The 55360-nt window shown below is 67.9% G+C and carries 61 protein-coding genes, 1 rRNA gene and 1 pseudogene (1 of these 63 cut by a window edge); 28 read left to right on the forward strand and 35 right to left on the reverse strand.

Annotated features, from left to right (window positions below):
• Window positions 1-117, forward strand: a 5S ribosomal RNA gene (rrf, locus tag KO481_RS05915).
• A 64-nt stretch (window positions 118-181) separates the two neighbouring features.
• Here the strand turns inward: rrf and KO481_RS05920 are convergent.
• Complete coding sequence (locus KO481_RS05920; protein ID WP_215915994.1) at window positions 182-892, reverse strand: DUF4253 domain-containing protein; 711 nt, start codon at window positions 890-892, stop codon at window positions 182-184.
• Between the two features lie 231 nt (window positions 893-1123).
• Between KO481_RS05920 and KO481_RS05925 the strand changes: the two genes are divergently transcribed.
• Genes KO481_RS05925 through KO481_RS05935 form a run of 3 tightly spaced genes read left to right on the forward strand, consistent with a single transcriptional unit; the run spans window position 1124 to window position 3250 of the window.
• On the forward strand, window positions 1124-1549 hold the full coding sequence (locus KO481_RS05925; RefSeq protein ID WP_215915995.1) for an SRPBCC family protein: 426 nt from the start codon (window positions 1124-1126) through the stop codon (window positions 1547-1549).
• Window positions 1542-2018, forward strand: a complete 477-nt coding sequence (locus tag KO481_RS05930; protein ID WP_215915996.1) for a MarR family winged helix-turn-helix transcriptional regulator — start codon at window positions 1542-1544, stop codon at window positions 2016-2018. The genes KO481_RS05925 and KO481_RS05930 overlap by 8 nt, the downstream gene beginning before the upstream one ends.
• Before the next feature lie 11 nt (window positions 2019-2029).
• The gene (locus KO481_RS05935) at window positions 2030-3250 is read left to right on the forward strand and encodes an alpha/beta hydrolase family protein (protein WP_215915997.1); all 1221 of its coding nucleotides are present in this window, start codon (window positions 2030-2032) and stop codon (window positions 3248-3250) included.
• Between the two features lie 68 nt (window positions 3251-3318).
• Here KO481_RS05935 and hsaB read toward each other — a convergent pair whose 3' ends face one another.
• Genes hsaB through hsaA form a run of 4 tightly spaced genes read right to left on the reverse strand, consistent with a single transcriptional unit; the run spans window position 3319 to window position 6863 of the window.
• Window positions 3319-3894: a 3-hydroxy-9,10-secoandrosta-1,3,5(10)-triene-9,17-dione monooxygenase reductase subunit gene (gene hsaB / locus KO481_RS05940; protein WP_215915998.1), complete on the reverse strand. Its 576-nt coding sequence runs from the start codon at window positions 3892-3894 to the stop codon at window positions 3319-3321.
• A 17-nt stretch (window positions 3895-3911) separates the two neighbouring features.
• Window positions 3912-4811, reverse strand: a complete 900-nt coding sequence (gene hsaC / locus KO481_RS05945) for an iron-dependent extradiol dioxygenase HsaC (RefSeq protein ID WP_215915999.1) — start codon at window positions 4809-4811, stop codon at window positions 3912-3914.
• Window position 4812: 1 nt separating this feature from the next.
• Complete coding sequence (gene hsaD / locus KO481_RS05950; RefSeq protein WP_215916000.1) at window positions 4813-5694, reverse strand: 4,5:9,10-diseco-3-hydroxy-5,9,17-trioxoandrosta-1(10),2-diene-4-oate hydrolase; 882 nt, start codon at window positions 5692-5694, stop codon at window positions 4813-4815.
• On the reverse strand, window positions 5694-6863 hold the full coding sequence (gene hsaA, locus KO481_RS05955; RefSeq protein WP_215916001.1) for a 3-hydroxy-9,10-secoandrosta-1,3,5(10)-triene-9,17-dione monooxygenase oxygenase subunit: 1170 nt from the start codon (window positions 6861-6863) through the stop codon (window positions 5694-5696). Before hsaA ends, hsaD begins: the two co-directional genes overlap by 1 nt.
• Before the next feature lie 209 nt (window positions 6864-7072).
• Here hsaA and KO481_RS05960 point away from each other — a divergent pair, with 209 nt between their 5' ends.
• Window positions 7073-8290, forward strand: coding sequence for a 3-ketosteroid-9-alpha-monooxygenase, oxygenase component (locus tag KO481_RS05960; RefSeq protein ID WP_215916002.1), 1218 nt, complete (start codon window positions 7073-7075; stop codon window positions 8288-8290).
• Window positions 8290-8610 (forward strand): hypothetical protein, encoded by a 321-nt coding sequence (locus tag KO481_RS05965; protein WP_215916003.1) that lies wholly within the window; start codon window positions 8290-8292, stop codon window positions 8608-8610. Before KO481_RS05960 ends, KO481_RS05965 begins: the two co-directional genes overlap by 1 nt.
• 427 nt (window positions 8611-9037) lie before the next feature.
• Here KO481_RS05965 and KO481_RS05970 read toward each other — a convergent pair whose 3' ends face one another.
• Complete coding sequence (locus KO481_RS05970) at window positions 9038-9277, reverse strand: hypothetical protein (protein WP_215916004.1); 240 nt, start codon at window positions 9275-9277, stop codon at window positions 9038-9040.
• A gap of 73 nt (window positions 9278-9350) precedes the next feature.
• Between KO481_RS05970 and KO481_RS05975 the strand changes: the two are divergent.
• Window positions 9351-9572 (forward strand): annotated as a pseudogene (locus KO481_RS05975) (3-ketosteroid-9-alpha-hydroxylase); the annotation flags it as partial.
• 254 nt (window positions 9573-9826) lie between these two features.
• Here the strand turns inward: KO481_RS05975 and KO481_RS05980 are convergent.
• The 5 genes from KO481_RS05980 to KO481_RS06000 all read right to left on the reverse strand — a co-directional run bounded on the left by KO481_RS05980 (window position 9827) and on the right by KO481_RS06000 (window position 12865).
• Entirely contained in the window at window positions 9827-10075 is a 249-nt protein-coding gene (locus tag KO481_RS05980; protein ID WP_215916005.1) for a hypothetical protein, read from the reverse strand.
• Between the two features lie 228 nt (window positions 10076-10303).
• Window positions 10304-10549, reverse strand: a complete 246-nt coding sequence (locus tag KO481_RS05985; RefSeq protein WP_215916006.1) for a hypothetical protein — start codon at window positions 10547-10549, stop codon at window positions 10304-10306.
• Between the two features lie 187 nt (window positions 10550-10736).
• The gene (locus tag KO481_RS05990) at window positions 10737-11144 is read right to left on the reverse strand and encodes a cupin domain-containing protein (protein ID WP_215916007.1); all 408 of its coding nucleotides are present in this window, start codon (window positions 11142-11144) and stop codon (window positions 10737-10739) included.
• Between the two features lie 102 nt (window positions 11145-11246).
• Window positions 11247-11885: a TetR/AcrR family transcriptional regulator gene (locus KO481_RS05995; protein WP_215916008.1), complete on the reverse strand. Its 639-nt coding sequence runs from the start codon at window positions 11883-11885 to the stop codon at window positions 11247-11249.
• 227 nt (window positions 11886-12112) lie between these two features.
• Window positions 12113-12865: a DUF427 domain-containing protein gene (locus KO481_RS06000; RefSeq protein ID WP_215916009.1), complete on the reverse strand. Its 753-nt coding sequence runs from the start codon at window positions 12863-12865 to the stop codon at window positions 12113-12115.
• A gap of 162 nt (window positions 12866-13027) precedes the next feature.
• On the opposite strand from KO481_RS06000, the gene KO481_RS06005 reads away from it, so the two are divergent.
• Entirely contained in the window at window positions 13028-14443 is a 1416-nt protein-coding gene (locus KO481_RS06005; RefSeq protein WP_215916010.1) for an amino acid permease, read from the forward strand.
• Window positions 14444-14554: 111 nt separating this feature from the next.
• Here the strand turns inward: KO481_RS06005 and KO481_RS06010 are convergent, their stop codons facing one another.
• From KO481_RS06010 to KO481_RS06045, 8 genes are all read right to left on the reverse strand, one after another.
• Window positions 14555-15088, reverse strand: coding sequence for a DUF8020 domain-containing protein (locus KO481_RS06010; RefSeq protein WP_215916011.1), 534 nt, complete (start codon window positions 15086-15088; stop codon window positions 14555-14557).
• Window positions 15089-15214: 126 nt separating this feature from the next.
• On the reverse strand, window positions 15215-16468 hold the full coding sequence (locus KO481_RS06015; protein ID WP_215916012.1) for an MFS transporter: 1254 nt from the start codon (window positions 16466-16468) through the stop codon (window positions 15215-15217).
• A 21-nt stretch (window positions 16469-16489) separates the two neighbouring features.
• Window positions 16490-16942 carry a MarR family winged helix-turn-helix transcriptional regulator gene (locus KO481_RS06020; RefSeq protein ID WP_308166360.1) on the reverse strand — a complete coding sequence of 151 codons (453 nt, stop codon included), beginning with the start codon at window positions 16940-16942 and terminating at the stop codon, window positions 16490-16492.
• Between the two features lie 512 nt (window positions 16943-17454).
• The gene (locus tag KO481_RS06025; protein WP_215916013.1) at window positions 17455-18504 is read right to left on the reverse strand and encodes an acyl-CoA dehydrogenase family protein; all 1050 of its coding nucleotides are present in this window, start codon (window positions 18502-18504) and stop codon (window positions 17455-17457) included.
• An 82-nt stretch (window positions 18505-18586) separates the two neighbouring features.
• Window positions 18587-19630 (reverse strand): acyl-CoA dehydrogenase family protein, encoded by a 1044-nt coding sequence (locus KO481_RS06030; protein ID WP_215916014.1) that lies wholly within the window; start codon window positions 19628-19630, stop codon window positions 18587-18589.
• Between the two features lie 18 nt (window positions 19631-19648).
• Entirely contained in the window at window positions 19649-20776 is a 1128-nt protein-coding gene (locus KO481_RS06035; protein WP_215916015.1) for an acyl-CoA dehydrogenase family protein, read from the reverse strand.
• Complete coding sequence (locus KO481_RS06040; protein ID WP_308166362.1) at window positions 20777-21673, reverse strand: enoyl-CoA hydratase; 897 nt, start codon at window positions 21671-21673, stop codon at window positions 20777-20779.
• A complete protein-coding gene (locus KO481_RS06045; RefSeq protein WP_308166363.1) occupies window positions 21670-23229 on the reverse strand; it encodes a FadD3 family acyl-CoA ligase in 1560 nt (519 codons plus the stop codon). The genes KO481_RS06040 and KO481_RS06045 overlap by 4 nt, the downstream gene beginning before the upstream one ends.
• A gap of 121 nt (window positions 23230-23350) precedes the next feature.
• On the opposite strand from KO481_RS06045, the gene KO481_RS06050 reads away from it, so the two are divergent.
• From KO481_RS06050 to KO481_RS06070, 5 genes are all read left to right on the forward strand, one after another.
• On the forward strand, window positions 23351-24556 hold the full coding sequence (locus KO481_RS06050; RefSeq protein ID WP_215916629.1) for an acyl-CoA dehydrogenase family protein: 1206 nt from the start codon (window positions 23351-23353) through the stop codon (window positions 24554-24556).
• Window positions 24557-24576: 20 nt separating this feature from the next.
• Window positions 24577-25371, forward strand: a complete 795-nt coding sequence (locus KO481_RS06055; RefSeq protein ID WP_308166364.1) for an SDR family oxidoreductase — start codon at window positions 24577-24579, stop codon at window positions 25369-25371.
• A gap of 144 nt (window positions 25372-25515) precedes the next feature.
• Complete coding sequence (locus tag KO481_RS06060; RefSeq protein ID WP_215916018.1) at window positions 25516-26235, forward strand: hypothetical protein; 720 nt, start codon at window positions 25516-25518, stop codon at window positions 26233-26235.
• Window positions 26236-26282: 47 nt separating this feature from the next.
• The gene (locus tag KO481_RS06065) at window positions 26283-26897 is read left to right on the forward strand and encodes a TetR/AcrR family transcriptional regulator (RefSeq protein ID WP_215916019.1); all 615 of its coding nucleotides are present in this window, start codon (window positions 26283-26285) and stop codon (window positions 26895-26897) included.
• Between the two features lie 42 nt (window positions 26898-26939).
• A complete protein-coding gene (locus KO481_RS06070) occupies window positions 26940-28091 on the forward strand; it encodes an acetyl-CoA C-acetyltransferase (RefSeq protein ID WP_215916630.1) in 1152 nt (383 codons plus the stop codon).
• A gap of 78 nt (window positions 28092-28169) precedes the next feature.
• Here the strand turns inward: KO481_RS06070 and KO481_RS06075 are convergent, their stop codons facing one another.
• From KO481_RS06075 to KO481_RS06085, 3 genes are all read right to left on the reverse strand, one after another.
• Window positions 28170-28592, reverse strand: a complete 423-nt coding sequence (locus KO481_RS06075) for a TA system VapC family ribonuclease toxin (protein WP_215916020.1) — start codon at window positions 28590-28592, stop codon at window positions 28170-28172.
• Window positions 28589-28846, reverse strand: coding sequence for a hypothetical protein (locus KO481_RS06080; RefSeq protein WP_215916021.1), 258 nt, complete (start codon window positions 28844-28846; stop codon window positions 28589-28591). Before KO481_RS06080 ends, KO481_RS06075 begins: the two co-directional genes overlap by 4 nt.
• A gap of 109 nt (window positions 28847-28955) precedes the next feature.
• Window positions 28956-29885: a MerR family transcriptional regulator gene (locus KO481_RS06085; RefSeq protein ID WP_215916022.1), complete on the reverse strand. Its 930-nt coding sequence runs from the start codon at window positions 29883-29885 to the stop codon at window positions 28956-28958.
• 102 nt (window positions 29886-29987) lie between these two features.
• On the opposite strand from KO481_RS06085, the gene acpM reads away from it, so the two are divergent.
• The 5 genes from acpM to KO481_RS42780 all read left to right on the forward strand — a co-directional run bounded on the left by acpM (window position 29988) and on the right by KO481_RS42780 (window position 33885).
• Window positions 29988-30293, forward strand: coding sequence for a meromycolate extension acyl carrier protein AcpM (gene acpM / locus KO481_RS06090; RefSeq protein ID WP_215916023.1), 306 nt, complete (start codon window positions 29988-29990; stop codon window positions 30291-30293).
• A 45-nt stretch (window positions 30294-30338) separates the two neighbouring features.
• On the forward strand, window positions 30339-30782 hold the full coding sequence (locus KO481_RS06095; protein WP_215916024.1) for an SRPBCC family protein: 444 nt from the start codon (window positions 30339-30341) through the stop codon (window positions 30780-30782).
• A gap of 99 nt (window positions 30783-30881) precedes the next feature.
• On the forward strand, window positions 30882-31208 hold the full coding sequence (locus KO481_RS06100; protein ID WP_245400521.1) for a carboxymuconolactone decarboxylase family protein: 327 nt from the start codon (window positions 30882-30884) through the stop codon (window positions 31206-31208).
• Entirely contained in the window at window positions 31208-31789 is a 582-nt protein-coding gene (locus tag KO481_RS06105) for a carboxymuconolactone decarboxylase family protein (RefSeq protein WP_215916025.1), read from the forward strand. Before KO481_RS06100 ends, KO481_RS06105 begins: the two co-directional genes overlap by 1 nt.
• A gap of 140 nt (window positions 31790-31929) precedes the next feature.
• Window positions 31930-33885, forward strand: a complete 1956-nt coding sequence (locus tag KO481_RS42780; protein ID WP_308166461.1) for a molybdopterin-containing oxidoreductase family protein — start codon at window positions 31930-31932, stop codon at window positions 33883-33885.
• Window positions 33886-34006: 121 nt separating this feature from the next.
• Here KO481_RS42780 and KO481_RS06115 read toward each other — a convergent pair whose 3' ends face one another.
• Both KO481_RS06115 and KO481_RS06120 read right to left on the reverse strand, forming a co-directional pair.
• A complete protein-coding gene (locus KO481_RS06115) occupies window positions 34007-34555 on the reverse strand; it encodes a Uma2 family endonuclease (RefSeq protein WP_281066032.1) in 549 nt (182 codons plus the stop codon).
• 255 nt (window positions 34556-34810) lie between these two features.
• Window positions 34811-35650, reverse strand: coding sequence for a helix-turn-helix transcriptional regulator (locus KO481_RS06120; protein ID WP_215916028.1), 840 nt, complete (start codon window positions 35648-35650; stop codon window positions 34811-34813).
• A gap of 85 nt (window positions 35651-35735) precedes the next feature.
• Here KO481_RS06120 and KO481_RS06125 point away from each other — a divergent pair, with 85 nt between their 5' ends.
• From KO481_RS06125 to KO481_RS06135, 3 genes are all read left to right on the forward strand, one after another.
• Window positions 35736-36491 carry an SDR family oxidoreductase gene (locus KO481_RS06125; protein WP_215916029.1) on the forward strand — a complete coding sequence of 252 codons (756 nt, stop codon included), beginning with the start codon at window positions 35736-35738 and terminating at the stop codon, window positions 36489-36491.
• 130 nt (window positions 36492-36621) lie between these two features.
• Complete coding sequence (locus tag KO481_RS06130) at window positions 36622-36882, forward strand: type II toxin-antitoxin system Phd/YefM family antitoxin (protein ID WP_215916030.1); 261 nt, start codon at window positions 36622-36624, stop codon at window positions 36880-36882.
• Window positions 36875-37141, forward strand: coding sequence for a Txe/YoeB family addiction module toxin (locus tag KO481_RS06135; RefSeq protein ID WP_215916031.1), 267 nt, complete (start codon window positions 36875-36877; stop codon window positions 37139-37141). The genes KO481_RS06130 and KO481_RS06135 overlap by 8 nt, the downstream gene beginning before the upstream one ends.
• Window positions 37142-37275: 134 nt before the next feature.
• On the opposite strand, the gene KO481_RS06140 is transcribed toward KO481_RS06135, so the two are convergent.
• Genes KO481_RS06140 through KO481_RS06155 form a run of 4 tightly spaced genes read right to left on the reverse strand, consistent with a single transcriptional unit; the run spans window position 37276 to window position 40765 of the window.
• Window positions 37276-38367, reverse strand: a complete 1092-nt coding sequence (locus KO481_RS06140) for an NAD(P)H-dependent flavin oxidoreductase (protein ID WP_215916032.1) — start codon at window positions 38365-38367, stop codon at window positions 37276-37278.
• Window positions 38364-39122 carry a CoA-transferase subunit beta gene (locus tag KO481_RS06145; protein ID WP_215916033.1) on the reverse strand — a complete coding sequence of 253 codons (759 nt, stop codon included), beginning with the start codon at window positions 39120-39122 and terminating at the stop codon, window positions 38364-38366. The genes KO481_RS06140 and KO481_RS06145 overlap by 4 nt, the downstream gene beginning before the upstream one ends.
• Entirely contained in the window at window positions 39119-39994 is an 876-nt protein-coding gene (locus KO481_RS06150; protein WP_215916034.1) for a CoA transferase subunit A, read from the reverse strand. The genes KO481_RS06145 and KO481_RS06150 overlap by 4 nt, the downstream gene beginning before the upstream one ends.
• 6 nt (window positions 39995-40000) lie before the next feature.
• On the reverse strand, window positions 40001-40765 hold the full coding sequence (locus KO481_RS06155; RefSeq protein WP_215916035.1) for an enoyl-CoA hydratase family protein: 765 nt from the start codon (window positions 40763-40765) through the stop codon (window positions 40001-40003).
• Between the two features lie 50 nt (window positions 40766-40815).
• On the opposite strand from KO481_RS06155, the gene KO481_RS06160 reads away from it, so the two are divergent.
• The 5 genes from KO481_RS06160 to KO481_RS06180 all read left to right on the forward strand — a co-directional run bounded on the left by KO481_RS06160 (window position 40816) and on the right by KO481_RS06180 (window position 45902).
• The gene (locus tag KO481_RS06160) at window positions 40816-41607 is read left to right on the forward strand and encodes an SDR family oxidoreductase (RefSeq protein WP_372451923.1); all 792 of its coding nucleotides are present in this window, start codon (window positions 40816-40818) and stop codon (window positions 41605-41607) included.
• Between the two features lie 51 nt (window positions 41608-41658).
• Window positions 41659-42573 carry an SDR family oxidoreductase gene (locus KO481_RS06165; RefSeq protein WP_215916036.1) on the forward strand — a complete coding sequence of 305 codons (915 nt, stop codon included), beginning with the start codon at window positions 41659-41661 and terminating at the stop codon, window positions 42571-42573.
• Window positions 42574-42969: 396 nt separating this feature from the next.
• Window positions 42970-44271, forward strand: coding sequence for a hypothetical protein (locus tag KO481_RS06170; RefSeq protein WP_215916037.1), 1302 nt, complete (start codon window positions 42970-42972; stop codon window positions 44269-44271).
• A 13-nt stretch (window positions 44272-44284) separates the two neighbouring features.
• Entirely contained in the window at window positions 44285-44800 is a 516-nt protein-coding gene (locus tag KO481_RS06175; RefSeq protein ID WP_215916038.1) for an ImmA/IrrE family metallo-endopeptidase, read from the forward strand.
• A gap of 85 nt (window positions 44801-44885) precedes the next feature.
• The gene (locus KO481_RS06180; protein ID WP_215916039.1) at window positions 44886-45902 is read left to right on the forward strand and encodes a hypothetical protein; all 1017 of its coding nucleotides are present in this window, start codon (window positions 44886-44888) and stop codon (window positions 45900-45902) included.
• Between the two features lie 429 nt (window positions 45903-46331).
• Here the strand turns inward: KO481_RS06180 and KO481_RS06185 are convergent, their stop codons facing one another.
• Both KO481_RS06185 and KO481_RS06190 read right to left on the reverse strand, forming a co-directional pair.
• A complete protein-coding gene (locus KO481_RS06185) occupies window positions 46332-46748 on the reverse strand; it encodes a helix-turn-helix domain-containing protein (RefSeq protein WP_011207048.1) in 417 nt (138 codons plus the stop codon).
• Window positions 46749-47274: 526 nt separating this feature from the next.
• The gene (locus KO481_RS06190; RefSeq protein ID WP_215916040.1) at window positions 47275-48441 is read right to left on the reverse strand and encodes a steroid 3-ketoacyl-CoA thiolase; all 1167 of its coding nucleotides are present in this window, start codon (window positions 48439-48441) and stop codon (window positions 47275-47277) included.
• Window positions 48442-48532: 91 nt separating this feature from the next.
• Here KO481_RS06190 and KO481_RS06195 point away from each other — a divergent pair, with 91 nt between their 5' ends.
• The gene (locus KO481_RS06195) at window positions 48533-49834 is read left to right on the forward strand and encodes a cytochrome P450 (protein WP_215916041.1); all 1302 of its coding nucleotides are present in this window, start codon (window positions 48533-48535) and stop codon (window positions 49832-49834) included.
• 65 nt (window positions 49835-49899) lie between these two features.
• Here KO481_RS06195 and KO481_RS06200 read toward each other — a convergent pair whose 3' ends face one another.
• The 5 genes from KO481_RS06200 to KO481_RS06220 form a co-directional block, all read right to left on the reverse strand.
• On the reverse strand, window positions 49900-50331 hold the full coding sequence (locus KO481_RS06200; protein ID WP_245400522.1) for a nuclear transport factor 2 family protein: 432 nt from the start codon (window positions 50329-50331) through the stop codon (window positions 49900-49902).
• Between the two features lies 1 nt (window position 50332).
• Window positions 50333-51211 carry a TIGR03619 family F420-dependent LLM class oxidoreductase gene (locus KO481_RS06205; protein ID WP_215916634.1) on the reverse strand — a complete coding sequence of 293 codons (879 nt, stop codon included), beginning with the start codon at window positions 51209-51211 and terminating at the stop codon, window positions 50333-50335.
• A gap of 82 nt (window positions 51212-51293) precedes the next feature.
• Window positions 51294-52460 carry a thiolase family protein gene (locus KO481_RS06210; protein ID WP_215916042.1) on the reverse strand — a complete coding sequence of 389 codons (1167 nt, stop codon included), beginning with the start codon at window positions 52458-52460 and terminating at the stop codon, window positions 51294-51296.
• Window positions 52457-53485: a thiolase family protein gene (locus KO481_RS06215; protein ID WP_215916043.1), complete on the reverse strand. Its 1029-nt coding sequence runs from the start codon at window positions 53483-53485 to the stop codon at window positions 52457-52459. Before KO481_RS06215 ends, KO481_RS06210 begins: the two co-directional genes overlap by 4 nt.
• A 14-nt stretch (window positions 53486-53499) precedes the next feature.
• Window positions 53500-54498, reverse strand: coding sequence for a Zn-ribbon domain-containing OB-fold protein (locus KO481_RS06220; protein ID WP_215916044.1), 999 nt, complete (start codon window positions 54496-54498; stop codon window positions 53500-53502).
• Window positions 54499-54673: 175 nt separating this feature from the next.
• Between KO481_RS06220 and KO481_RS06225 the strand changes: the two genes are divergently transcribed.
• A protein-coding gene (locus tag KO481_RS06225; protein WP_215916045.1) for an LLM class F420-dependent oxidoreductase crosses the window boundary here: on the forward strand, window positions 54674-55360 show its 5' portion. It continues 351 nt past the right edge of the window; 687 of the gene's 1038 nt are visible here — the first part of the coding sequence; the start codon lies at window positions 54674-54676; its stop codon lies off the right edge, out of view.

Genomic DNA, 55360 nt, shown 5'->3' on the forward strand with positions numbered 1-55360 from the left:
TACGGCGGCTATAGCGGTGGGGAAACGCCCGGTCCCATTCCGAACCCGGAAGCTAAGGCCACCTGCGCCGATGGTACTGCACTCGCCAGGGTGTGGGAGAGTAGGACACCGCCGGAACATCCTTTGCCGAAGGCCCCCAGCATCAGCTGGGGGCCTTCGTGCGTTCACCGTTGCCCCGCAATCATTCCCAGCGGAATCGCCACGCCGGTTGCCGTAGCAGCCTGCTCGCATAGCTCTCGAGCGTGACGTGGTCCCTCCAGATGCTCGGACAGAAACCCGAATGCTCCAACGTGATTCGGCGGGCTTCGCTGATGGTCCGCGGCGGCGCGGCGACGGACAGCTCCAATGTCGAACATCCGAGCTTCACCACGCGAACGCCGAACCGGTCCTCCCAGGTTCGCAGCACGGCGGATATCTTCTCGACGTTCACCGTGTAGTTGGCGGCGCCCGACCAGCCGATGAGGCCCGGGGCATCGGCGCCGCGCGTACACGGCACCAGCGCCAGGCGGTAATCGGACGTCCCCTCAACGGCCAGGCGCCCGGCCGCATAGCCCGGGGGTGCCCCCAGCCGTCTCGCCGGCACGAAGCCGGGCCACTCGTCTCCGAAGTATTCGAAGTACTCCCGGATGAGCCGTTCGCCCGGAGTCTCGTCGATGTCCTCGATGGTGACGGGTGTACTCAGCATGAGGTCGACATCCAGGCAGTCGTCGAGCAGCAGCGGATACAGCCCGGTCCGCGGATGCTCCTCGTAGTACCGCTCCCAGCATTTCTGGGCCGCCGGCCCGCTGTCGTTCGAGAGCCACATGATCGGCCGCCCGGCCTCCCGGGAGGCTGCGACGCTTCCGGACAGTAACCCGGCGGGCACCGTACCGAACGGATTCGTGCCACACATATCCGATGAACCCCCTTGTATACCTTGGCAACTCGGCTGGACCTACCCCGTGAAGCTAACGGCGCCCGCCGACAGGCGACCTTCCCGCGAGGCAGATCCAAGGTGAGAGGTATGCCCGCCCCTCAGGCCCCGGTGAGCAACCCACTCTGCGGCCAGCGGGAAACAGCCAGGGCATTGATTGTTGTCGCGGCAACAGATAATGTAGTCGCAACAACAACAGCGGAGGTTGTCATGATGTACTCGTTCACCGAAGAAGCCGTTATCGAGGGAGACGCCGACCGGATCTGGGCGGTGGCCACCGATGTAGCGCACTGGGCGGACTGGGATCCGCACGAGGAGCGGTCGCGAATCGAGGGCCCGTTCGAGGCCGGTACCGTCGGATGGGTGAAGCCGAAGGGCGCCCCGGCTGGGCCGTTCACCATCGTGGAGGTGGAGCCGAAACGGTCGTGGACCAGCGAGGCGGGTATTCCGTTCGGGAAGCTGCGGGGCCGGCGCACATACGAGCCGCAGGGCGATGGGACGGTGAAGGTGTCCGAAGAGGTAGAGGTGCACGGACCGATGGGGCCGCTGTTCAAGCTGATCTGGGAAAAGGGGATGCGCGCCGACATGCCGCGGACGTTCGCGGCCTTGGCCGAGGAGGCGGCCAGGCGTGGCTGAAAATCCGGAGCCACCACACGCCACGCCCCGCGGGCCGCTGATGTCCCCGGGGTTCTGGCTGCATCACGCGGCCCTGGAATGGCGAGCCACGCTGGAGCGCAACCTGCGACCGCTCGGACTCACCCCGACCCAGTTCAATCTGCTCGCCTCGACCGGATGGCTGTCGGGGCACGGCGATCTGCCAACTCAGCAGCAGGCCGCGGACATGGCCGGCGCCGACCGCATGATGGCCTCGCGGGTGATCCGCGCTCTCGAGGAACGAGAGCTGTTGCGGCGCACGCCCGATCCCGCCGATGCTCGCGCGGTTCGCCTCGAACTCACCTCCGCCGGAAGGGATCTGGTGAGCAAGGGCGTGCAGATCGCGGTCGATACCGACGTGCAGCTCTTCGGTCCGCACGGAGACCTACTGCGAGATCACCTGCGCCCCATCGCCACCCACCGCGTCCCTGTGAATGGGCCCGCGGACTGATCCGGGCCCAATTGGCTATCGGCTGGGAGTTCGCCGGACCGTATCACCGCACCATGGTGGCGAATGCGGCGTTCCTACGGGCGCGCCGGGCTGGACAGTACAGGTCGGAACGCTCGTCGATCGGGCGTGCGCTGCCTGTGATCGCTGTCCTGCTGGGGCTGGTCGCGTGCGTTACGGACTTCGGCTCTGCCGTTGGCTCGGCGGCCACTCTCCCGCAGATCGGCGTCACCACACTGCAACTCGTCGACGAGAGCCGCGCCGATCCGTGGCAGCCCACCGCGCGCCGGGAGTTGTCCGTCACGATCGATTACCCCGCGGCCGCAGGGGCCTATCCCGCGGCCGATGATCTGCTGCCCGGCCTGTCCGGAACGCTGCGGTCCGTTCGCGTGTATGCCAATCCGCCCGTTGCCGCCGGCACGAAATCGCTACCGGTGCTGCTCTATTCGCCCGGCGCCGGCCTGCCCGCGCGCGCGGGCGCGTCGGTGGCCGAGGCGCTGGCGGCCAGTGGCTATGCCGTGGTATCGATCGGCGATACCCATGGTTCGGTGCCGGGCACGGTGTTTCCCGATGGGCATATCGCGCTCTACGACCCACGGAACGTGACCGAACCCGCCCGGGCACACCGGATCTCGTGGGCGGCACGAACGGGCGACATCCGATTCGTGCTCGACGAGCTGACTCTGTTGACCCACGGGAGCGTTCGCGACTCCGGCGGTCGAGCACTGCCGTCGGGGCTGGGAGCCGCAATGGATCTGACGCGCGTCGGGATGTTCGGGCACTCGCTCGGTGGCACCTCGAGCGTGTATGCCGATCCGCGGGTCCGGGCGGGCGTCGATCTCGACGGCTACTCCGATCCGGCGCAGCTGGGTACCGGCCTTGTCGCGGATTCGCGGCGCCCGATCCTGTTCATGGCCGATGGCCGGGCAGATCAGGTCACGCGCCGTCGTCGCATGGGGCTGATGTGCGCGGGGCGGGTGGGGTGGACCCGTGCGGTCGTCCTGGCCGATTCCGGGCACTTGTCGTTCACGGATCTGGAGTATCTGCCGCCATCGGTCACCCGGGCGCCGGCGGTGTCCAGTCTCTTCGGCACGATCGCACCCGACCGCGCCCACGCCGCGATCACCGCCTACGTCAAGGCGATGTTCGACCACATCCTGGGCGGTCGGCCCGAACCGCTGCTCGACGGGCCCAGCGCCGCATTTCCCGAGATCACCTTCGACCCGCACACGTAGGCACCGTGCAGAACACGAGGGCGGTACCCGGCAGGTGAGCCGGATACCGCCCTCGATGTCTTCGCGATCTACAGCCAGGTGTCGAGCGTGGTGGTGGTGAGGAAGTGCTCGAGATCCGCGCGCCAGGGCGCGGGAGTGGTCTTCTCCGGCTCGATGGCCGTGTACTGGCCGCGGTAGAACAGCAGCGGACGGCCGGATTCGGTCGACTCCGACAGGGACTGCACCCGGCCCATGACGATGTAGTGGTCGCCACCGTCGAGCACCTGTTCCACGGTGCACTGGATGGTGGCCAGCGCGCCGTCCAGTGCGGGGAGTTGCAGATCGGTGGTGTGCCAGTCGATTCCGGCGAACTTGTCGGGTTCGCGGGAGCCGAAACGGGCGCAGACCGGCTGCTGCTCCTCGGCCAGCATGTTCACGCAGAAGCTGCCGTTGGCCTCGATCGCCGCCCAGGAGCGGGACTCCTTGGTGGGGCAGAACAGCACCAGCGGTGGATCGAGGGACAGGGCGGCGAACGACTGGCAGGCGAAGCCGATCGGTGCCTCGTCGGCACCGAATGTGGTGATGACGGTGATGCCGGTACAGAACTGCCCCAGCACATTCCGGAACTGACGCGGATCGATCGCGGGTTGTTCACTCGTGGTCATATCGTCGCCCTGTCTCGCTACTTGAATCCCACCGAGAAGTCGTGACCCCACAGGCTCACCGCGGTGGACTCCCGCGCGATCCAGGAGTGGTCGTCGACTTCCAGCCCCTCGCAACCGTATTCGATATCGAATCCGCCCGGGGTCTTCATATAGAAGGACAGCATCTTGTCGTTGATGTGCCGCCCGAGGGTGGCCGACATCTTGACCTTCTTGCGCATCGCGCGGTCCAGGCACAGGCCGACGTCGTCGGAGTTCTCCACCTCGACCATCAGGTGCACGATGCCCGTCGGGTTCGGCAGCGGCAGGAAGGCCAGCGCGTGATGGCGCGGGTTGCAGCCGTAGAAGCGCAGCCAGGCCGGGTCCCCGTCGGCGGGGCGGCCGACCATCTGCGGGGGCAGCCGCATCGAGTCGCGCAGCCGGAAGCCGAGCACATCCTGGTAGAACCGTTGTGCGGCAGCGTCGTCGGTACAGGTCAGCACGACGTGGCCGAGGCCCTGTTCGGCGGTGACGAACTTGTGCCCGTAGGGGCTGACGAACCGCCGGGCGACGTACTGCGAGCCGTGGAAGGCCTCGAGCACGTTGCCGTCCGGATCCTCGAAGCGGATCATCGCCTCGACGCGCCGGTCGGCGAGTTCCTCCTTGGTGCCCTCCTTGAAGGGCACGCCGGCGCCGTTCAGCTTCTCCCGGAGCTGCTGCAGCGCAGGGGCGTCCACGACCTCCCAGCCCGAGACCTGCAGCCGGTCCTTCTCGCCGGGCACGATCACCAGGCGGGCGGGGAACTCGTCCATGCGCAGGTAGAGGGCGTCCTTGTCGGGCCCGTCGCCCTCCATCATGCCGAGCACCTTGAGCCCGTATTCGCGCCACGCCGCCATATCGGTGGCCTCGATGCGCATATATCCGAGCGCGCGCAGACTCATCTCACGCCTCCTTCAGGCCGAGCAGGAAATCGGTTGTCAGGCGGTTGAATTCGTTGAACTTCTCCGCCTGAGCCCAGTGGCCGCAGCCGCCGAACACATGCAGTTGTACCCTCGGGATCGACTTGACCGCCACCAGTACACCGTCGAGCGGGTTGACCCGGTCCTCGCGGCCCCAGATCAGCAGCACCGGCTGACGCAGCTTGTAGGCGTCGCGCCAGAGCATGCCCTTCTCGTAGTCGGCCGATGCGAACGACTTGCCCATCGCGCGCATGGCCGCGAGCGATTCGGGGGTGTTCGCGAGGGCGAACCGCTCGTCGATCAGCTCGTCGGTCACGATCTTCTGGTCGAAAACCATGATCCGGATGAACTTTTCGATGTTCTCCCGGGTCGGCTCCGCCACGAACGAGCTCAGCGCCCGGACGCCCTCGGTCGGATCGGGCGCGAACAGGTTGGTGCTCACCCCACCCGGGCCCATCAGCACGAGCTTGCCCGCGCGATCCGGGAAGTCGAGTGCGAAGCGTACCGCGGTGCCGCCGCCGAGCGAATTGCCCAGCAGGTGGACCCGGTCGGTGATCTCGAGCGTGTCGAGCAGATCCTTCAGTGCCGTGGAGCTGTGCACGAAGTACTGCGGATGCTCGGTCGGCTTGTCGGACAGTCCGAATCCGGGCTGATCCACGGCCAGTACGTGGAAATCCTTGGCCAGCACCGGAATGTTCCGGGCGAAGTTCGCCCAGGACGAGGCGCCGGGTCCGCCGCCGTGCAGCAGCACGATCGTCGGGCCGTTGCCGACACCGGCCTCGTGGTAGTGCAGCTTCAGATCCGGGCGGACCTGCGCGTAGCGCGAGGTCGACTCGAAGGTGATTTCGCTTGCCACCGAGGTCATTACACCATCCCGTCGGTGACCGGCAGCCCGAACTCGTGGGTGCCGTACATGACGTAGGCGCGCTCGGGATCGTTGGAGGCGTGCACCCGGCCGGCGTGCGCGTCACGCCAGAACCGCTGCAGCGGAGTGCCGTTGGCCAGCGCGGTGGCGCCAGAGCTCTCGAAGAGCTTGTCGATCGAGGAGATCGCCCGGCCGGTGGCGCGGACCTGGTCGCGGCGCGCGCGCACGCGGAGGTCGAACGGAATCTCCTTGCCCGCCAGCAGCAGTGCGTACTCGTCGGCGACATTGCCCGAGAGCTGACGCCAGGCGGCGTCGATATCGCTGGAGGCCTCGGCGATGCGCACCTTGGCGAACGGATCGTCCTTGGCCTTCTCGCCGGCATAGGCCGCGCGGACTCGCTTGCCCTGGTGCTCGACGTGCGATTCGTAGGCGCCGTAGGCCATTCCGACGATCGGCGCGGAGATAGTGGTGGGATGGATGGTGCCCCAGGGCATCTTGTACACCGGATCGGTGTTCTGCTCCAGGCCGGGCGATTTCAGCTCGCTCATCACCCGGAACGACAGGAACCGGTGCCGCGGCACGTAGACGTTCTCCACCACGACGGTGTTGGAGCCGGTGCCCCGCAGGCCGACTACATTCCACACGTCGTCGATGCGGTATTCGCTGCGCGGGATCAGGAAGCTGCCGAAGTCGACCGGCTTGCCGTTCTTGATCACCGGGCCGCCCACGACCACCCAGTCGGCGTGATCGCAGCCCGAGGACCAGGCCCACGAGCCGTTCACGGTATAGCCCGAGCCGTCGTCGGTCACCACGCCCGCGCCCATCGGGGCGTAGGAGGAGGAGATGCGGACCTGGTTGTCCTCGCCCCAGACCTCTTCCTGCGCGCGCTGATCGAACAGCGCCAGGTGCCAGTTGTGCACACCGATGATGCCGGCGACCCAGCCGGTGGAGCCGCAGGCGCTGGCGATCTTGCGCACCGTGTCGTAGAACACGACGGGATCGGCGGCGTGGCCGCCCCACTGGTGCGGCTGCAGCAGCCGGAAGAACCCGGCCTCCTGCAGCGCCTTGATGCTCTCGTCGGGGATGCGGCGCAGATCCTCTGCCTCTTGCGCGCGTTCGCGCAGCATAGGCAGCAGCGCTTCGACCCGCTCTACTACTTCTTGCGTCATCTCGGGGGCTGCTCCTGGCTCGATCGGTGCGGGGACCCGATGTCCCCGGGACTGATACTTACTCTGAGACTAGAACACGTTCTCATTGCTGTCGAGAACGGGTGTTCGCTGGGGGGCGTCGGCGCCCCTTGCCTGGTAGTCGACGGAATAACTGGCGCAAGCCCGCACAATTTTGTAACGTGTTCTAGTAATCGTAGAGGAGGATCGCAATGGCAGTAACCCCACCGCGGGGCGGGAAGGTCCGTGAGATCGATGTCGGTACCGCGCCCACCCGATATGCGCGGGGATGGCATTGCCTCGGCCTGGCCGCTCCGTTCAAGGACGGCAAGCCGCACGCCATCTCGGTGTTCGGCACCAAACTGGTGATATTCGCCGACAGCAAGGGCGAGCTGCAGGTACTGGACGCGTACTGCCGGCACATGGGCGGCGACCTGAGCATGGGCGAGGTCAAGGGCGATTCGGTCGCCTGCCCGTTCCATGACTGGCGCTGGGGCGGCAACGGCCGCTGCACCGGCATTCCGTACGGCCGCCGGGTGCCCCCGCTCGCCAAGACCCGCTCGTGGACCACCCTCGAGCGCAACGGTCAGCTGTTCGTGTGGCACGACCACGAGGGCAATCCGCCACCGGCGGATATCACCATCCCCCACATCGAGGGTCCCTACACCGATGCCGAGGGCAACCCGAGCGAGACGCTGGACGACGGCTGGACCGAGTGGACCTGGAACTCGATGCTGATCGAGGGCGCCAACTGCCGCGAGATCATCGACAACGTGGTCGACATGGCGCACTTCTTCTACATCCACTTCGCCTACCCGACGTACTTCAAGAACGTCTTCGAGGGCCACGTCGCCACGCAGTTCCTGGAGACCAAGTCCCGGCCCGACATCGGCATGGGCACACAGTACGGCGATTCGCTGCTCAAGTCGGTGGCCGCGTACTACGGCCCCTCGTACATGATCAATCCGCTGCACAACTTCTACGGCGGGTTCGAGGTCAAGAGCGTCCTGATCAACTGCCACTACCCGGTGACGCAGGATTCGTTCGTGCTGCAGTACGGCGTGTCGGTGCAGAAGCCGACGGGGCTGGACGACAAGTCCTCGAAGAAGCTGGCCGAGAAGATGACCGAGGGCATCGCGGTCGGCTTCCTGCAGGACGTCGAGATCTGGAAGCACAAGTCCAAGATCGACAATCCGCTGCTGTGCGAGGAGGACGGCCCGGTCTACCAGCTGCGCCGCTGGTACGACCAGTTCTACGTGGACGTCGCCGATGTCGACTCCAAGAGCACCGATCGGTTCGAATTCGAGGTCGACACCACCAAGGCCAATGAGGCCTGGGAGGCGGAGGTCGCGGAGAATCTGCGCCGCAAGCGGGAGGCCGACGAGACGAAGGCCCAGGAGTCTTCGGAATCGGCGGAGGCGGCGGTCTGATGGCCGGCTGGGCGAAGGCACCGGATTTCGCGGACCGTCCGGAGCGACGGGCGCAGGTGCGCGCCCAGACGGTCGTGGACAAGCGGCGCTACCTCGAGGAGGGAATGGCGCCGCTCGCGTGCCAGACGTGCGGGACGAATGTCCTTGTGCGCAAGTCCAGCTCACACCAGACCTCGGTGCAGTGGACGGCGAATCCGGCCGATCACTGCCCCGTGTTCCGGGAGCTGACCGGTGGTCCGGGCCGCCCCGAGGGGTGCCCGAACCTGGAGCGCACCATCGCCCACGCCGTCGACGAGGGCATCATCTCCGTCGACGAATAGTCGCAGCCGCTTTCATGTGAATGCACCCCGGGCTGTACCGCCCGGGGTGCATTCACATGTGAGGTAGGTAGATCGTTGGTGCTGCAGCTGCTTTCAGCGAGACCAGCATTGGTCACCACAGGGGCGGGGGGTGCCTCCGCCGATCGCCGAGGACAAAGTGTCGACGCTCCCCGTCGAGGAGGGGATATAAATCGGTTGGGCCGAAGGTGGGCCGGGGGGCGAGGTGACCGGCGCCGGTGCGGCGGGTCTCGGACATCGCTGAGGGAATTGCGGCGTTCCGGTACGGGCGCGGCGAATATCGATCAGGGTTCCAGGGCCGGAAGCGATTTCACGAGTGCGGCGGATTCAGTCCAGCCGCAACATAGCAAACGCACCCTGTCCAGGCAATCCTGGGCGGGGTGCGTCTTGTGTGTGAAGGCGAGGTTGGTCAGCAAGCGCCCTTGTAGCCGTCAACGCCACACATGAGCTTGGGCAGCAAATTCGCCGAACCGGTGCTGGGCACGCTGGCGACCTGCTGCGCCGTCGCGTTGTCGTGTGCGGCCGGGGCGGCGGGCGCGGTCGGCGCGGGCTGCAGGGTGATTTCCGCGGCCGCGGCCGCGGTTCCGGTGCCGAGCATGCCGATCGCCACCGCGGCCACCGAATAGAGTGCAAAACGCTTGATAGTCAAGACTTTCCTCCCGTATGAACTGGCGGCATCACGATAACGAATCTCGGACGGGACCGGGTAGTCCATTTTCCATAATCCGCTCCTGTGTGAGGAGGACGGCCCGGTCTACCAGCTGCGCCGCTGGTACGACCAGTTCTACGTGGACGTCGCCGATGTCGACTCCAAGAGCACCGATCGGTTCGAATTCGAGGTCGACACCACTAAGGCTAATGAGGCCTGGGAAGCCGAGGTCGCCGAGAACCTGCGCCGCAAGCGGGAATCCGACGAGTCGAAGGCCGCGGAGGCGACGGTCTGATGGCCACCTGGGCGAAGGCGCCTGACTTCGCGGACCGTCCGGAGCGACGGGCGCAGGTGCGCGCCCAGACGGTCGTGGACAAGCGGCATTACCTCGAGGAGGGAATGGCGCCGCTTGCCTGCCAGACATGCGGGACGAATGTCCTTGTGCGCAAGTCCAGCTCGCATCAGACGTCGGTGCAGTGGACGGTGAACCCGGCGCAGGCCTGCCCCGTGTTCAAGGAGCTGTGTGGAGGTCCGGGCCGTCTGTCTTCGCTATCCGCAACCCTTGATGACGCCGGCGTTGGGGTTGCATACGCCGCCGCCGCTCCCCGAGAGCAGGTTGTCGAGGATCGCGTTGAGAAACCCGTTGGCATCACTTCCGGTGGAGAGTTGCGGCGACGATGCGACCGGAGCCGGTGCGGCGGGTTGCAGCGGAATCTGCGCGACGGCTGGGGCCGCCGCGAACCCCAGCAGTGCCGCGGCGGCGATCGTGGAGAACAAAATTGAGCGTTTGACGGACATCCAAGACTTCCTTCTGTCGATGTTCGAATCGGGAGTAGAGAGTGATATCTCGCCGAGATAACGGTCTTTCGTTACCTCGGTCAGAGGTTGGCGCGGTGGAAGTGGACATGCACCGTGCTGCGACTGGAGGGCTCAGACCAGGATTCTCCGGTCCGGGTTGAACGACCGTGAGGCCGAAGTCGGCGGCGTCTCAGATCTGGGAACGACTATATGCCGCAGTCGGGTTCGTTAGTAGCTGCAGCTAACGGGCAGAAAATGGCAGGGGTCGCCACTGCCCGAGGAGAGTAAACCGTCGGCGCTCCCTGTCGAGGAGGGGATGTAGATGGGCTGCCCCGAGGGGGTGTTGGGGGTCGACGCGACTGGAGCCGGTGTGCTGGGTTGCAGCGGAATCTGCGCGACGGCTGGGGATGCCCCGAACCCCAGCAACGCTGCGGCGGCGATCGCGGAGACGAGGGCTGTTCGTTTGATGGACATCTGAACTTCCTCCTGTGGAGATGCTCTGCATCAAGGCTGGCAATTCAGATGTCGCGACGATGAAGATCGGTGTTACCGGTAATCGGCGGTCCGGCCGACCGTACTTGCTTTGCCCAAACAGCCAGGGGCAGAGGCAATTTCATTTATCCGATACACTCACTGCCCCCGCCTGATCGCCGCTGCGGACTCAGTCCAGCCGGAAGTCGGCGAAGTCGAAGCCGGGGGCGACGATACAGCTGACGAGTACGTAGTCGTCGCCGGCCGGGCGGGCGGACTGGCTGACGCCGCCGGGGACGACGGCCTGCGGCAGGTGGCCGTGCTCCACGTCGGGGCCGAGGGTGATCTCCTCGCCGCCGATGTTCAGCAGCAGCGGGCCGCCGCGATGCCACAGCCAGATCTCGTCCGAGCGGACCGTGTGCGGGGCCGAGCGCTCGCCGGGCAGCAGCAGGAAGTGGATCGAGGTCGCGGCCGCGCGCGGGCCGTCGTAGCCCTCGGGCGTGAATTCCACGGGGCTGCGCCAGATTTCGCGGTACCAGCCACCCTCCGGGTGGGGTTGGAGATCCAGGGTGCGGGCGAGGTCCGGTCGGTCGGTCATGTGCGCCTCCTGGGCGGTCGTGCGATGGTGCGTCGGGCGATTGTTCCGCCGGTCGTGGCGGGCGTTATGGCGTGGCGCAAATCCCTACCGGCACAACGGCTGTCAGTGGTCGCCGTGCGGTGTGCTGTAGGCCAGGCAGACGTGGGTGAACAGGTCGGTCCGCTGCGCGCGGGCCACCGGATTCTCCGGTTCGATCAGGCACTGGGTGGCGGTGCCGTCGTGCACGGCGACCAGTGCGCGGCCCAGTGCCGCCGGGTCGGTGACCGTGCGCCCGGCCCGCTCGAGCAGTGCCCGCACCACCGGCAGCAGCGCGGTGGTGATCGCCTCCTCGCGCGCGGCCATCACCCGCCGCAGCGCCGGGGTGCGCAACGCGTGCGCGGTGAATTCGTAGGTGATGCGAAACCACTTGTCGTCCAGGGGAACCGCGTGCAATACCCGATCAACCCCGGTGCGCAGATCGTCTACTCCGGCGGTGTCGTCGAGCATCGCGGCCACGTCGTGCAGCATTTGCGCCGAGCGCTGTTCCCACATCTCCAGGAACAATTCCTCGAGCGAGGTGAAATTGGAATAGAACGCGCCCCGGGTATATCCCGCGCGCTCGCAGATCTGTTCCACGGTGCAGCGCCCGAAACCCTCGTCCGCGAAGGCCTCGAACGCCGCGTCCAGGAGCCGCTGCCGGGTCTGCGCGCGCCGCTTGGTGACGCGGGGGGCCGGGCCGGACGAATCGGTCTGCACGGACATGTCACCTCCTGCGTCGGAATCGAGGGCGGCATCCGGGCCGTGTGAATACCGCTGACCGATACACGAGCGTATCAAAACCCGGATGGCCGGCCGTTCGGCTGCTGGGGGCGACCTCGGGGCCCGGGATGCCGCGCGGGCGCGGGCAACCGGGATCCTCGAGCATGTTCGCGGCCGGTCGGCCCTTGCGATAACCGAGGCTCGCGCACGGCCGGCCGCGCCGGGTCGGGTCAGGCGAGCGGGGACTTCGGGCGTTCCTGCAGCACGCCGTCCAGGTAGATGTCGACCTTCTCGTTGTAGAAGCAGACCAGGCCCGCGATCTTCTGGCTTTCGGGCAGCGGGGTGCGGTAGTACCAGACCAGGTCGTTGTATTCGGTGCCGTTGACCTGCAGGTTGTAGTAGCCCGCGGTGCCCTTGTAGGGGCAGTGGGTCTGGGTGTCCGACGCGGTGAACAGGTCCTGGCGGGCGTCGGGGAGGGGCAGGTAGTAGCGGGGGATGAGACCGGTCTCGAACAGGATCCGGGGCGAGCGCGATTCGGCGACCGTGACGCCGTCGACCTCCACGCGCACGTGCCGTGAGCTGGCCAGGATGTCGACGCGGGTGTAGGGGCTGCGCGGATGGACGTAGACCGGCTCGTCCTCCTCCAGCCACTCGTCCATCGCGGCCCACTCGAGCCGTACCAGGTCGTGCAGCTCGGGGATCGGGGAATCCGGATAGCGCAGGGCCGCACCGGCTTTCGTCACGCCGTCGGCGACGACGTCGTAGATCGTGCCCTCGCCGCGGCTGGGCGAGTGCTTGGTGGCGCCGGTCGGCTCCAGCTTGGCGACCAGATCGGTGGCCGGCAGGTAGTAGGTGGGGTAGTACGGGCTCTCCCAGACCAGCACGGGGTGCGTCGTGTCGACGATCAGCTTCCCGGCGGCGTAAGCCCGAATTCGCTTGTGGCCCGGCTCGGTGCGGACGCGGCCACGATTCGTCTCGCTCATACCCGCCTACGGTACGCGCCCGGCGTGAATGCCGGGAGCGCGCGGGATCGTCCGAAGCCTTCGGAAAATGCCGAGAGCACCCTTGTCCACCTGCGTTTTCTCGAGGCCCGGGCGGCTCGCTATGGTGTTTTGGCAACACTGCAGCGAACAAGAAGGTAATACATGACGAACACGACCGACGCCGTGCGTGAGGGCTTGCGCAGCGGCCTGCGCCGTCGGCATATGACGATGATCGCGATCGGTGGTGCGGTCGGCGCGGGGTTGTTCGTGGGGAGTGGGTCGGTGATCAGGACCGCCGGGCCCGCGGCGGTGCTGTCGTACGCGGTGGCCGGGGTGCTGGTGCTGTGCGTGCTGCGGGCGCTGGGGGAGATGGTGGTCGCGGGCTCGGTCGGCGCCGAGCGCCCGGCGGCCGGATCCATCGCCGAATACGCCCGAATGTCGTTGGGGCCTTTCGCCGGGTTCACCGTCGGGTGGCTGTACTGGTATCTGTACGTGGTGCTGGTCGGCGCCGAGGCGGTGGCCGGTGCGGCGATCCTGAAATCCTGGATCGATCTGCCATCCTGGCTGCTGGCCGCCGCGTTACTGGTGACGATGACCGCGGTGAATCTGATCTCGGTGCGCTCGTTCGGCGAATTCGAATTCTGGTTCGCCTCCATCAAGGTCGCGGCGATCGTGGTCTTCCTGATTCTCGGTGTGTCGTACGTGCTGGGGCTGTGGCCCCACGGACACGGCGGATTCGGAAATCTGACCGCGCACGGCGGGCCGATGCCGCACGGGATCAGCGGCGTCTTCTCGGCGATCGTGGTCGTCATGTTCGCCTTCGGCGGCACCGAGATCGTCACGCTCGCCGCGGCCGAGAGCGACGAGCCCGCTCGGGCGGTGGCCCGTGCCACCAGCAATGTGCTGTGGCGGGTCGGGGTGTTCTACGTGGCGTCGATCTTCCTGGTCGTGACGATCCTGCCCTGGGACGACGCCAAGGTGCTGACCAGTCCGTTCGTCAGTGCGCTGGGCCAGATCGGGGTCCCGGCGGCGGGCACGATCATGGAGGTGGTGATCCTGACCGCGGTGCTGTCGGTGCTGAACTCGGCGATCTACGTCTCCTCGCGCATGCTGTACGTGCTGACCCGCGACGGCGACGCCCCGACGGGGCTGGTCAAGCTCACCCGGCGCGGGGTGCCGGCGCGGGCCGTGCTGTTGGGCACGGTGGCCGCGTGGTGCGCGGTGCTGGCCTCCGCGGTGTCACCGGACCGGGTGTTCAGCTTCCTGGTGAACTCGATCGGCGTGATCCTGGCCTTCTGCTATCTCGCGATCATGTTCTCGCACTGGCGTTTCCGCGCCCGGATGCGGCGCGAGAATCCCGCCGCTCTCACCTACCGGCTGTGGGGCTACCCCTACGTGAATTGGCTGGTGATCGCGGTACTGCTGGTGGTGATGGGCTCGATGCTGACGAAACCGGATCTGCGCCCGCAACTCCTGGCCTCCATCGTGAGCCTGGCGGTCGTTGCGGCGATCTATCCGCTGCGGGTGCGGTTCGGCCGGACGCCGCCGGTGCGTGCGGCATCCGAGATCGAATCGTGAACTGGACGAGAGATTCCGCGGTCGTCGCATAAAACGTGACGTGTAAATAACGCAGGAAGCCCCGGGCGTGCGCCCGGGGCTTCCTTTTCAGCTCGGCTTTCGCCGATCGGTTCAGTTTCCGGAGATCAGCCGGAAGAAGGTGCCGTTGATCTGGGCGGTGTTCGGGCTGCCGATCGCACCGCCGACCGCGGCGCCGATGACGCAGCCCGGGATGACGAAGAACCAGAAGCCCAGGATGCAGCCGAGGATGGCGCCGACCGCGCCGCCGTGCTGCACGCCCCAGACCCACTGGTTGATGAGCTGGTTGCCGGTATCGGTGAACGCGATCTGCTTCAGGGTCAGGGCCTTGCCGTCGCTGCTGACGGTGGCCGCGACCGGGGCGGCGGTGAGCGGAATCGACTCGACGGTCTTGCCCGCGGCGTCGGTGACGTCGATCGACTTGGTCGCGGCGTCCGTGACGAAGCGGCCGGAGACCAGCTTCGCGGTGACCGTGCGCGCGTGCATATCGGTGGTGGCGCTGACATTGGACGACGTCTGGATCGGCGCCGGAGCCGCGCCCGCGGTGCTGGAGCCGATCAGGACGGCGCCCGCGGTGATTGCGGCGATGGCGATGCTGCGGCCGAGCGTTTGAATCGAAACGGACACGTGAAGCCCTTCGTCGGGTAAAAGTCTGTGCGATGTAAATGATCGATCACGGAGAAAGTACGCCTATTGCGAGGCATTGCGCCAACCGAATGCGATAGTGGGTGGGGCGCAATTACGCCATGGAACTCAGTCGTCGCCCGCGCTGATCGCCATCGCCTCGTCCACGCTGTGCGCGGCCGGGTCGTGGTCGTCGATGTGGGCCAGGGCCGAGCGGCCGCCGAGCAGGACGAGCACGCCGATCGCGGTGCAGGCCGCGCCGACCCAGAAGGGCAGGGCCATGTGCTGCTCGCCGAGCTTGCCGGCCAGGTAGGGGGCCGCGGCGCCGCCGACGAAGCGCACGAAGCTGTAGGCGGCCGAGGCGGTCGAGCGCTCCACCGGTGCGGAGATCATCACGGCCTCGGTGATGAGGGTGTTGTTCACGCCGAGGAACAGTCCGGCCAGGACCGTGCCGACGATCAGCACCGGCCGGTGCCCGGCGAACAGCGCCATGACGGCGAGGTCGGCCGCGAACAGGCCCAGGGCCAGGGCGATCATCGGGACGGTGCCGAAGCGGCGCTGCAGCCGCGGCGCGAAGAACACCGATGCCAGCGCGAGCATCAGGCCCCAGCCGAAGAAGATGAAACCTATTGCGTAGGTGCCCATGTCGAGCGGGAACGGGGTGTAGGCCAGCAGGGTGAAGAAGCCGAAGTTGTACAGCAGCGCGGTGATGCTCACCAGCAGCAGTCCGCGGTGCCGTAATGCCTTGAAGGGCGCGGTGATCGAGGTGTGCTGCGCGGGCTTGGGCAGCTCGGGAAGCAGCGTCACGATGGCGATGAAGGCGATCGCCATGAGCACCGATACGCCGAAGAACGGTGCGCGCCAGCTGATTCCGCCCAGCACGCCGCCGACCAGCGGTCCCGCCGCGATGCCGATGCCCAGCGCGGCCTCGTACAGGATGATCGAGCGCGCGACGCCGCCGGTGGCCGCGCCCACGATGGTGGCCAGCGCGGTGGCGATGAACAGCGCGTTGCCCAGTCCCCATCCGGCGCGGAAGCCCACGATCTGCCCGACCGTGCCCGAGCTGCCGGCCAGCGCGGCGAACACCACGATGATCGCCAGGCCCGCGAGCAGCGTCTTCTTGGCGCCGAAGCGGCTCGACACCACGCCCGTGATCAGCATGGCCACGCCCGTCACCAGCATGTAGCTGGTGAACAGCAGCGTCACCTGCGAGGTCGAGGCGTGCAGCTGCGCACCGATCGGCTTGAGAATGGGATCGACCAGGCCGATACCCATGAAGGCGATCACGGAGGCGAAGGCGACCGCCCACACGGATTTGGGCTGTTTCACGCGTGCGGGGGCCGGCGCGCCGGTGACGACGCGCGGGGACAGGGTGGTGGTCATGGATGCTCCTGGTTCTGCTTGTCAGGCAACAGATTTCAGGGCCGCGAGAAGGTCGGTCAGCTCGCCGCTGAGGTGGGCGAGCCGGTCGGCGTCGAAGCCGGGCAATCGTTCGGTGAGGGTGGCGCCGATCGCTCGGCGGGACGCGGCCAATTGCTCGCGGCCCGCCGGCGTCAGCTCGACGACTACGGCTCTGGAGTCGCCGGGATCCGTGGTGCGGCTGACCAGGCCCGCAGTGGCCATCCGGCCGAGCAGCGTCGTCGCTGTGGGCTGGGAGCAGCCATCGATGCGGGCGAACTCGCTGACCCGCAGCGCCCCGCGCTCGTCGAGCACCGACATTGCGCGCAGCATGGCATGCGGGAGGTCGTCCTCGCGCAGGGTCCGGGTGACCCGGGTGATCTGCGCCATGGTGACCATGATGTCGACCACGTGGTCCTCGCCGGTCGCGGGAGTCGGGGCTGTTTGGTTCAACTGCACGGTATTAATTTACATAGGGTAACTATCTATGTACATAGCTTTGCTATGCAAACGAGTGTGAGATCGCCCACGGGGTGGCGGCCCGCCGCGCATTCGCACCCCCGGCGTCGGCGAGTGGTCGATGGATTACCCAGGGCGGCATCGCAATACGAAAGAAACTTCCAGAGCTGAGGAAACTCCGCGTCCGCCGGCCGATGTCGGCGGGCCCGGCAGTGGCGCGTGTGGGGTGAAGAGCCATTACCCCGACGTGACGCGGACGACGGTATCGTCAGGGCATTCGCCCGAAGAGAAGTTCGTCTGGACTTCGAAAGAGCCCTGGGGTGTTCTCAATTTCGGATTCCGAGAGCGTGACTATCGTCTGACCACGCGATCCGGTTCGGCGACAAACACATCCGACGGGGAGAAACCCCCGGAGCCGAGGGAAGCTCCGGGGGTTCCTCACTGCTGCCGGTCGGCCCCGCAGCGGCGCATGCAGGGTACGCCGAGCCGACCGGCGGAATCGAGCTCTGAGCTCAGGCCGGGCGGGCCAGTGGGCGCGGGGGTGTGCCGAACAGCTGAGCGTCGCCGTGGGCGCGCTTGAAGAACAGGTGTGCGTCGTGCTCCCAGGTGATCGCGATGCCGCCGTGCAGCTGCACGGTCTCGCCGACGATCGCGGAGAAGGCCTGCGAGCAGTGGATCCGGGCGGCCGCCAGGTCCAGCGGGTCCGGATCGCCCGCGGCCAGGCCCGCGATGGCGGCGTAGGCGGCCGAGCGGGCCGATTCCACCAGCACGTACATGTCGGCCATTCGGTGCTTGAGTGCCTGGAAGCTGCCGATCGGGCGGCCGAACTGCACGCGGGACTTGCTGTATTCGACGGTCATCCACAGGCAGTGGTCCGCCGCGCCGACCTGTTCGGCGGCGATTGCCGCCCAGGCGATCTCGCGCAGCCGGGCCACCGCCGCCGCGTCGTCGCCCAGGGCGCGCGCCGGTGCGGCGGTGAAGGTGATCTCCGACAGGCGCCGGGAGGGATCCATCGTCGGGGAGACCGTCCGGGCGACTTCCGGTGCGGCGGCGTCGATCTCGTACAGACCCTCGGCGGTCACCACGATCAGGGTGTCCGCGTTCGCGCCGTCGAGCACGTAATGGGCCGTGCCGGTGAGCGTTCCGTCTTCGGCGCGCACGCCCGGCGAATCCCAGCCGCGCGCATCGGCCCAGCAGACCGCGAGCGTCCGGGTGCCCTCGGCGACCTCGGGAAGGAGCCGCTCACAGGCTTCGGTGTTGCCGGACAACAGGACCGCCTGCGCGCCCAGCACCGCCGAGCCGAGCATCGGCGGCGTGTGCAGGGTGCGGCCCAGCTCCTCGACGACCAGCAGCGCCTCGACCAGCCCGGCCCCGATGCCGCCGTACTCCTCCGGAATCGCCAGCGCCGCAACGCCGACCTGCTCGCACAGCAGCGACCACAGCTGCGCGTCGTAGCCGAGTTCGCTGTCGATCGCGCGCCGCAGCACGTCGCGGTCGCCGTGCTTGGTGAGCACGGCGCGCACGGTCGTCGCGAGTTCCTGTAACTCCGCAGCGCTGCTCACTGCTTGCCTCCTGATGCTGTGTCGACGGGAACCATGCCGTAACGGCGAAATGCAGTGGAAGTTGCGGCAACGCCGCAGATCCTCATGCGACGGCTCCGGCGCGCAATGCCGTCGCGACCCGTGCGCGGTGGAAATCGGGCGTGCCCCAGGCCGATCGCAGCGCGGTGGCCTTGGTCAGCCACAGCGACAGATCGCATTCGGCGGTGTAGCCGATGGCGCCGTGCACCTGCAGGGCGATGCGGGCGGTCCGGTAGGCAGCCTCGCCGCAGGCCAGCTTGGCCGCGGAGATGTCGCGGGCCCGGACCTGCGCGTCCGGGCCGGACGCCAGGGTGAGGGCGGCGCGGTAGAGCAGCGGCTGGGCCATCTCCAGGCCGATGTGCGCGTTGGCGAGATGGTGCTTGATGGCCTGGTAGCGGCCGATCGGGGTGCCGAACTGCTGGCGCTGCTTGACGTACTCGACGCTGGTGTCGAGCATGGCGCGGCCCGCGCCGAGCAGCTGCGCGGCGGCGGCCAGGGCGGCGGTGTCGAAGGCCAGAGCGATGGCGTCCGAGACGCCCTCGCCCTCGGCGACGATCTCGCCCGCGGTGACGGTGCAGAGGCGGCGCGCGGCGTCCACCGACTTCACCAGGTCGCCGGGGGTGGCCAGCGCGAGGCGGTCGCTCTCGGCGACGAGCACCAGATCGGCGATATCGGCATCCAGGGCGACGGCCTTGCCCTCGGCCCTGCCGGCATTGGCTCCGGTCGCGGTGGTCAGGGCCAGCGTGCCCAGCTTGGCGCCCTCGGCCAGCTCCGGAAGCCGCTCGGCCGCGAGCACCGAGTCCGGAAGTGCCTGCAGCAGTGCGGGAATCGCGGCGGCGGTCTCCACCAGCGGACCGGGCACCGCGGCGCGGCCGATCTCGGTGAAGGCCACGATCATCTCGACCGGGCCCGCGCCGAAGCCGCCGTTCTCCTCGGTGACGGTCAGCCCCAGGGCACCCGCCTCGGCCAGCTGGCCGATCAGCGCGCGCCCGGCGGCGTGATCGCCTTCGCCCCAGGCGCGTACGACGCCCGGGGTCTTGGCGGCCTCGGCCATCTTGCGCAGGCTGGCGGCGAAATCGTGCTGTTCTGCGGTCAATGCGAATCGCATGTCGTCGTCCTCCTGTGGCTATCGCGGCAGGCCGAGCAGGCGTTCGGCGATGATGTTGCGCTGAATCTCGTTGGTGCCCGCGTAGATCGGGCCCGCCAGCGAGAACAGGAAGCCGTCGGTCCAGGCCGACTCCTGCTCCGCGGCCGCGCCGTGCAGGTCCAGGGCGGTCTCGTGCATGGCGATGTCCAGTTCGGACCAGAACACCTTGTTCACCGAGGATTCCGCGCCCAGCTGGCCGCCCTCGGCCAGGCGGGTCACCGTCGCCCAGGTGTTGAGGCGGTACGCCTCCGCGCCCACCCAGGCGTCGACCACCCGGTCGGCCAGGGCTGTGCTGTCGGAATCCGTTGTGCGCCAGAGCTCGATGAGCTTGCCGGCGGTGGCGTTGAACCGGCCCGGTGAGCGTAGCGAGAGGCCGCGCTCATTGCTGGAGGTCGCCATGGCGACCTTCCAGCCGTTGTTCGGTTCGCCGATGACGTCGGCATCGGGGACGAACACGTTGTCCAGGAAGATCTCCGCGAATCCCGGCTCGCCGTCCAGCTGCGGAATCGGCCGCACCGTAATGCCCTCCGCGGTGAGCGGGAACATCAGGTAGGTGAGGCCGCGGTGGCGCTCGGCGTCGGGGTCGCTGCGGAACAGCCCGAAACCCCAGTCCGCAAACGAGGCCCGCGAGCTCCAGGTCTTCTGGCCGTTGAGCAGCCAGCCGCCCTCGGTGCGCTTGGCGGTGGAGCGAATGCCCGCCAGGTCCGAACCGGCCTCCGGCTCGGACCAGGCCTGCGCCCAGATGTCCTCGGCGCGCGCCATTCTCGGCAGGATGCGCGCGAGCTGCTCGGGGGAGCCGTGCTCGAACAGGGTCGGCGCGAGCAGGAAGATGCCGTTCTGCGAGACGCGTCCCGGCGCACCCGCGGCGTAGTACTCCTCCTCGAAGACGACCCATTCGGTCAGCGAGGCATCGCGGCCGCCGTACTCGGCGGGCCAGGCCACGCAGGACAGGCGGGCCTGCGCGAGTGTGTGCTCCCAGGCGCGGTGGGCCTCGAAGCCCTCCCGGGTGTCCATGGAGGGCAGGGGCGTGGCGGGCACGTTGGCCGCCAGGAACGCGCGCACCTCGGCGCGGAATTCCTCGGTCTTGGTGTCGAATTCGAGATCCACTTATTTGGCCCCGTCGTTGGTGGTAGCGGCAGCTCCGGTGGCGCTGGCCTTCATGGACTTGGCGTTCATGCCGCCCAGGGAGTCGGCGCCGACCTCGGCGTTGTGCGCGTGCGCGAAATGGTGCAGCCCGAATACCGAGTCCATGCCCGCGCGCATGCCCATCAGGTCCTCGCACTGGTTCACGGCCTTCTTGGTCAGCGCCAGGCCGAATTGCGGCATGGCCGAGATCTTCTCGGCCAGCGCGAGGGTCTCGGACTCCAGCTCCTCGCGCGGGACCACCCGGTTCAGCATGCCCCACTCGTAGGCTTGCGCCGCGGTGAAGCGATCGCCGGTGAACAGGATCTCCTTGGCCCGGCGCGGGCCCAGCATCCACGGATGCGCGAAGTACTCCACGCCCGGAATACCCATGCGGACAACGGGATCGGAGAAGAAGGCGTCCTCGGAGGCCACGATGAGATCGCAGGACCAGGCCAGCATCAGGGCGCCGGCGATGCAGGCGCCCTGGACCATGGCGATGGTCGGCTTGGGGATTTCCCGCCAGCGGCGGCACATGCCCAGGTACACCTCGGACTCGCGGGCGAAACGCTGATCGCCGCCCGGTCGGTCGAGGTGATCCCACCACAGCACGGCCTTGTTGTCGTAATGCACATGATGGTCCCGGCCCGGGGTGCCGATGTCGTGCCCGGCGCTGAAGTGTTTCCCGTTGCCCGCCAGCACGATCACCTTGACCTCGGGGTCCTGGACCGCGCGTTCGAAGGCGGCGTCCAGGGCGTAGGTCATCACCGAGTTCTGGGCGTTGCGGTAGTCCGGGCGGTTCATCGTGACGACCGCGACCGGCCCGCGCCGGGAGTAGGTGACGACCTCACCCTCGTCGGGGATGGGTGTCTCGTTACTCACGAATTCTCCTCACGTAATTGCCGCTTGAGTACCTTTCCGGCGGCGCTGTAGGGCAGCTGGTCGAGAAATTCCACCGCGCGCGGGACCTTGAAATTGGCCAATGTCGTTTTGGCGTAGGCGATCACGTCCTGCTCGGTCAGGCTCGATCCGGCGCGGCGCACGATGTAGGCCTTGCCGACCTCGCCCATGCGCTCGTCCGGAATGCCGATGACCGCGGATTCCGCGACGCCGTCCAGGCGCGCGAGGGCCTGCTCGATCTCGGCGGGATAGACGTTGAATCCGCCGCTGATGTAGAGGTCCTTGAGCCGGTCGGTGATCTTCAGATAGCCACGCTCGTCGAGGATTCCGACGTCCCCGGTGTGCAGCCAGCCCTCGGGGTCGATGGTCTTGGCGGTGTTCTCGGGATCGTCCAGGTAGCCGAGCATCACGTTCGGGCCGCGCAGCAGCACCTCGCCGTGGTCGCCGATGCGGACCTCGAAGCCGGCGATGGGGCCGCCGCAGGTGTTGGCGATGGTCTCCGCGTCATCGTCCGGTTGGCACATGGTGCCGAAGCCGGAGGATTCCGAGAGGCCGTAGGCGGTCACGACGACGTCGAATTTCAGTTCGCTGCGCATTCTTTCGATGAGCACGACCGGCACGGTCGCCGCGCCGGTGACGGCTACCCGCAGGCTGCTCAAGTCGGTCTCGATGCGGGCGGGGTGGTCCAGGATGGTCTGGTAGATCGTCGGCGGACCGGTCAGCACGGTGATGCCCAGGTCGTGCACCATCCGCATCGCCTGCGGCACATCGAAACTGGCCTGCGGCACGATGGTCGCGCCGGTCACCAGGCAGGCCAGCATCGCGGCCTTGTAGCCGAAGTTGTGGAAGAACGGCGGTATCACCAGGTAGCGGTCGGTGCTGGTGAGCGTCGAGCACTCCACCCAGGCCCGCACCACGCTCAGCGCCTGCCGGTGCGCGACGAGCGTGCCCTTGCTGCGGCCGGTGGTGCCGGAGGTGAACAGGATGTCGGCGATGTCCTCGGAATCCACCGATTCCCCGTGGGCGACCACCTTCTCGCGCGGGATCCGCGCGGAGATCGCGGGCAGGTCGGTCCAGGGGATGACGGTGTCGGTCGCCGCGGGCAGCGCGCCGGAGTCGTCGGCGGGCATCACGATGATGCTGTCGATCGCGAGTTCCGGTGCGGCGGTGTGCAATTCGGCCAGCCGGTCGCGGCCCAGGAAGGTTCCAGCGATGAACAGGGCCTTGGCGTGCACCCGCTCGAGCACGTCGACCGCCTCGTCGGCGACGTATCGGGTGTTCAGTGGTACCAGGGCCGCGCCGCAGTAGTGCGAGGCCAGCGCCGCGATCACCCAGTGGTAGGTGTTCGGCGCCCAGATGGCGATCCGGTCGCCGCGCTCGACGCCCCGGGCGAGCAGCGCGCCGGCGACCTGCTGAACCCGGTCCAGCAGCTGAGCCCAGCTCAGCTCGACCTCGCCGTCCAGGACGGCCAGGGCGTCGCGGTAGGCGAGCGCCGCATCATGCAGGGCCCGGGGGGTGGTCTGCGAAGGGGTTGTCACGGGCATCCTCCCGCGGCGAGCCGCGAATCGAAGCTGTCGGTCGACCGGCGCGCTGGGGGCAGCGGGCCGAACCACCGGTCTACAAAGCAAGTGCTTGGTAGGTTACTCTACCGGAGTGAGCATGATCCAGACCCCCGATTCGGCGGCCGGGAACGATACGTCCGCTGACGTGAAATTCCGTGCCGACGTGCGCGAATGGCTGGCCGAGAACCTCGAGGGCGAGTTCCGCGAGCTGCGCGGGCTGGGCGGGCCCGGCCGCGAGCACGAGGCGTTCGACGAGCGCCTCGAGTGGGACCGCCACCTGGCCGCGGCCGGATGGACCTGCCTGGGCTGGCCCGAACAGTACGGCGGCCGCAACGCGTCGCTGCGCCAGCAAGTGATCTTCCACGAGGAGTACGCCAAGGCCGACGCGCCGAGCCGCGTGTCGCATCTGGGCGAGGAACTGCTCGGGCCCACGGTGCTGGCCTTCGGCACCGAGGAGCAGAAGCGGCGCTTCCTGCCCGGCATCCGCAACGTCACCGAGCTGTGGTGCCAGGGGTACTCCGAGCCCGGCGCCGGCTCGGACCTCGCGGCCGTGGCCACCTCGGCGCGCCTGGACGGCGACGAGTGGGTGATCAACGGCCAGAAGATCTGGACCTCGCTGGCGCACCTGGCCGACTGGTGCTTCGTCATCGCCCGCACCGAGCCCGGATCGACCCGCCACCACGGCCTGTCGTACCTGCTGGTCCCGATGAAGCAGCCCGGGGTCGAGGTGCGCCCGATCATCCAGCTCACCGGCACCGCCGAATTCAACGAGGTGTTCTTCGACAACGCCCGCACCGAGGCCGGTCTGGTCGTCGGCGAGCCGGGCGAGGGCTGGCGAGTCGCCATGGGCACCTTGACCTTCGAGCGCGGCATCTCCACCTTCGGCCAGCAGATCCGGTTCGCAGGCGAGCTGGCGAGCCTGGAGGCCGTCGCGAAGACCACTGGCGCGCTGGAGAATCCGGTGCTCGCGGACCGCTTCGATCAGGCCTGGGTGGGCCTACGCGTGCTGCGCGCGCAGGCGCTGCGCACCCTGGGGTCCGCGCACGAGCACGTCGATGCCCGCGAGGCGGCAGGACAGGCGTCGGTATCGAAGCTGTTGTGGGCCAACTGGCATCGCGGCCTCGGCGAGCTCGCCATGGACGTGCTCGGCGCCCCGGGACTCGTTTCGCCCCCCGGTGACCTGAACGAATGGCAGCGCCTGTTCCTGTTCAGCCGCGCCGACACCCTCTACGGCGGCTCGAACGAGGTGCAGCGCAACGTCATCTCCGAGCGCGTGCTGGGCCTGCCCCGCGAAGCCCGCTGAACTCCCCGAAAGGATATACAGTGTCCGATCTTTCTGTTGCGCCGGAGCCGATTTCGGGACACGGCCTGCTCACCGGCCGGGTCGCGGTGATCACCGCCGCCGCCGGGACCGGCATCGGCTCGTCGACCGCGCGGCGCATGCTCGACGAGGGCGCCGACGTCGTCGTCTCCGATTGGCACGAGCGGCGTCTGAAGCAGACCGAGCAGGAGCTGGCCGCGGCCTTCCCGCAGCGCCGCGTGGCCTCGGTGGTCTGCGATGTGACCAGCACCGAACAGGTCGACGAGCTCATCGCCGCCTCGGTGAATGCCCTGGGCCGCATCGACATCATGGTCAACAATGCCGGATTGGGCGGTGAGACACCGGTTGTCGACATGACCGACGAGCAGTGGGACCGCGTGCTGGACATCACGCTGAACGGCACCTTCCGCTGCACCCGCGCCGCGCTCGGGTATTTCCGCAGCGCCGGGCACGGCGGTGTGATCGTCAACAACGCCAGCGTGCTCGGCTGGCGCGCCCAGTACGGGCAGGCCCATTACGCCGCGGCCAAGGCCGGCGTCATGGCGCTGACCCGCTGCAGCGCGGTCGAGGCCGCGGAGCTGGGCGTGCGGATCAACGCCGTCGCGCCGAGCATCGCGCGACACCCCTTCCTGGACAAGGTTTCCTCGACCGAGCTGCTGGACCGGCTCGCCGGTCAGGAGGCATTCGGGCGCGCCGCCGAGCCGTGGGAGGTCGCCGCGACCATCGCCATGCTCGCCAGCGATTACACCTCGTATATGACAGGCGAGATTGTCTCGGTGAGTAGTCAGCGGGCCTAGGTCCCGGGTCGCCGCTGGACGACAGTTCCGGTCGAAACGACGTATTCGGCCGCCCGCCCCGGAAATTTGGTGGCGCCGACCACCCCCAGGTGTGCAATCCTGGGAAAGGCCGATGCTGCGAACATTTCGAAGGGACCACGACCTATGGGTCTGGACCGTCGTCAGGCAGACAATGAAGAACTCGAGCTGGTACGTGAGATTGTGCTGGCCCGTCGGCGGCTGGACGGAATTGTGCTCGCCGCCCTGACACTCGGCGCCGAACTGCTCGATCACGCCTCCGAACGCGCGACCGCGGCGCGGGCGGCCCAGATTCTCGAGGCGCACGCCGTCGACGAAGCCGAGGTCGCCCGCGATCCGCGCTGTGCGTTGCGCCTGGATCTGGCGCGCGATCACGAGCGCGCCGTCCGGATCGGGATGGCGGGCCCCGAGTCCGAGGAGGCGCGTCGGCGGCGCAAACGGACCATGCTGCTGTGCGAGGTGCGTGCCGATCTGCTCGAGGTGGTGCGGCGTTGCCGCAAGTTCCGGTTCGATCGCGTCGCCTTCGCCGACGGCATCGCGGAGGGGCTGTGCGCCGCGACCGACAAACTGGTGGACGGCGCGGATATGGACACCTACCGGGCCTGGCAGCGCGGCATGCTGCTCAAGCTGATCGAGGAACCCGTGTCGTTCGGGCCGCCGCGGGTGATGGCGACGGTCGACGCGGGGCCGGGCCGCGGGCAGCTGACCGTCGAGTGGGACAGCTGCGAGCGGCGGCTGGCCCTGGTGGCGCGCATGGCGCGGGCGGGGGTCTCGCCCGTGGCGATCTGCGACCGCCTGCTCGCGGACCTGTCGGTATCGTCGCCATTGCGCTACTCGGTGCGCTGAACGGGAGGCGGATAGACCAAGCAAACGCTTGGTTGTACGATGGGCGGGTGACCGTAGCCGACGCATCCAAATCCGCACGTCGCAACGAGCTGCTGGCCATCGCGGCCGGGCTGTTCGCCGAGCGCGGGCTGCGTGCTACCACGGTCCGGGACATCGCGGACGCCGCGGGAATCCTGTCCGGCAGTCTCTACCATCATTTCGATTCCAAGGAATCCATGGTGGACGAGATCCTGCGCGGCTTCCTCGAGGACCTGTTCGGCCGCTACCGCGAGATCGACGCCGCGGGCCTGCCGGCGCGGGATACGTTGGAGGCCTTCGTCACCGCATCCCTCGAGTCGTTCGACCGCTCGCACGCCGCGGTGTCGATCTATCAGGCCGAGGCCAAAAGACTCAGCGGCACACCGCGTTTCGAGTACATCGACGAATACAACCGGGAGTTCCGCGAGCTGTGGCGCAAGGTGCTCGTCGCGGGCGTCGCGGACGGCAGCTTCCGGCCGGAACTCGATACCGAACTCGCCCTTCGCTTCCTGCGCGACACCGTCTGGGTGTCGGTGCACTGGTACCGGCCCGGCGGCCGCATCACCGTGGACAACCTGGCCAAGCAGTATCTGACCATCGTGCTGGACGGACTCACGAATCCCGAAGCCCAGCACCAGAAGTAGGAGTTTTCCATGTCGGCACCCGCCCGTCGCCAGTATTCGCCCGTGCGCGAGGCCTATGTCATCGACGCCGTGCGTACCCCCGTCGGCAAGCGCGGCGGCTCGCTGTCGGGCGTGCACCCCGCCGACCTCGGGGCGGCGGCGCTGCAGGGTCTGCTGGGGCGCAACAGCATCGATCCCGCGGACGTCGACGACGTGATCGTCGGATGCGTGGACAACATCGGCCCGCAGGCGGGAAATATCGGGCGCACCATGTGGCTGGCCGCCGGATACCCCGAGCACGTCCCGGGCGTGACCGTCGACCGGCAGTGTGGATCCAGCCAGCAGGCAATCAATTTCGGCGCGCAGGCCATCATGAGCGGCACCGCCGAGGTGATCGTCGCGGGCGGCGTGCAGAACATGAGCGCCATCCCGATCTCGGCCGCGATGCTCGCCGGTAAGGAATACGGATTCGACTCGCCGTTCGTCGGCGCGAAGGGCTGGGACCACCGCTACGGCACCGGCGAGGTGTCGCAGTTCAACGGTGCGCAGCTGATCGCCGAGAAGTGGGACATCAGCCGCGAGGACATGGAGCGCTGGGCGCTGCGCAGCCACGACCGGGCGCGAAAGGCCATCGCGGAGGGCGCCTTCGATCGCGAGATCGTGCCCGTCGGCGACTTCTGGATCGACGAGAGCCCGCGCGAGACCAGCCTCGAGAAGATGGCCGCGCTCAAGCCGCTGAGCGAGGGCAGCCGCCTGACCGCCGCGGTCGCCAGCCAGATCTCCGACGGCGCGAGCGCCACCCTGCTCGCCTCGGACTGGGCCGTCGCCGAATACGGACTGAAGCCCCGCGCGCGCATCCACCACGTCAGCGCCCGCGGCGCCGACCCCATCTACATGCTCACCGCCCCGATCCCGGCCACCAAGTGGGCTCTCGAGAAGACCGGCCTGAGCATCAACGACATCGACGTCATCGAGATCAACGAGGCCTTCGCCTCGGTGGTCCTGGCCTGGCTGAAGGAGACCGGCGCCAACCCGGACAAGGTCAACGTCAACGGCGGCGCCATCGCCCTGGGCCACCCCCTCGGCGCCACCGGCGCGAAGCTCTTCGCCACCCTGCTCAACGAACTCGAACGCGTCAACGGCCGCTACGGCCTGCTGACCATCTGCGAGGGTGGCGGCACGGCGAACGTCACCATCATCGAACGCCTGAGCTGAGTTTCGCGTAACCCACTGGTGCGCGGCAACGGTAGTCGTTGCCGCGCACCAGGTTATCTCTGTCGGTTGCGCGAATTCTCAAGTGAGGGTTATCACCTGAACTGATGGATAACGTGCGGCGAGCTTGCGGTCCAGTGTCGCGAACGCAGCGCTGCTGGTCTGTGCGAACGCGGCCAAGTAGTCGTCGGTCCATAGTTTGTGACTGTTGTCGTTCTTTGCCGAAAATGCCCGGAACACCGCTTCGAGATCGGCGGGCTCGTCCGCCCAGAGCACGCGCTCGTCCTCGTTGAGCTGATCGACGATTCGCCATGCCGCACTTCGAGACAGCGCATCGGCTCCCATGACAGCGGGGTTGGAAAGCAGCCGAAGCAGACCGGTCTGGGTGACCCGGCACAGGAGCAGACCGTCGGCCTGTTCGCCGAACCAATTTGCCGCTGCCCTGTGGTGGGCATGCCTGCCCCACACCGCGGCATGCCACACTCCGACGTCGACCAGAGTCATTGGGCGTACTTTTCGATGTCCTCGGCCTCGAACGCGGCCGCGATGTCGGCGTTGGTGACGTCGACTTGCGGTTCGGCATCCGGCGCGCCGATCAGCGGAAACCCAACGCGTCCGCCTTTCCGCCCGCGCATCGTCGCGCCGATTTCGTGCGCCAGCGCCTTGGTGAATAGGTCCTTCAGGCTGATTCCGCGCTCGACGGCCGCGATCTTGGCAGCCTGCATCAGCTCCGCTGGCAGGTCGATCGTGGTGCGCATAAAAGCATATTAACACCGCCTGGTGGACGAGGCGGTGCTCCGTCCGCAACCACAGTGACCGGCATCGACCCGCCGGAGTGAGTCGTTCGAAGTGAACCCGAGGCCGCGCCTAGTGCGGGCGGCCGGCGGACTGGGCCAGTGCGGCATATATCCAGTGGTGGGCCTGGCCGATGGTGACGCGATTTCCGAAGAACCGGGCCGTCAGGGTCCAGTACCGATGAATCCGGTGATCGGTATCGGTTGCGCCGGTGAGCAATAGCTCACGAAAGCGGACCGAATCGCGTTCGCCTCGTGCGGCGGCGTGGGCGTCGACGAATCGGTCGAGTTCGCCGCCGCTGTATGGCCGCACGCGTGCGGTCACCAGTGGCACTACGTCCACCATGACCTCGCCTACGTCGCTGTACAGTCCGCGATGATTACGGATCAGCTCCGAGTAATTTCGCCAGAATTGCTGTCGCACCACATTGTTCATGCCAGGGTCGGCGACGAGGGCCGCCAGTTCGGCGTACGCGACGATCTCCTCGACGGATGGATCAGCGGGCGGTTCCGGGACGTTCCAGCATATCCAGCCCGCGGTGTCGCCGCCGCGGATCGGCGCGAGAATGCGCCGCCAGAATCGCACGAGGCTGTCGTGGACCGCGCCGGCGTCGTGTGCGGCGGCCAGCAGCGCGAGTAGCTCGGCCCGTCGTGGCGGGGTGGCCGTCTCGATCGCGCGCAGTGACGCGCGGCGCCACGCCAACGCCCTGAATTCGATGTCCAGGCGCGCACTTTCGCCGGCGATGGCCTCGGCGATCGACCGATCCTCGCGCAGCACCGCGGTGATCGGGCCCAGCCCGAGACCGAGTGCGCGCAACCGCCGGACCAGCAGCAGTCGTTCGGTGGCAGCCTCGGCGTCGAACATCCGATGCCCGCCCGGGCTGCGGCAGGACTCCAGAATGCCCTCGTCGCAATAGAACCGGATTGTGCGCACCCCGAGACCGGTGCGGCGCGCCAGCTCACCGATGCTCACCGGTGCACCCGACCGTGTGTCGTCCGTCACAACCTCTTGAACCTCCACCCCGGTGGAGCTTTTAGCGTACTGGCACCGCCGCTCGCGCACGAGCGGCGGACACCGAGATGTGCACCGAGAAAGGGTGGATTCGTGACTGCCACGCAGGAAGAAATCGTCGCCGGTATCGCGGAGATCGTCGAGGAGGTGACCGGCATCGACCCGTCGGAGGTGCTGATCGAGAAGTCCTTCGTCGAGGATCTGGACATCGACTCGCTGTCGCTGGTGGAGATCGCCGTGCAGCTGGAGGACAAGTACGGGGTGCAGATTCCCGACGAGGACATGGCGAGCCTGAAAACCGTCGGCGATGCGGTCTCATACGTTCAGAAGATGGAGGCCGAGAAACCGGAGCTGGTCGCGGAGCTGGAGGAAAAATTCAAGGAAGGCCAGTCGAAGTGAACCCGAGGCCACGCCATGGCCCCCGCAGTCACCGAGGTGATGCAGATGATCGCTGATCCACAATTGAATCCCGCCGCGGTCGAGCTCGGCAGCTTCCTGCCGCAGCCACCGGACACCGTGTGGCGAGCGTTGACGGACCCGGATCTGCTGGAGCGGTGGCTCCTGCGCCCGACCGGATTCGCCGCCTCGGTGGGAACCCGCTTCCGCTTCGTCCTCCCGCACCCATCGGTCGATGAGATGGACTGTGAGGTGCTGACGGCCCGTCCGCACGAACAGTTGACCTACAGCTGGACATATCTGCGGGCCGAATATCCCGTCCGATGGATCGTCGACTGGGCGCTGCGCCCGCAGGGTCGCGGCACACGACTGCTGTTGACCCAGACGGGTTTCGACGTCGAAGACCGTCGGCAGAAGATGGCGCGCAACGCCATGGAGCGAAGGTGGAAGCGAACGGTCCTGCCGCGGCTGGGCGAGGTGCTCCACTCCTAGCTCACCCGCGCTGCCAGGCCCGAACAGCCCGAATTCATCCCCCGCAGCGCCTACCGTTGGGGCTCGGGAGGTAGCCGAACGAGACGGAGGCGAGTCGCCATGCCGGACGAGGACGAGAAGCGGGCCATGCATCGGGCGCTGGTGGACGGCGTTCTGAGCGGGGAGGGGAAGGCGTCGGTAGAGGAGCGGGGGCGTGCCTTTCGGAGTGCGGACCTTCCGGAGGCGCTGCGGGGGCTGGTCGACAAGGTTGTCGGGCGTCCGGGGGAGATCGCCGATGCGGATTTCGAGGCGGGCAGGGCGGCAGGGTTCAGCGAGGATCAGCTGTTCGAGCTGGTGATCTGCGCTGCCGTGGGACGGTCGGCGCGGCTGTACGACGCGGGGCTCGCGGCGTTGGCCGCGGCGTCCGGCGGCGGGGAGGCCGGGTAGTGCGCCTCGAGATCCTGAACACGGGCTACCGGCCCGGGACCAAGGCCCTGTTCGCGCTCATCCGGATGTTCTCCGGGCAAGCGCTGCCCGACGCCGCGAAGCTGACCTTCTATCGCCCCGGCTTCTACGGCACCCGGGCGAAGAAATTCACCCACGCGGCGATGCGCGGGCCGTCGGGTTGGTCGGTGGCAGACCGGGAACTGATGGCTGCCTACGTTTCGACGGTCAACACGTGTGCGTTCTGCGTCGGCGCGCACACCGCCACCGCGGGGCAAGCCTTCCATGACGAGGCCAAGGTGCGGGCCGTGCTGACCGACCTCGAATCGGCGCCCATCGAGGACGGGCTCCGGGCGACACTACGCATGCTCGGCACGCTGACCACGGACGGAGCGGTCAGCGTCGACGACATGCGTACCGTACTGTCGACCGGCGTCTCACCACAGCAGATTCGGGACGCCCTGGCCGTCTGCGCCGCATTCGACACCACCAACCGGCTCGCCGACGCGTTCGGTTTCGAAATGCTCAGCGCCGAGGGCTTCGAGTCGGGAGCGAGGTTCCTGCTGAAGCGGGGCTACCAATAGCGTCGGATTCACCTCGAACCGAACTCTCACGGACCGCCGCGCAGGGACCCGACCAGCCGGATCGCGCACCTGCTCGGGCGGGTTCGGGCTGACGTGCGGGTCGGCCGGTGCGGCGGGTCGCCTACCATCGGAGTGTGAAGGTGCTCGGTGCGTGTCCGCTCGATTGTCCCGACGGGTGTTCGTGGGAAGTGACCGTCGAGGACGGCGTGGCCGTGAGCATGCGGGGGAACAAGAATCATCCGGTCACCCGGGGTGCGCTGTGCGTGAAGGTGAATCGGTACCTCGAGCAGGTCAATTCGCCGGATCGGATCACGTATCCGATGCGGCGGGTCGGGCGTAAGGGGGAGGGGAAGTTCGAGCGGATCACCTGGGATCAGGCGCTCGACGAGATCACCGCCCGGCTGATGGGGATCGTCGACGAGTACGGGGGCGAGGCGATCTGGCCGTTCCTGGGGACCGGGAGTCTCGGGTACATCCAGGGGCTGGAGGGGTTCGCGGGGCGGCGGTTCTTCAATGTGCTGGGGGCCTCGCTGCACGATCCGACGATCTGCTCGGTGTCGGGGTCGACCGGCCTGAAGTACACGCTGGGCACGGCCGGCGGCATGGATCCGGAGGATTTCGCCAAGTCCGAGCTGATCCTGCTGTGGGGGACCAATCCGCTGACCTCCGGGCATCACATCTGGAAGTTCATTCAGGACAGCGGGGCGTACACCATCGCGATCGATCCGGTGCGCAGCCGCACCGCCGAGCGCTGCGACGAGCATCTGGCCCCGCTCCCGGGCACCGATGCCGCGCTGGCGCTCGGGCTCATGAACGTCATCGTCTCGATGGGCGCGCACGACGAGCAGTACCTCGCCGAGCACACCGAGGGCTGGGACGAATTCCAGGGCCGCATCGCGGAATTCCCGCCCGATCGGGTCGCGGAGATCACCGGGCTGCCGGTGGAGAAGATCGTGGAACTCGGCGAGCGGATCGCCCGTACCCGCCCGACCGCGATCCGCGCCTCGCAGGGCATCCAGCGCCATGCCGGGGGCGGGATGGCGCTGCGCACGCTGGCCTGCCTGCCCGCCGTGACCGGTGATTGGGCGATTCCCGGTGGGGGACTGCACTATTCGACGAGCGGGCATTTCCAGCTGAACATGATGGACATGGTCCGCTTCGATCTGCTGCCGAATCCGGTGCGCATGCTGTCGCAGACCCGGATCGGCCGGGATCTGCTCGAACGCACCGATCCGCCGGTCAAGGCGCTGTTCGTGGTCGCGGCCAACCCGGTGGGCTCGAATCCCGACCAGCGCAAGGTGATCGAGGGGCTCTCGCGCGAGGATCTGTTCACCGTTGTGCTGGAACACTTTCCGACCGATACCGTCGACTACGCCGATATCGTGCTGCCCGCGACGATGCAGCCCGAACACCTCGACGTGATCGCCGCCTACGGGAATCTGTACCTGGCGTGGAACGAGAAGGCCGTCGAGCCGCCCGGCGAATGCCTCTCCACCACCGAGACGTTCCGCCGCTTGGCCCGGCGCATGGGGTTCGAGGAGCCGGCGCTGTACGACTCCGACGAGGAGTTGGCCCGCACGCTGCTGAAGGACTACGACATCGATCGCCTGCGGGCGGACGGTTTCCTCAAGGTCCCGGCGCGGCCCGTGCCGACGGAGAAGGTGATGTTCACCTCGCTGCGCGCCGAGCGGGCCGGGCACGATCCGCTGCCGGGCTACACGCCCCCGTCGGACAGCGGCTCCGGCCTGGTGCTGATTTCCGCCGCCCCACACCACTTCCTGAACACCACGTTCGGCTCCAACCCCGAATTGCGCCGCCGCGAGGGCGATTCCCGCGTCACCATCCACCCCGACGACGCGGCCGCCCGCGGCGTCACCGACGGCGCACCGGTGCTGGTCGCCAACGCCCGCGGCTCGTTCGAGGCGGTCGCCGAGGTGTCCGACCGCGTGCGCCCCGGCGTCGCGGCGACCACCAAGGGCCGCTGGGCGAAGTTCACCAACGGAGCCACGGTGAATGCGACCATCGCCGAACGCGATTCGGACTTCAACGGCGGTGCGGTGTTTCACGACAACCGGGTCGAGATCACTCCGCGCTGATCGAACCTTTCTCGGAGAGCGCGGCTCGCCCGATTCTCGATATCGACGAATCCAACTCGGCTACAACGTGATCGAACATCACGTATTGCGTCTGCTCAGTCGGGTGCCGTCGCAGTACTGATCAGCGAACGAGACGAGGCAGGTCGATATCGATGTCGAAAGGGACCGCTGTCTTCATGCGATCACGGATGATTCCGGTGGCGACATAGGCGCGGGTGGTGTCATCGAGCTCGTACGCGTGGATGACCGGAAGGCCGTTTTCCTCCTCGATACGCCAGTAGTGCGGGATTCCCGCGTGCGCGTACTTGAACGGCTTCAGTGACCGGTCGCGGTCGGCAGACTCATCCGAGACGGCTTCGATGGCGAGGGCGACCTCGTCGGGAAGGTATCGTGTGCGGTCCGGGTCGTACGGGACTGTGGCAGCAAGGACGTCGGGCTCGGGCCGATTTTTCCGGTTCAGTGTGATCGTCATTTCCCCGTCGATCACGAATCCTTCGGGAGCCTGATCGTCTAGTGCGGTCGTCAGCCGGGTGATGACGCGGGCGTGCCAGGACCGCTGCGGAGACATCCTGAAAATCAGCGCTCCATCGATCAGCTCGGTGTGTCGGGGGAGGTCGGATGCGTTGTCGAGGTCATCGGCCTCCCATCCGCTCGGCCGAGGCGGCAGCATCCAGGACGGGAGTGCTTCCCAGGCGGTTGTCAGCGGGTCCTCCCTTCGGGCTTCCCGGCCAGCCTATCCCGGTGCCAGCGGTAACGGGCATGAAGCAGGCCGCCACCGCGATGAGAGGAAGAGTCGGGCGGCCTTGTGGTGTGCTTGGCCGGCAGGCGCCGATTCGACAAGGGCATCGGCTACGGTCACGCGGACGTCTGCGGCGGTCGTCCGTCGGCCGCTACCGCGATAGGTGCGGCTGAACAACGGCTTGTGCTACCCCTTACTCGCTTCCGTGCGGGCCGTGAGGCTACGGAATACTTGCGCGGTATGCGTGCCGGGCTCGGCGCAATAGAGGATCACGCTCTGGTCGGTGTCGGAGATGCGCATGAGCTGGCATTCGAATTCCAGCGGACCGAATTCGGGATGGTTCACCCGCTTGCGGTGTCCGCGGCGGACCTGCACGTCGTGATCCGCCCACATGTGCGCGAAAAGCGGTGAGGTGCCGAGCAATTCGGTGACGAGCCGGGCGATCGCCGGATTGCCCGGGTAGCGGGCGTACGCTGCCCGCAGATCGGCGACCGTGCTGTAGGCGAAGGCCACGGCGGATTCGTCGTCCCAGTGCGGGTGGTCGGCGGGCTGCCGGAAGACCCAGCGGATCATGTTGCGGTCGGACTCGGGATGGCTGGACAGGTCGCCGATGAACGGCACGGCCGCCGCGTTCCAGTCCAGGATGTCGTAGGTCGCGTCCACGACGTAGGCGGGTGTGTCGACGAGGTTGTCGAGCATGATGCGCACCGATCGCGGCACGGTGCGATTCGGCCCGGCGAGTTGTGGAGGATTCTCGCCCGCGGTCCGGAACAGGTATTCGCGCTCGTCCGCGGTGAGCATCAGGGCCCGGGCCAGCGCGGAGAGCACCTGGCGAGAGGGATTGGAGCCGCGGGCCTGTTCGAGCCGGATGTAGTAGTCCACCGACAGACCGGCCAGCTGGGCCACCTCCTGGCGGCGCAGACCGGGTGTGCGCCGGTTCGTACCGTCGGGGAGTCCTACGTCGCTCGGGCGCAGCTTGCCGCGCCGGGTGCGCAGGAAGTCGGCGAGTTGTCTGCGATCGGCCATGCCTCCAGTGTGGCGCTCGGGGGTGAGCCATGGGTGGTACAACTTGGTCCTCCCCGGAGCGCTCGCGCGCTGTCACGCTGAGTTCATGACGACAACAGCACTGATCACCGGCGCCAACAAGGGCATCGGATACGAGACCGCCCGCCTGCTCGCCGCGCGCGGCATGACGGTTCTGCTGGGCGCGCGCAGCGCCGAACTCGGCGGGGCCGCCGCCGAGAAGCTGGCCGCCGAGGGCGCCGACGCGCATTTTGTGCAGCTCGATGTCACCGACGAGGAGTCCATCGCCCGCGCGGCCGAGCGGATCGAGGCCGAGTACGGCAAGCTCGACGTCCTGGTCAACAACGCGGGTATCACCGGCGTGTTCGACGGCGACGGCAAACCGTCCACGACCGGTCTGACGAATCTGCGAAATGTCTTCGAGACCAACATCTTCGGTGTCGTCGCGGTCACCAATGCGATGCTCCCGCTGCTGCGCCGGGCCGAGGCCGCCCGCATCGTCAACGTGTCCAGCGAGGTCGGATCCATCGGCGCGCAGATGAACCCCGACGGCCCGATGTGGGGCATGGCCTCGATCCCCTATGCCGCCTCCAAGACCGCGCTGAACATGGTGACCGCGCAGTACGCCAAGGAGTTGTGGGACACCCCGATCAAGGTCAACGCCGCGAACCCGGGCTACTGCGCCACGGATCTCAACGGGCACACCGGATTCCGTACGGCGGAGCAGGGCGCCGAACCCACCGTGCACCTGGCGACGTTGCCCGCCGACGGCCCGTCGGGCCAGCTGTGGGGCCACATCTGGGGCGGCGAGCGCGACGGCGAATACGGGCAACTGCCCTGGTGAAAGGCGCGTCTGCTGAGCGTGCGGGTGCGGGCCGCGTGCGTAGGGGAGGGGCGCTGTCCGCCCGCTCGCTCGACCAATAGTGGTACCATTAGTTGTACAACTAATATTGGTGACCGTGAGAGGCGCGCTAATGCCGACGAATATGCCGATCTCGAACGTGCGCAAGAACCTGTTCAGCCTGGTCGATCAGGTCAACGACGACCGAGACACCGTGACCGTGGTCACCAAGTCCGGGCGCAACGCCGTGCTGGTGTCCGAGGACGACTGGAATTCGATTCAGGAAACCCTCTACGTGCTCGCCACGCACGGCGGTGTCGAGTTGATCGAGTCTGCCGACGCCGCCCGTCGTGGCGAGTACACGGTGGTAGACCTCAGCGACGACGATGAGTGACAAGATCGGCTTTACCGAAAAGGGTTTGGAAGACTACGACTCGTGGGATCGCGACCCTCAGATCAAGAAGCGCATCAAGCAATTGCTGCGGGCTGCCGCGCAGGACCCGTTTCGCGGCATCGGAAAGCCGGAACCTTTGCGAGGACGACTGGCAGGTCACTGGTCGCGACGGATAACCCAGGAGCATCGGCTGCTGTACTTCGTGGATGAGAACGGGCTGGTGATCGTGATCGGTTGCCGGGGTCACTACGACGACTGACCAGCAGTCTCGGGAAGGCCTCGACGCCGGGCTGCCTCCTTGACGGCGGCGAGATCTTCCGGGGTGCGGCCCGCCCGCGCGATGCGAGGAGAGCGCGGGGGCGGGCCGCGGTGCGACCGGCTGGCAGGCGCCGATCACGCTGAGGGGGCCGCTCCGGCTTCGTAACGTAGCGCGGCGACGGCGTCGATACGCGCGATGGCCTCCTCGACGATGCGGTCGATGAGTTCCTGGCAGGTGGGCAGATCCTCGATGATGCCCGCGACCTGACCGGAGGCGAGCACGCCCGCGTGCGTATTGCCCTCCACCAGACCGGCTTTCAGCAGCATCGGAGTGTTGGCGGCCATGATGACCTGGGACCAGGTGAGGTCCTTATGCTTGCGCATGGCCAGGCCGTCCTTGACGATGGTCGACCACTTCATGCCGGTCATGGCCTTGAACTTGAAGGCATTGGAGACCGCGGCGGTGAGGCCACGGACGCCGCTGGAGTGCTCCAGCTTGTCGACTAGTTCGGTGTTGAGCACCCGGTGCGGCATGCCGTCGACCTTCTTGGAGACGACGGTGTCCATCAGTCCGCGCTTGAGGTACTCCTGCTTCACCGAATCCGGCACGCTCGAGTCCTGGGTGAGCAGGAAGCGGGTGCCCATCGCGACACCGGCGGCACCGTAGGACAGCGCGGCGGCCAGCCCTCGGCCGTCGAAGAAGCCGCCACCGGCCACCACAGGAATGTCGACGGCGTCGAGCACCGACGGGAGCAGCAGGGTCGTGGCGACGGAGCCGGTGTGGCCGCCGCCCTCACCACCCTGCACGATCACCGCGTCCGCACCCCACGAGGCGACCTTGACCGCGTGCTTGGCCGCGCCGATGGACGGCACGACCACCACGCCGTTGTCCTTCAGCCGCGCGATGAGCTCCTTTTTGGGGGCCAGCGCGAACGAGGCGACCTTCACGCCCTCGCGGATCATCAGCTCGCAGCGCTCGGTGGCGTCCGAGCCGTCGGCGCGGATATTGACGCCGAAGGGCTTGTCGGTCTTGGCCTTCGTCTTGGCGATGGCCTGCTCGAGTTCCTCGAAGGTCATGGTGGCCGAGGCCAGAATGCCGAGACCGCCCGCATTGGCGGTGGCCGCGACCAGACCGGGACCGGCGACCCAGCCCATGCCGGTCTGCACGATCGGGTGCTCGATGCCGACCAGCTCGGTCAGCGGCGTCCTCAAACGCTGAGCGGTCATGCCGTCACTTCCTTCTCGCGGAAGCCCTTGGGGTCCAGCACGGTCCGGATGATGGTGAGCTCTTCCTCGGTGGGCAGCCGGGTCTGCTCCGCCTCGCCGAGCCCAGCGATCTCGAACGAGGTGTTCTCGGCGACTTCGTCGGCGCCGACGCCCGGGTGCAACGACAGCGCGCGCAGTGTGTGGTCCGGGCCGCCGAAATCGAAGACACCCAGGTTCGAGACCACCCGGTGCAGGTGGTGGAACCGGTAGGCGGGATTCTCGGGATCGACCTTGTCGTAACCGATTCCGGAGACGATGTCGACGCTCTCGCAGAACACCCGCTTGTTGTGCCTGGGCACGAAGTAGCTGGTGGCGTGGTTGATGGTGTTGCCGGGCGCGCCGCGCACGCCGAACATCTGCCGGGTGGGCTGCTGCAACGGCCCGAACGCCGAGAGGTTCTGGTTGCCGTACCGGTCGATCTGGTTGGCGCCCATGACGACGTGCCGGCGGCCCGAGGCCACCACGTCGAACACCCTCGAGAACGGGATCCAGCCCTCGATGGGCGCCTTGCCGCCGATCGGGGGGACCTCGGCGAAGAACAGCGCCTCGCCGTCGGACAGCAGCAGGTCCGGCTCGAAGGTCAGCCGGGCCAGCCGCGCGCCGATGGTGGTGACGGTGGACATCGGGCTGGCCATGATCTCGCCCGCGCCCCGGAAGATCTCGGCGGCCGCGACCACGCAGATCTCGGCACGAGTAATGGTGCTGGTGTCGTTCACTTCTGCTCCTCCGCGAAAGCCTTGACGGCGGCCTGGTATTCGGCCTCGGAGACGTCCAGGTAGCGGGCCTTGAACTCGGCCCACGACTCGGGCGTCTTGGCGGCCTCGACGTAGTGGCGCTGGAACTTCTCGTCGCGGCCGTAGCTGCCGGAGAAGGTGAAGTGCGCGCCGCCGGGCGCCTCGACCACGCCGTCGACCATCATGCGATTGAGGATGAGGGCCTGGTGCGGAACGGCTTTGACCAGTTCGTCGGTCTCGACGAGACGGTCCACCGACAGGTACCGCTTCTCCGCGGACAGCGCGTACAGGTCGTCCATGTACGGGTCGACGCCCGTGTACGCGGCGTTGCCGTGCTTGTCGCCCAGATCCAGGTGCACGAACGCGGCGTCGAGGTTCAGAGCCGGCATCGCCACCAGGGTTTCGGTCTTGCCGTCGGTCGGATACGGCGAGGCAACGGTTTTCAGCTCGCCCTCCCAGAAATCGACCACGGCCGAACCCAATCCGGCGCGCGTGGGCAGGAACGGCAGCCGGGCGGCGGCGGCCTGCAGGCCGGACTTGACCATGCCCTCGTCCATCTCGCGCACGGTGATCGCACCCTCGGTACGCGCCTTGGCGAACCACGGGTCGTAGAACGGCGCGGAGTCCAGGGAGACGAAGCCGTAGTACGCCTTGCGCACCTTGCCCGCCGAGCACAGCAGCCCCAGGTCGGGACCGCCGTAGGTGACGACGGTCAGATCGGTGATATCGGACCGCAGCAGTGCTCGAACCAATGCCATCGGCTTGCGCCGCGAACCCCATCCGCCCAGGCCGATGGTCATTCCGCTGCGCAGCTCGCCGACGACCTCGTCGAGCGTCATTCGCTTGTCGCGCATGGCTTTCTACTTCCCCTTCTTCTGGGCGGCCAGATCGTCGTCGAAGCGCGCCCGGATCTCGTCGGCCACGCCCGCCAGGTTCAGCTCCATGGTGAAGCCCTGCTCGTAGCGGTAGGAGCGGTGCACGTCCTGCACGTCGATGCCGTTCAGCGCCTTCTTGGCGGCGCGGATGACGCGGCCGTCCTTGTTCGCGATGTTCTTGGCCACTTCCATTGCCGCGGCGTCGAGTTCGGCCCGCGGCACCACCTTGTACACCGAGCCGTAGTGGTGCAGCTGCTGCGCGGTGAGCTTGCCCGCGGTGTAGAACATGGTCCGCATCAGGTGCTGGGGGACCAGGCGCGCGAGATGGGTGGCCGCGCCCAGTGCGCCGCGATCCACCTCGGGCAGGCCGAAGGTGGCGTCGTCGGAGGCGACGATGACATCGGAGTTGCCGACCAGGCCGATGCCCCCGCCCAGGCAGAAGCCGTTGACCGCGGTGACGACCGGGACCTGGCAGTCGTAGACCGCAGCGAACGCCTCGAAGCAGCCGTGGTTGGCGCGGATCAGCGCGGTGTGCCCGCTGTCCGCGTTCATTTCCTTGATGTCCACGCCCGCGTTGAAGCCGCGACCCTCCGCGCGCAGCACGACCACGCGCGTGTCCTGGTTGCGCCCGGCCTCGCGGATCGCGTCGGCCAGGGCGAACCACCCGTCGGACGGCAGGGCATTGACCGGCGGGTAGTCGACGGTGACGACCTCGACGCCCTCGGATTCGGTGTGACGGTTGATCCCCATCCCAAGTCCCATCGTTGGCAAAACAAGCAAGTGCTTGGTAGGTTAGCACGGTGGCAATCGAAGTGGACCTTTCCGGATCCGTCGTCCTGATCACGGGCGGCGTGCGGGGCGTGGGAGCCGGGATCAGCCGGGTTTTCCTGGACGCCGGCGCGACCGTGGTGACCTGCGCGCGCCGTCCCGGGGACGCCCCGATCTCCAGCTCCGGCCGCACGGCCGAATTCCTGCCCTGCGATGTGCGCGACGGCGACGCGGTCGCCGCGATGATCGAGGAGATCGTGGCGCGGCACGGCCGCCTCGATCACGTGGTCAACAACGCCGGGGGCGCGCCGTTCGCGCTGGCCGCCGATGCCAGCCGCAACTTCCACGCCAAGATCGTCGAGCTGAATCTGCTTGCGCCGCTGCTGGTCTCGCAGGCCGCGAACGCCGTCATGCAGACCCAGGAGCGGGGCGGCTCGATCGTGATGATCTCGAGCGTCAGCGGCCATCGGCCCTCGCCGGGCAGCGCGGCCTACGGCGCGGCCAAGGCGGGCATCGACAGCCTGGTCTCCTCGCTGGCCGTGGAATGGGCGCCCAAGGTGCGGATCAACTCGGTGATCGTCGGCATGGTGCACACCGAGAGCAGCCACCTGCACTTCGGCGATCAGGCGGGCATCGACGCGGTCTCGGCGACGGTGCCGCTGGGGCGCCTGGCGGTGCCGGAGGACATCGGTCGTTGCGCGGCCTTCCTGGCCTCTCCGCTGGCCTCCTACGTCAGCGGCGGCACGATGCTGATGCACGGCGGCGGCGAGCGCCCCGCCTTCCTGGACGCGGCCACGGTCAACTCTGCGACCGCCACGCCGTGATCCCACAGCTCTGTTGAATCATCCTGCACGACAACCGAAATGAGCACACATATGGCTGACAACGAGAAGATCTGCGCCGGGCGCACCGTCATCGTGACCGGCGCGGGCGGCGGCATCGGGCGTGCGCACGCGCTGGCCTTCGCCGCCGCCGGGGCCAATGTGGTGGTCAATGACATCGGCGCCGAACTCGACGGCACCCCGCGCGCCGACACCCCGGCCGCGCAGGTCGTCGAGGAGATCCTCGAGCTGGGCGGCAAGGCCGTGGTCAACGGCAGCGACATCGCGGACTGGGCGGGCGCGCAGCGCCTGATCACGCAGGCGGTCGAGACCTTCGGCGGCCTGGACGTGCTGGTCAACAACGCCGGCATCGTCCGGGACCGGATGCTGGTGAACCTGTCCGAGCAGGAGTGGGATGCGGTGGTGCGGGTGCACCTCAAGGGCCACTTCGCCACCATGCGGCACGCCATCGAGTACTGGCGCGGGCAGTCCAAGGCCGGCAACGCCGTCGATGCGCGCATCATCAACACCAGTTCCGGCGCGGGCCTGCAGGGCAGCGTCGGACAGGGCAACTACGCCGCCGCCAAGGCCGGCATCGCCGCGCTGACCATCACGGCCGCAGCCGAATTCGCGCGCTACGGCGTGACCGTCAACGCCATCGCCCCCTCGGCCCGCACGCGCATGACCGAGACCGTCTTCGCGGACATGATGGCCAAGCCGGAGGACGGCTTCGACGCGATGGCCCCGGAGAACGTCTCGCCGCTGGTGGTGTGGCTGGGCAGCGCCGACTCGGCCGGGGTGACGGGCCGGATGTTCGAGGTCGAGGGCGGCAAGGTGGCCCTGGCCGACGGCTGGCGGCACGGCGTGCCGGTCGATCGCGGCGCCCGCTGGGAGCCCGCCGAGCTGGGCTCGGCGGTACGCGAGCTGATTGCCAAGGCGGCCGCGCCGGAGGCGGTCTACGGCGCCTGACCTGGCGACCCGTCCCGGGCCCGACGGGCTCGGGACGACACGCCCCCGCTGGATCGCACGACGCTCCGCAACCCTTCCCCGCGGCAACGATCCGGCCACAGCTCGGCACCGAATACCCCTGTGCGAGTGGCGATAACCGAATGCGGAGTGTTGGCGGGGCACGGCCCGGAGGGCCAGTCGCACCACCGCCACACCTCGCTGGAGCGTATTGCCGTGCGTCGGTTGGAATTCGCGGTGACCGGGCCATGAGGCATGCCTCGGTCTGTGGGATGTCTCACAGGATCTCCCTGTGCGAGCAAACAACCCGCAGTTATGATGATCGGCATCCGCTTAAGTCCGTGTGAGCTAGCGACCGGGCATTGATCTGCGCTCGAAGATGAGGGGAAGGGCAAGCGCATGGCCATAGGTCGCATCCTGCGCGTCCTGACAGTGACCGGACTTGCCGCCGGTTATGGGCTGTTAGGGCCCGCCCTGGCTCCCCTGCTCGCCGATGCCCAGCCCACCCCCTGCCCGAAGTGCACGCCGGGAATCCCGGCCGCCCCGGGCAATTCGGGCAATTCGAACCCGGGTATTCCGCTGCGCATTCCCGGCCGTTCCGGCATCGCTCCCGAGCCCACGCGGCAGGCTCCCGACCTGGTCACGCGGGGTTCTGTGACACCCGGCACTGCGGCGCGCGGCCGATCCGGGCCCGGTGGCCCCGGCGTGCCCGTGCCCGTGCGGCCCACCCCGGCCGCGGGCATCGAGGGGCTCGCGGGCCTGCTGGGTATTGGCCCCCTGCTCGGCACCGGGTCGGCTGCGGTGGGTTCCGCGGCGGTGGGCTCGGCCGGGCTGGGCGCCGGCGCACTCGCGGGCACTGGCTCCGCGGCCGTCGGCTCCGCCGGCGCGACCATCGGCTCGGCGGCACTCGGCACGGGCTCCGCGGCCCTGGGCACCGCGGCCGGGCTCGGCGTAACCGGTTCCGCCGCAGTCGGTTCCGCGGGCGCCACCACGGGCACCGCGCTCGCGGGCACGGGTTCGGCGCTGGCTGGAACCAGCGCGGCCGCCGGCGCCCTGCTCGCCACTCTGCTCGGAACTGGTTCCGCCGCAGTGGGTTCCGCTGGTGCGGGGGCGGGTGCCGCGCTGCTCGGCACCGGTTCCGCCGCGGGCGCGGCCCTGCTGGGCACCGGCTCGGCCGCCGGTCTCGCCACCGGGTCCGCGCTGGCCGCACTCTTCGGAACGGGTTCCGCCGCAACGGGTTCGGCCCTGGCCGGGCTGGCTGGAACGGGTTCGGCCCTCACCGGCTCGGCTGCCCTGGGTTCGGCCGCGGCGGCGTCCCCCCTGCTGCTCCTGCTGCTGTTGCAGCCGCCCCCGGTGCCGCCCGTACCCGCGGCGCCCCTGGCCATCCCGCCCGTCCCGGTGCCCGCGGTGCCGGTTCCGGCGGTCGCACTGCCCGCAGTGCCCGTCCCGGCGGCGGCACCTCCGCCGCCGCCAATCCCGCCCGTCGTGGCGGCGCCGGCCCCGCTCGCCAAGCCGAATCCGGCCGTGCGGCCCACCGCGGCCAGCACCGGCCTGCCCACGGCGAACGTGCTGGGCGTGATCGGCGGCGTCATCGCGATGGCCCTTGCCGCCGCCGGTTCCGGCGCGGTCAGCTTCCAGAGCGCCTCGGCCGCGCAGGCGCGGATCGATGCCGCGCGCGCCGAATTCTTCCCGAGGGCATGAGGGTGGTGAAGTGATGACGGAGAGTCGCGTCCAAAGCAGCAGCCGTTCGTATCGCCGCGTCGCGGCCGCCGTCGACGCGGTCTGCGCGGTCGCTGCCGATTTCGACGCCACCGATCTCGACGAGGTCGTGCTCGCCATCTCGGCCGAGCGCCGCCGCACCATCGAGATCGTCAGTGCCACACTGGGTCCCGGCGTGTGCGGTCAGCGGCGTAGCTACCCGGAGAAGGACGTGATCGTGCTGGCCTCGGGCCTGCCGAGCCGCGAGCACACCCTCGCCCACGAGCTCGGGCACATCATCTTCGACCATCCCGGCGAGCCGGCGACCGAGGTGACGCTGGAGGCCAGCGACGATCTCATCGCCTACATGCTCAGCCAGCGCGCCCATCAGCAGGTCGTGGACGATGGCGAGGACGAGCAGGCCGAATGGGAGGCAGAGACCTTCGCCAGCATGCTCCTGACCCGCCTGCGGGTGTTCCGCAACCGGGGCGCGGGCGTCTCGGTGCTCAGGTTCGACGAGGCACTCGGATGACCGAGTCCGGGCCCGGAGGAGGCAGCTTGCGTAACCACGGAGGGCCCCTCGGTCATCCGCGACAGGCACCGATAGGGGGAAGCACATGACATTTTGGCTGACAGCCCTGCTGGTGTGGGTGGCCGCGGGTGCGCGCGTCGGGCGCGTGCTGGTGAAACCGGCGACCACCGCGCGCGTCGCGATCGTCGTCGCCGTCGCCTCGGTGGCGGCCGCCGCGACGGTCTCGATTCCCGAAGTCGGTCTGGCCCTGGACAATCTGCTGCCGCACGGCCTGTCCGGTGCCATGCTCGCCGATCGCCTGACCACGGCCGCCTGGCTGCTGTTCACCGTGGCCACCTCGGTGGTGGCCGCGGCGGCGTGGCCCGTGGTGTCGCGGCGCAATCTGCGTCAGATCGCGCTGGTGATCTATGCCCTCGGTCTGGCCGCGATGGCGGTCACGATCCTCTGGTCGGTGCTGTTCGGCTGGGTGGTGACGCTGGTGGGCTGCGTGTTCATCGCGGTGACCGGCCTGCGCAACCTGGACTGGACGGCGCTGGGCCGCGGCATCGCCCTCTACACCGCCGGCACCATCGTCGTCGGCGTGCTCTCGGCGCTCTCGATCCGCCGCCTGGCCATCGGGGAACCGGAGGCCCTGCCCAAGAATCCGGGCTGGTACTGGCCGGTCTGGCAGGTGTCGAGCCTGATGATCGCGATCGGCGCGGTGTGGATCGTCATCGAACTGTGGGTGCGGGCGCGGGTGCTGCTGCGGCAGATCCGGCCCCTGCACGTCACCATGACCAAGCGCTTCCCGGAGGTCGTGGCGCACGACCTGGCCGGCACGACCACCCAGCTCAAGGCCTCGGACCAGGTCGCCCAGATCATGGACGCGCTGTATCTGCAGTCCGGCGGCGGGGTGGAGCTGATGGCCGCGGGCACCCCGTCCGGATCCACCACCGAGCGGGCCGAGCGGGTCGCCGAATGGGCACGCAATCCCCTCGGCGAGGTGGTGATCGACGCGCGGTGGATCGCGCCGCCGCAGGGCTCGAGCCCGCGCGGCTGGGTGCAGGCGATCGCCCGGGCATTCGACGAGACCGAGGCCACCGCGGCTGCGCCGCGCCGATAGCGGTGGCCGCCGCGGGTATTCGGGTCGAGGCGACCGGATTCGGTTGTGCCGCACATGCGCGCGAACCGCTGCAAATGAACGTTCATCTGTAAGCTCATCGTTCGCCGGACCGACCAGTTTGGCGGTGTAAATCACATCACCCGTCCCGGGGCGGCATGGGCGGGCGGGATGTGTGGTCCGAATTTCGACCGTGAGAAACGACTATCGCGGCGGCAGAGCGCACGACAAAGGCCGCGAGCACCGCACCGGGGCTCGCGACCCCGGGATGCGGTGGCGCACTGCGGGCGTGAGCGGCTGAACCCCTACCTATCGGGCCCGTGACCTACTGTGCTCACGACTCAGGCCGAAGCGTCCCCCGCTTCGGTTGTCCCTTCACAAGGCAACACAGTGCGGTCCGAGGCGCCGCACTGTGTTGCTTTGTGTGTCTTGCTATTCCGTGCCGTCCGGCGGGATCTCGGGCAAACCCTCGCTCGCCCGCAGCTTCTCGGCCATCGAGGTCAGGAGGTTCTGAGATTCTTCAGACAGGTCGAACGCCCTACTCGACAGACGACGGAGTCCATAGCCTTGCAGCTGGGACAGCAGCTCCAGATCGTGGTCGATCTTGGCCGCGTAGATGTCGTTGAAGAAGTAGTCCGGTTTGACCTTGAAGAACTTCGCCAGCGCGGCCACCGTCTCGTCAGAGGGGTTGGTGCGCTGTCCCGACCGCAACTGCGAGAGATACGGTTTCGAGATCGGATGGCCGGAGGCCGTCAGCGCAGCCGCCACCTCGGCGTTGGTGTGCGGCTTACGCCCCGGGGGATGCACGGTTTCGAACAGCTTGTTCAGCCGCGCCGCGAAATCAGCCATTGTGAGCCGCCCAATTCCCTTCGCTGTACTAACAGTCGTTATCTCGGATACGTATCATTGATATTAGCGGCTGAGTAACTGAAAACCTACGCCTGATTCATGATTTCCTTGAAGCTTCCAGACGTCCGGTTCGCGAACCGACGATGGCCGCCGCGTTTGCGGGCTACCGCAACGGTTGTCGGGAACCGCAGGCAGAGACCGATTCTGGCCCGTCGCGAGCGTCCCGTCCGACCGCTGGTTGATAACTTTAGAATAGCTGACATCTCATCTTGCGGTCTGTACTGCAGTTTGTGTGGCGTACGCCACGTTCAGGTAATCCGGGGATGAACATTCAACTTCGCCGAAAGGTCCCTGCTCAGTCCAGAACCGCCGCGATCTGGAGCGTTCCATGGGTTGATCTTGGTGTGTCTCATGTGCGCCAACGGCGCACATGAGGACCATAGCCATGTCGGCGTTTCGGCGCGCCGATTCGCGGAAAGCCGATGTGCGGGACCAGGATCCGCACTCGACCGATTTGTCGGGTTTGCTAGATTCGCTCGATGATGGTGCCGGTGGCCAGTGCGCCGCCGCAGCACATGAGGATCATCGCGGTGCTCTTGCCGGACCGCTCGAGTTCGTGCAGCGCCGTGGTGATGAGCCGGGCGCCGGTGCTGCCCACCGGATGTCCGAGCGCGATCGCGCCGCCGTTGACGTTCACCCGATCGAAATCGGGCTTGTGCACCGACGCCCACGACAGCACCACCGAGGCGAAGGCCTCGTTGATCTCGAACAGGTCGATGTCGCTGATGCTCATGCCGGACTTCTCGAGCAGCCGGGTGCACGCATCGACCGGGCCGTCCAGGTGGTAATACGGGTCGCTGCCGACCAGGCACTGCGCGACGATGCGGGCGCGCGGGCGCAATCCCTGTCGCTGCGCGGCCTTTTCGTCCATCAGCAGCACTGCGGCCGCGCCGTCGGAGATCTGCGAGGAGGTGCCCGCGGTGTGTACGCCGCCCTCGATGACCGGCTTGAGCTTGGCCAAGCCCTCGCGGGTGGTCTCGCGCAGGCCCTGATCGCGGCTCACGTCCATCGTCTCGCCGGTGAGCTTGCCCTCCTTGTCGACCTGCGGGGCCGCGGCGATGGTCAAAACCTCACGGTCGAAACGGCCTTCGCGCCACGCCTGCGCGGCCAGGCGCTGCGAGCGCTCGCCCAGTTCCTCCACGTCGTCGCGAGTGATGCCGCGCCGCTTGGCGATTCGCTCGGCCGCCTCGAACTGGTTGGGCATGTCGATGTTCCACGAGGCGGGGCGGCGGGGGCCCGCGTTCTCGCCGACGTTGGCGCCCAGTGGCACGTGGCTCATCGACTCGATGCCACACGACATGCCGATCTCGATCGCGTCGGTGGCGATGAGGCCCGCGACCAGGCCGGTGGCCTGCTGCGCCGAACCGCACTGGTTGTCGATCGTGACCGCGCCGGTCTGGTAGGGCAGCCCGGCGTGCAGCCACGCGGTACGGGTGACGTTGTTGCCCTGCTCGCCGACCTGCATCACGCAGCCGCCCACGACCTGCTCGACCAGGCTCGGGTCGAGCTCGGCCTTGTCCAGGAGTCCCTTCTGTGCGGCGCCGAGCAGTTCGGCTGCGTGCAGGCCGGCCAGCCACCCGTTGCGCTTGCCGATCGGCGTGCGTGCGGCCTCGACGATGACCGGTGTTCCCATGGTGTCCTCCGGGTTGAAACTGAAACAGGTTCGTTGAAATGCTGGGGGAGCCTCAGATGGCTTCTTTACTACTGATACCACCTATGCTGCAATGAAGGTAGAACGTGTTTCAGTTAGTCGAAGGAGACAGCTGGTGGTAGACGCCCTCACTGCACCGAACCTGCCCGAGGGGTTCGACGTGACCGACCCGGCGCTGTGGGCCCGACGGGTCCCGGTCGAGGAGCTTGCCGAACTCCGGCGCAGCGCGCCGATCTGGTGGAACCCACAGTCCCCCGATGTCAGCGGCTTCCACGACGAGGGCTTCTGGGTGGTCAGCAAGCACGCCGACGTGAAGGAGGTGTCCCGCCGCAGCGACGTGTTCTCCAACTACGAGAACACCGCCATCCCGCGCTTCAACGACGACATCACCCGCGACGCGATCGAGCTGCAGCGGTTCGTGCTGTTGAATCAGGATGCGCCGCAGCACACCCGGATGCGCAAGCTGATCTCCAAGGGTTTCACCCCGCGGGCGGTCAACGGCCTGCGCGCCGAGCTGTCCGCGCGCGCGAAGTCGATCGTGGAGGCCGCTGCGGCCTCGGGTGCCGGTGACTTCGTCACCCAGGTCGCCTGTGAGCTGCCGCTGCAGGCCATCGCCGAGCTGATCGGCGTGCCGCAGGAGGACCGGATGAAGGTCTTCCAGTGGTCCAACGACATGACCGGTTACGACGATCCCGAGTCGACCGCCGATCCGGTGACCGCGTCGATGGAGATCCTGGGCTACGCCTACCAGATGGCCGAGGCCCGCAAGGGCTGCCCCGCCACCGACATCGTGACCGAGCTGGTCAACGCCGATATCGACGGCGAGTCCCTGACCTCGGAGGAGTTCGGCTTCTTCGTGATCCTGCTCGCGGTGGCCGGCAACGAGACCACCCGCAACGCGATCACCCACGGCATGATCGCGTTCCTGGAGAATCCGGAGCAGTGGGAGCTCTACAAGAAGGAGCGTCCCAAGACCGCCGCCGACGAGATCATCCGCTGGGCCACCCCGGTCACCTCCTTCCAGCGCACCGCGCTCGAGGACACCGAACTGGGCGGCGTGACGATCAAGAAGGGCGACCGCGTGGTGATGATGTACCGCTCGGCGAACTTCGACGAGGACGTGTTCGAGGACCCCTACACCTTCGACATCACCCGTAACCCCAACGACCACTTGGCCTTCGGCGGCACCGGCGCGCACTTCTGCATCGGTGCCAACCTGGCCCGCCTGGAGATCGACCTGATCTTCAACGCCATCGCCGACCACCTGCCCGACATCACCAAGCTCGGCGATCCCAAGCGCCTGCAGTCCGGCTGGCTGAACGGGATCAAGGAGTTCCAGGTCGGCTACCAGGGCGGTTGCCCGGTCGCGCACTAGACGACCACCTCCCACGCGACGAAGGGCGGGTACCGAATCCGGTACCCGCCCTTCGTCATCCGCGCTTACTCCTGCGGCCGCAGGGTCTTCATCGCCCGGTCGGTCTCCCAGTACGCGCGCAGGGCCGCGATCTTTCCCTCGGCGTCGACACGGTAGGTGAACACGCCCTCGGCATCGACGATCTGGCCGCCGATCCGGGTACGGATCAGGCCGGTGAAGGCGACCTCGTTGCCGCAGGCGAAGGAATCCCCGAAGACGAATTCGATCGACTCGGTCGGCGCGATCGCCTTGTCCCAGAAGGCCGCGATGGCGGCGCGGCCCCGATGGCCGGTGCCGTCGGGGGAGAAGGCCGAGGGGCCGATCGGATCCTCGACGATGCCGTCGGCGGCGAACAGCGCCAGCCAGGCTTCCTTGTCGCGGGCGCGCACCGCAGCCTGCGAGGCGGCGCCGGCGACCCGGGCGGGATGGGTCTTCTCGCCGGTCATGGGTGTCGTCATGTCAGGCTCCGATCGGCTTGTCGATGTACTGCTCGGCGAACTTGCGCAGCGAATCCTGTTTGGCGGCAAGGTCCGCGTCGAAGCCCAGGCCGTCGAAGACCCACGGCACCACGATGGAGTCGGTGACGCCGGCCTGTGCCAGTTCCTCGTAACCCGAGCGGCCGAATTTGTCGATGCAGACCACCTGGATCTCGAACGGATCCTCCGCCCGCCCGTATTCGGTACGCAGCCTGGCGAGTTCGGCGATCGTGGAGACGATGTCGTCGTACTTCATCATCGCCGAGCACCAGCCGTCGCCCACCTTCGCCGCGCGCCGCAGCGCGGGGCCGGTGTGCCCGCCGATGTAGAACGGCACCGGCGCCGAGGGCGCGGGGCTCATCTGCAGCTTGTCGAAATCGTAGAACTCGCCGTGGAATTCGACCATGCCGCCGCCCAGGACCAGCTTGATGACCTCGATCATCTCGTCGACCCGCGCACCGCGGCGCGCATAGGGCACCCCGCACCATTCGAATTCCTCGGGCGCCCAGCCGATGCCGACGCCGAAGCCGAATCGGTTGCCGCTCATCGCCGCCACCGAGCCCACCTGCCGGGCCAGCAGCAGCGGATTGCGGGAGCCGAGCTTCAACACGTTGGTGTAGAAGCGGATCCGCTCGGTCACCGAGGCCATCGCCGTGGCGCCGATCAGCGGATCCACCCACGGGGTATCCGGGGTCCAGAACCGGCTGCCGTCCGGGGTGTACGGGTACTTCTCGGACTGGGATTCCATGTAGAACAGCGAATCCGGCAGCGCGATGTTGGAAAACCCGCACTCCTCCGCCGTTTTCGCCAGCTCGGGCAGCTGATCGAGTGGGCTCAGCGCGATCCCGAGGGTGAACTGCATCTTGGTCATAGCTGCGCCTCGCTGGCGCTCGGCTCCGCCATGACCATGGTCGCTGTGTTGATGGTTCCCTCGCTTCGCTCGGTCACGGGCGCTCCGACCCGACAACCCACATGGAGAAGTACTGGGACCCACCGCCGTACGCGTGCCCGAACGCCTTGCGTGCGTTGTCCACCTGGTATGCCCCGGCTCGGCCCATCACCTGCTTGGCCGATTCGGCGAAGCGGATCAGGCCCGAGGCGCCGATCGGGTTCGAGCTGAGCACGCCGCCGGAGGGGTTGACCGGCAGCTTGCCGCCGATGCGGGTGTCCCCGGCGTCGGTCAGCTTCCAGCCCTCGCCCTCGGGCATGAAGCCCAGGTTCTCCAGCCACATCGGCTCGAACCACGAGAAGGGCACGTAGATTTCGGCCGCGTCGATCTCCTCGAGCGGATTGGTGATGCCCGCCTGCTTCCACAGCGCGGCCGCGGCGTCGCGTCCGGCCTGCGGGCTCACCTGGTCGCGCCCGGTGTATGCCAGCGGTTCGGTGCGCATCGCGGTGCCGTGCACCCACGCCACCTTCCTGCCGGACGCCTCGACCGTGCGGGCGGAGGACTCGTCGCCCAGCACGATCGCGCACGCGCCGTCCGAGGACGGGCAGGTCTCGTCGAAACGGATAGGGTCCCAAAGCATCTGGGAGGCCAGCACCGATTCCATGGTGATATCGGGCTGCTGCAGGTGGGCCAGCGGATTGCGGGATCCGTTGAGGCGGTCCTTCACCGCGACCATGGCGCCGATGTGCAGCGGGGCGTTCGCGCGCCGGATGTAGGAGCGCACGTGCGGGGCGAAGTAGCCGCCCGCGCCCGCGCCGACCGGCTTGGTGAACGGCACCGGATTCGACAGCGCCCACATCGCATTGGATTCGGACTGCTTCTCCCACGCGACCGCGAGCACCTTGCCGTGCACGCCGCCCTGCACGTGGCTGGTCGCCACGATGCCGGTCGAGCCGCCGACCGAACCCGCGGTATGCACGCGCAGCAGCGGTTTTCCGGTGGCGCCCAGCGCATCGGCCATGAACAGCTCGGGCATCATCGAACCCTCGAACAGGTCCGGGGCCTTGCCGATGACCACCGCGTCGATATCGGCCATGGTGAGTTCGGCGTCGTCGAGGGCGCGATCGATTGCCTCGCGGCACATTCCGGCCATCGAGACATCGGTTCGTTTCGTCACATGATGGGTTTGTCCGGTGCCGAGCACCGCGGCGATGTTTGTCATCGTCCCTCCAGGACAGCGACAAGGTTCTGCTGCAGCGCGGGTCCGGAACTGGCGTGCGCCAGCGCCCGATTCGCGGTGCCGTTCATGATCTCGGTCGCGGCGTAGCCGATGCGCTCGAGACCTGCGGCGAACATCGGATTTCCGGCCAGCGCCCCGCCGGACGGGTTGATGCGGGTGCCCTCGCCCAGGTCGATGGCCTGCTTCAGGATCAGCTGTTCGTGGCTGTACTGGGCGTGCAGCTCGGCGACGTCGAATCCGCCTGCATCGCCACCGGTTACCGCGCGGGCCGCCGCGGCGGCCGAGGGAGAGGTGGTCAGATCACGGGCGCCGAGCATCGGGGTATCGATGCGGTGCGCGATATCGGTCAGCCAGGCCGGGCGCTCGCACAGCTCGCGCGCGCGATCACCGGCGGCCAGCACGATGGCGGCCGCGCCGTCGGTGATCGGGGCGATGTCGTGCTCGCGGAAGGGATTCGCGACGTAGGGGGCGGCCAGACGCTTCTCGATCTCCGCATCGTCGGCGGCGTTGACCGCCGCCATATCCCGCTCGGTCCAGCGCCCGGCATCGAGCCCGGCGCGAGCCTGCAACCCGGCCATCGAGACGGCGTCCGGCCACAGCGGCGCGACCAGATACGGATCGGTCTGCAGGGTGAGTACCTGCCGCAGGGTGCCGGCCGAGGACTTGCCGAAGCCGTACACCAGCGCCGTCTTCGCCTGTCCGGTACGCAGTTTCACCCACGCCTCGTACAGCGCCCAGGCCGCGTCCATCTCCACGTGCGATTCGTTGATCGGCGGCACCGCGCCGATCGAGTCGATCGCCGAGATGAACGAGAAGGCCCGCCCGGCAAGGTAGTCCGAGGATCCCGAGCACCAGAAGTCGATGTCGGAGACGCCGATGCCGAGCTTGTCCTTCAGATGGTGGAAGCAGGGCGCCAGCATTTCGACACCGTTGGTGGTGCCGTAGGTCTCGCGGACGTGCGGTGCGTGGGCGAACCCCACCACCGCGATGTCAATGTTGTCGCTCAACGTAACTCAGCCTCTCACAGATGCTGCTGGAAGGTTTCGTACGCAGCGTCGGGTTCGCCGCTGGGTTCGAAGTGGGAGATGTTGTCCAGCCCCTCGTACGTCCACTCCTCGCGGGGCTTCCAAGCGGCCTTGACGCGCATGCCCATGCGCACCTCGCTGGCCTCGCAGCCGAGCACCAGGTGCAGGAATGGGATGTCGGTGCCGTCCAGCAGCACGTACGCGGCCACATACGGCGGCTTGATGCGCTGGCCCTGGAAGGGCACGTTCACGATGCAGAACGTGGTGACAACGCCGGTGTCGGCGAGTTCGACGTAGTCGTCGGTGGGGTCGCCGGTGCGCGGGTCGGCGCCGCGCGGCGGGAAGTAGACCTTGCCGTCCGCGGCGCGGGCGCCCAGCAGGCGGCCCTCGGCGATGGCCTTCAGGAAGACCGTCTCCTGCGGCGAGGCGGTGTGCTTGTAGCGCAGGTCGATCGGGGTCACGATGCCCGTGACCGGCTCGGCCGCGTCACCGGACGCGGCGGCGGGCACGGAGGTGTCGCCCGGTTCGAACGCGGCGACGTCGTGGATGCTGCCGGTCCGTTCGCCGGCCCAGCGCGCCCGCACCCGCAGGCCGGTGCGGATCTCGTCCGGGGAGGCGACATCGACCGCGTGCAGCAGTGCGGTGTCGGCCCCGTCGAGCGTGATCAGCGCCCAGGCGAACGGGCGGTCGAAGGGCTGGCCGGGCAGCGGCTCGGCGACCCACGTCCAGCTCTGTACCGTGCCGACATCGGACACGTCGACGAACTCCGTCAGCGCCTCGGCGGTGACGGGATCGTATTCGGCCGGCGGCACGATCACCCGGCCGTCGGAGCCGCGTACGCCGACGATGCGGCCCTCGCGTAACCCGGTCAGGAATCGGCCGATGGTCGGTCCGACCGATCGGGTGTAATCGAACTTCATCCGCAGCTCTGCGGCTAGCACCTCGGGAGCGGGTTCCGTTTCCGAACCGCTTCCCTTCGCAATTGTGCCGGTCATGGTGTTCCCCTGAGTCACGATATCGAGTAGAACAGGTTCTTATTCTGGTGGCAAGAGTAGCGCTGTACGGGTGTCTGTCCAGTGGTCCCGTGTTCGGCGGGTTACCCGGGAGTGATGGCGCATCCGCAAGGCTGCGGGAAAATGCGGCTCGAGGGTCGCGAACGAAAGGAATGCGATGCGGTTCGGTTTGCAGCTCGGCTATTGGGGCGCGCAGCCGCCCACCAACGCCCAGGAACTCGTGCTCGAGGCCGAGGAGACCGGGTTCGATGCGGTGTTCACCGCCGAGTCCTGGGGATCGGACGCGTTCACGCCGCTGGCCTGGTACGGGTCGCGGACCGAGCGGGTACGGCTGGGCACCTCGGTGGTGCAGCTGTCCGCCCGCACCCCCACAGCCACCGCGATGGCGGCGCTGACGCTGGATCACCTCAGCGGCGGGCGGCACATCCTCGGGCTCGGCGTGTCGGGGCCGCAGGTGGTGGAGGGCTGGTACGGGCAGTCGTTCGGCAAGCCGCTGGCCCGCACCCGCGAGTACGTCGGGGTGATCCGGCAGGTGCTGGCGCGGGAGGGGAAGGTCGTCAATCCGGGCCCGCACTATCCGCTGCCCTATCAGGGGGCGGGTGCGACCGGCCTGGGCAAGCCGCTCAAGCCGATCACCCATCCGCTGCGCGCGGACCTGCCGATCTGGCTGGGCGCCGAGGGGCCCAAGAATGTTGCGCTGACAGCGGAGATCGCCGACGGCTGGCTGGCCATCTACTACACGCCACGGCTGGCGGACATGTACAACGCCTGGCTGGACGAGGGCTTCGCCCGGCCGGGCGCGCGGCGCTCGCGCGCGGACTTCGAGATCGCCGCCACCGCGCAG

The sequence above is a fragment of the Nocardia albiluteola genome (assembly GCF_018860155.1).
GTDB classification, from domain to species: domain Bacteria; phylum Actinomycetota; class Actinomycetes; order Mycobacteriales; family Mycobacteriaceae; genus Nocardia; species Nocardia albiluteola.

Coding starts and splice junctions, on each gene's coding strand:
- KO481_RS05965 (WP_215916003.1), top strand. CDS start 8,290: ATGGCCGGCTGGGCGAAGGCACCGGATTTCGCGGACCGTCCGGAGCGA.
- KO481_RS05925 (WP_215915995.1), top strand. CDS start 1,124: ATGATGTACTCGTTCACCGAAGAAGCCGTTATCGAGGGAGACGCCGAC.
- KO481_RS06100 (WP_245400521.1), top strand. CDS start 30,882: ATGCCGGACGAGGACGAGAAGCGGGCCATGCATCGGGCGCTGGTGGAC.
- KO481_RS06180 (WP_215916039.1), top strand. CDS start 44,886: ATGACATTTTGGCTGACAGCCCTGCTGGTGTGGGTGGCCGCGGGTGCG.
- KO481_RS06095 (WP_215916024.1), top strand. CDS start 30,339: ATGATCGCTGATCCACAATTGAATCCCGCCGCGGTCGAGCTCGGCAGC.
- KO481_RS06150 (WP_215916034.1), bottom strand. CDS start 39,994: ATGCGCGACAAGCGAATGACGCTCGACGAGGTCGTCGGCGAGCTGCGC.
- KO481_RS06130 (WP_215916030.1), top strand. CDS start 36,622: ATGCCGACGAATATGCCGATCTCGAACGTGCGCAAGAACCTGTTCAGC.
- KO481_RS06170 (WP_215916037.1), top strand. CDS start 42,970: ATGGCCATAGGTCGCATCCTGCGCGTCCTGACAGTGACCGGACTTGCC.
- KO481_RS05960 (WP_215916002.1), top strand. CDS start 7,073: ATGGCAGTAACCCCACCGCGGGGCGGGAAGGTCCGTGAGATCGATGTC.
- KO481_RS05990 (WP_215916007.1), bottom strand. CDS start 11,144: ATGACCGACCGACCGGACCTCGCCCGCACCCTGGATCTCCAACCCCAC.
- KO481_RS06015 (WP_215916012.1), bottom strand. CDS start 16,468: ATGACCACCACCCTGTCCCCGCGCGTCGTCACCGGCGCGCCGGCCCCC.
- KO481_RS06115 (WP_281066032.1), bottom strand. CDS start 34,555: ATGCTGCCGCCTCGGCCGAGCGGATGGGAGGCCGATGACCTCGACAAC.
- KO481_RS06175 (WP_215916038.1), top strand. CDS start 44,285: ATGACGGAGAGTCGCGTCCAAAGCAGCAGCCGTTCGTATCGCCGCGTC.
- hsaC (WP_215915999.1), bottom strand. CDS start 4,811: ATGAGTCTGCGCGCGCTCGGATATATGCGCATCGAGGCCACCGATATG.
- KO481_RS06195 (WP_215916041.1), top strand. CDS start 48,533: ATGAAGGTAGAACGTGTTTCAGTTAGTCGAAGGAGACAGCTGGTGGTA.
- KO481_RS06205 (WP_215916634.1), bottom strand. CDS start 51,211: ATGCAGTTCACCCTCGGGATCGCGCTGAGCCCACTCGATCAGCTGCCC.
- KO481_RS06080 (WP_215916021.1), bottom strand. CDS start 28,846: ATGCGCACCACGATCGACCTGCCAGCGGAGCTGATGCAGGCTGCCAAG.
- KO481_RS05920 (WP_215915994.1), bottom strand. CDS start 892: ATGTGTGGCACGAATCCGTTCGGTACGGTGCCCGCCGGGTTACTGTCC.
- hsaD (WP_215916000.1), bottom strand. CDS start 5,694: ATGACCTCGGTGGCAAGCGAAATCACCTTCGAGTCGACCTCGCGCTAC.
- KO481_RS06030 (WP_215916014.1), bottom strand. CDS start 19,630: ATGCGATTCGCATTGACCGCAGAACAGCACGATTTCGCCGCCAGCCTG.
- KO481_RS06075 (WP_215916020.1), bottom strand. CDS start 28,592: ATGACTCTGGTCGACGTCGGAGTGTGGCATGCCGCGGTGTGGGGCAGG.
- KO481_RS05995 (WP_215916008.1), bottom strand. CDS start 11,885: ATGTCCGTGCAGACCGATTCGTCCGGCCCGGCCCCCCGCGTCACCAAG.
- KO481_RS06125 (WP_215916029.1), top strand. CDS start 35,736: ATGACGACAACAGCACTGATCACCGGCGCCAACAAGGGCATCGGATAC.
- KO481_RS05985 (WP_215916006.1), bottom strand. CDS start 10,549: ATGTCCATCAAACGAACAGCCCTCGTCTCCGCGATCGCCGCCGCAGCG.
- KO481_RS06005 (WP_215916010.1), top strand. CDS start 13,028: ATGACGAACACGACCGACGCCGTGCGTGAGGGCTTGCGCAGCGGCCTG.
- hsaB (WP_215915998.1), bottom strand. CDS start 3,894: ATGACCACGAGTGAACAACCCGCGATCGATCCGCGTCAGTTCCGGAAT.
- KO481_RS06140 (WP_215916032.1), bottom strand. CDS start 38,367: ATGACCGCTCAGCGTTTGAGGACGCCGCTGACCGAGCTGGTCGGCATC.
- hsaA (WP_215916001.1), bottom strand. CDS start 6,863: ATGACGCAAGAAGTAGTAGAGCGGGTCGAAGCGCTGCTGCCTATGCTG.
- KO481_RS06155 (WP_215916035.1), bottom strand. CDS start 40,765: ATGGGGATCAACCGTCACACCGAATCCGAGGGCGTCGAGGTCGTCACC.
- KO481_RS06190 (WP_215916040.1), bottom strand. CDS start 48,441: ATGGGAACACCGGTCATCGTCGAGGCCGCACGCACGCCGATCGGCAAG.
- KO481_RS06050 (WP_215916629.1), top strand. CDS start 23,351: ATGATCCAGACCCCCGATTCGGCGGCCGGGAACGATACGTCCGCTGAC.
- KO481_RS06135 (WP_215916031.1), top strand. CDS start 36,875: ATGAGTGACAAGATCGGCTTTACCGAAAAGGGTTTGGAAGACTACGAC.
- KO481_RS05980 (WP_215916005.1), bottom strand. CDS start 10,075: ATGTCCGTCAAACGCTCAATTTTGTTCTCCACGATCGCCGCCGCGGCA.
- KO481_RS06185 (WP_011207048.1), bottom strand. CDS start 46,748: ATGGCTGATTTCGCGGCGCGGCTGAACAAGCTGTTCGAAACCGTGCAT.
- KO481_RS06120 (WP_215916028.1), bottom strand. CDS start 35,650: ATGGCCGATCGCAGACAACTCGCCGACTTCCTGCGCACCCGGCGCGGC.
- KO481_RS06060 (WP_215916018.1), top strand. CDS start 25,516: ATGGGTCTGGACCGTCGTCAGGCAGACAATGAAGAACTCGAGCTGGTA.
- KO481_RS06000 (WP_215916009.1), bottom strand. CDS start 12,865: ATGAGCGAGACGAATCGTGGCCGCGTCCGCACCGAGCCGGGCCACAAG.
- KO481_RS06165 (WP_215916036.1), top strand. CDS start 41,659: ATGGCTGACAACGAGAAGATCTGCGCCGGGCGCACCGTCATCGTGACC.
- KO481_RS06220 (WP_215916044.1), bottom strand. CDS start 54,498: ATGACCGGCACAATTGCGAAGGGAAGCGGTTCGGAAACGGAACCCGCT.
- KO481_RS06200 (WP_245400522.1), bottom strand. CDS start 50,331: ATGACGACACCCATGACCGGCGAGAAGACCCATCCCGCCCGGGTCGCC.
- KO481_RS06210 (WP_215916042.1), bottom strand. CDS start 52,460: ATGACAAACATCGCCGCGGTGCTCGGCACCGGACAAACCCATCATGTG.